The organism is Vibrio sp. YT-15, from assembly GCF_033337445.1.
GTDB classification, from domain to species: Bacteria; Pseudomonadota; Gammaproteobacteria; order Enterobacterales; family Vibrionaceae; genus Vibrio; species Vibrio alginolyticus.
Window position 1 is genome coordinate 1 of sequence record NZ_JAWOQR010000007.1, and the last position, 57,671, is coordinate 57,671.

The window sequence follows — 57,671 nt, forward strand, 5'->3', positions numbered from 1 at the left end:
TCAAATTACTTTTTATGAAGCGATTGATCATGGTGTAGGTCAAGATGAGCTGGTGACTAACGTATTGGTTGAAAGCATTCAAAGTGATGCTGACGGTACACAAGAGACGGTTGTGGCACCGTTAACGATTACTATTTATGACTCTGATCCGGTGATTAGAGATGACACATACTCAGTCTTAGAAGATCAAACAATTACGGGCAATCTACTTGAAAATGATATTGATCTTGATGGAACACTTTATGTGAAATTTGTAGAGGCTGGCGGGGAGCAGAAGTCAATTCTAGAGGGGGGATCCGTAAGTTTTAGTTTAGAAAAAGGCGAATTAACCGTATTTTCTGATGGCTCTTGGCAGTTTGATGCAGGTCGAAACCTAGATCATTCGGTCGAGCAAAGTGTTTCTTTCAGCTATTTAGCTGCAGATGACTCCCAAGACTATGGCTTGGCTAACGCGACCATTGACATTACTGATGGACAAGCAGGTTACGTAGGCAATGCGACTATAGACGTAACAGAAGTCCCTTTGGATGGCCCGATATTGAACTTTGAAGGAACTGTCAATATTGTCGCGGGATCTGACAATCCGGATCCGAGTAGTTTGTATTTCGGTGGGTCATCTATTACTAAGTTAGAAGCATTAGGGCTTACAAGCTCAGTCTCTGATAATGAGCTTAGCTACACGTTAAGTTCCAGTGGAAAGCAAATTACAGCATTTGCGAATGGTGTCACTGTATTTACGTTAACATTGAGTGGCGTTGAGTCGGGTAACGATGTATTAGCTTCAATTTCACTTACTCTTGAGCACCCTATCGATCAATTCAATAGCAGTGATACGGTAACCTTCCCGTTGACCATTGGCGGCGTAGATTTAGATGCCACACCGCTTGTAGAGAATGAAATTGATTATGTTCTAAAGGATGGTGCAGACCCAACTTTAAATAATTTGAATGGGGTAGAAGTAAAAGAATCTGATCTCGCAAATGGAAGTGTGTTGAGCTCAGGGAATTTTCAAGTTGAGGTTGGCAGTGATTACCTCGAATCTTTGTCGTTCATCGTCTCTGAACAACCCTTGTTGACGAGTGGTGAACAAGTTGTGCTTTATCAAGTCTCTGCGGATGGCAAAACACTTGATGGTTATATTCTTGACGAAGATGGGCAAACTCAGATTCCCATCTTTCAAGCTACCCTCAATGCTTCATTACCTATTGATGCAAATAGCGACATTACCTACTCCTTTGAGCTTTTTCAGGCTCTCGACCAACAAGAAAATACTGATCCAAACGTACCTCTCGTTGTTACTGCAATCGACTCAGACCAAGATAACACGTCGGTCGTTTTAGACATTAATGTTATAGATAACGACAATGGACAAGCGCTAATCAATAGTGGCAATGTCGAGTTAACCGAAACACCTGTCGATACAAACATTGCTCCTGATGGGGTTTCAGCCATAGCGAATACGGATGTGATAGTTACGTCATCATTCGATCCGATTGTGTATCTGGGTGTTGACATAAATGATGGAGATACTGTCAAAACTACACTTGGTGATGCTGTTACTTATAACGGAGAGGCTGTCACTTGGTACGATAACAATGATGGAAGCTTTGACGCAATTTCTGACACTGGAGACGTTATATTTAGGGTCACGTTACCTAGTGACTTCTCTTTGCCATCAAATGATACGTCTACCGTTAATGTAACTGTAGAGCTTTATCACTCGCTTGACCATGTTTTAGGTGATGGGACGCAATTGTCGATCTCTATGCCCATCGTGGCGAGAGATTCTGATGGAAGCGAGATCTCTACGGAGTCCAACATACTGGTCTATGATGGCTTGTTTCCGGAACTAGTAATTACAGAGGGAATCACAGTCAATGAAAGCGGGTTGAATGATGATTCGCTTGATTCTGGCATCGAGGGCTCGTCACCATCCATTACGCTATTACAAGGTTCAGACTCTATCGCCAGTGTGAGCGTGAATATCGATATGTTCAATGCGCTCGGCTATAAAACAAGTAGTGGTAGCCTGGTTTCGCTTGATTCACCGGACTCGAATGGTTGGTTATATGCAAGAGATGAAAGCGAGCAAGACGTCTTTAGAATTAGATTTAATACCGATGGGACTGTCGAGTTTGATCTATACCGTGCACTTGAACACGATGAACCTGACGGTGTTCCAGCGGACGAGAACACATTAGAACTCAGTTTTTCAATTTATGCCGTTGATAAGGATGGCGACCAGTCTGAAGCTGAGACATATACCGTTAGTGTAGTAGATGATATCCCTGAAGACACAAGCTCACCAATAGAAATTGAACTTACCGAGGGGGATGAGTTTTCGGGAAACTGGTTTAGCAATAATGCCGACTTAATCAGTTCAGATGGCACGTTGATATCAAGTTTGACCTATGCAGGTGAAACATACGATACGGCGAGTTCGGTATTTAGCAATGATGCTTGGACCATCGATTTAATCAATAGTAGTGATGGTAACTTAAAATATGGAACGCTGACTATTGCTCAAGATGGGACATTTACGCTAACTACCGAGCTTATTGTTAATACGCCTGTAGGTGGTTTGCTTGATGATCTAACGATAACTGTGACGGATGCAGACGGTGACCAAGCAAGCAGTGAAGCTCAATTAATTCTTGATGATGCTAGGGGCTTTATTCGAACCGTTAATGTAGATACGTTAGAAGATAATGGCGCGAATAATAGTGGAGACCCCACGCCAGTCGCGTTACCGATTAGAGTTTCTCCTGGGGATACGGAGAATAATGAGCGTGTTGAAGCGATAAGGATCTCTGTTGAATCTCTACAAGGAGGGGCTCTGTTTTTAGACGGAGTGCGCCTTGAAGATGATGATAATGACGGATTTATTAGTCTTTCTGGTACAGAGCTAATGGGGGTGGGTATATTCACCGTTCCAAATGGTGATCTCACTTATCAACCAGCACTAAACTTGTCGGGCAACACTATCAAAGTTTCGTTAGCAGTGTCTGCATTAATCGTATCTGATGTCGAACCAGATGGTTTTGTATTACAAGGCAATAACACGTTAAATGTTAACGTTTTACCGGTTGCAGATTTGCCAGAGTGGTCTAATGATTCGGACTTTTCTTATCAAAGTGTTGAAGATTCCGCTGAATCACTTTCACTCAATATTGTTGCTGAAAAGTTTGACCAAGACGGTTCTGAAACGCTCCACTACCAAATTTCGAATATTCCAGATGGACTTATATTAACACTTAACGGAAGTGCTATTGAGGAAGGGAAAGCGTATAGCCAATCCGAGTTAGATCAAATTGAAATCACATCTAACGAAAACTTAGCCGGAAGATTTACTTTTGATGTAACGGCAGTAACGACTGAGTCGGGTAGTGTGTTTGCCGATGAGCAAGATAAAACAGCGGAGATCACTGAGCAAGTTGTTATCGATATATCTCCAGATGCCGATGTGCCTGCGCTGACCGTTAAAAACATTCAGGGGCTTGAAGACCAAGCGATTGACTTAAAAGAGTACATCTTAGGGCGGCTCACTGACACAGATGGCTCGGAGTCTCTGTCTTATCGCATAGAAGTTCAAGATGGTTGGACATTGCCTGTCGGAGCTGGGATTACGCTTATCGGTATTAATACCTACCTAGTGACCTCCAATGCTCTAGCCAATTCGGAGGCGTTACTTCAACCAAAATCGGATATCAGCTCATTTACTGAATCTCTATCCCTTCAAGTAACCGCCATTTCAACAGAGTCGACTATTGATGGCTTAGCACCTCTTAATGAAACCGCCGAGAGCCAATCTGCAACCATTGATATTAAGCTAAAAGGCGTGGTCGATGAACCAATTGTTCTAGATGGTGGACAGGGGAATTGGCAATATGATCAAGCGACTAAAGTAATTAGTAATCTCTCTACGTTAGACGAAGATAACCTGATACAACTGGATTTTATCATCCAGACATCAGACGACGATCTATCAGAAGAAATTAATATCTTGCTTCAGAACATCCCTTTAGGAACACAACTGACAGATGTAAATGGTGACCCTATTGTTCTTCCAATTGCTTACGTGGACCCAATAACGGGGCCAGTTTATCAGGTCTCAAACGCTGTTCTTGAAAACACTTACCTCAAAACAGAGCAAGATTTTAGTGGAACACTGAGCATGGATGTTATCGTCGTTTCAACAGAGCCGGATGGTGATTCTGCTGAAACCCCTCTTAAAGTGGAAATGGAAATCTCACCTATTGTTGATCAAACTGACGGTCAAGAATTACAAAGCAATGGTATTGAGGACAATTTCATCACACTAAATCTTGAGCCTGTCGTTAATCAAGATATAGATTCTAGTGAGTCCTTGACAGGATACACCATTGTATCCATTCCAGATGGCTTAACGCTTTACTTTGATGGTAATGCAGTAGAGGAAAGTAACTTACCGTTAGAACTCAATGAACTACTTGATGGTAGCTCGGCAACATTATCTGAGTTGTTAAACAGTGGACGAATCACTGTAAAAGCTAATGAAGACCTAAGTGGGACATTTAGCCTGGAAGTTCAGTACGAAGTGACAGACACGTCTCCGACGATGGAGACTGATGTAAAGGCAATCAATGGCTCTTTGAGCGTCGTGGTTTCTGGCAAAGTGGATATTGGTAATGAAGATATTGACAAAACACGTTTAGAAGGCGCGACTGAAGTATTCACAAGTACGGATGGGTCTGCTGTCGACGTGAGTGGAGGCATTACATTTACAGAAGCGGATATTGATGGTTCAGAGTATCTCGATTACATCGTTTTACAGATACCGCAGGGTCAAGACCTCATTGTTACTCATCCGAATGGTGCTTCTCAAGATGCCGATGGGAACTGGCTGATTCCAATGGAAGGAATCACAAGTGATAGCGTGTTGGAAACCGCTCAAGATTTGCTTGCTAGCGCATCGATTTATAGCCCATCTAATACAGAGATACTTGATGTGAATGTGTTAGCGTATGTTCGAGATGGAACGGATGCTGAATACATCACAGGTCAGTTCCAAATTCAAATTACTGGCCATGAAGGAGATGGAGACCAGTGTGCTGATCCTGGTGAACCAGGAAGCGTTCAAAGTGGGGATATTGTAGGTAAAGAAGGTGAAGATGTCTCAATTGGGGCGTTTTTAAACCCTGATGTAGCGAGTAGTGATGGTAACTTAGTTTCCTTCTTTGTCGCCGCAGATTCTTTACCTGAAGGAGTCGAGCTTACTGGCGAAGGTGTGATACCTGCTTATGATAATGCGGGCAATCTGTTGGGTTATTCAATTTCTAGCGCTGGATTGTCTTCCTTGACGCTTACTGGCGTGGATGAGGACTTTGCTGGTTGCATTACTTTCAATTTAGAAGTGACAGAAACGGCCCCATGCGATGGTGACTCGAAAACAACCTCTCAGACCATTACGGTACAAATCTCTCCTGTTGTCGATGATATCGCGATAGCACCAAGCCAAGTTACGGTTCAAGAAGATACTATAACCAACCTGAATCTTGCTCTTGTATTGGGCGATAGTGAAGGACCAATGCAGTCCATTACTGGAGAAGGTGACGCAGCGACTGGCCTTGAAAGTGTCAATTGGGTTTCTTTATCGGTGTCTGACGAGAATGCGCGGTTTACTGCCGTGGACCCGAGCCTACTCATTGACAACGGTGATGGAACATGGGTAGTGACAGATGTTACGCGTCTAAACGGAATTCAGTTAATCCCACCTGAAAACTACAGTGGAGAGCTTGTTATTTCCGTTGACGCAAACATTACTGATGAAGTCACGGGAAGTTGTTTAAGTACTGACAGTGCGAAAGATACTCAAACTAAATCAACAGAAGTTACCGTTACCATTGCCCCAGTGGTTGATAAAGCGGTTCTGGAAACAGAAGACGTAGTTGGTAATGAAGATAATTATATTTATTTAGGAAACTTATCTGCATCATTAATCGATCAAGATGGTTCTGAGTCGATGTCTTTGGTCATGACAGGAGTGCCAGACGGAGCCGTGTTGGTTTGGGACAATAATGGGACGTTCGAATTACTCCCTGATAACGGTTCAACGGATGGTGAGAGCAAGGAGTGGCAGCTAACTCAAGCACAACTTGATAAGGTTTACTTTCTACCGCCACTAGATTTTAGTGGGGATATTTCATTAACACTGCAAGCTATTACCCAAGAGTCTGGATCAAACGACTATAACTATACCACTTCTCAGTTCAACGTCGGCGTAAAACCGATTGGCGATGATGTATCGTTGAATACAACCTCTAACACGTTCACTGGAGATGAAGGTGATTCCATTTCGATTGACTTTTTAGCGAGCGGTTTTGAAACAAATAGCAACGAATATATAGAAGTGTCGATGTTGATCAAAGCAAGCTCTGAACCCTCTGCATTGGAAGGCTTAGGTAGGATTCGTATTGGAACTCAATTCTCATCCTTTACCTTCGATGACGCGGGCAATGCCGTGGCGACGGTATTAGTGCGAGCAAATGAAGTGTCAGGTTTGGAGTTCGTTCCGAAGGATGCATTTGGAACGATGGATGTTGCTCTCAATGTTAGAACGTTTGATCAAGCGATAGTGTCAGAGACACTCGAAACCGATTTTGGAGATGTGCAAACTACCGATCTAACCATTGTTGTTACCCCTGAAGCTGATGAGCCAACACTAACGGCCGATTATCAGTCTATTGTGTCTGAAGCGTCTGGGAGTATTCCTTTGGGGTTGAGCATGAATTTAGTCAATCCTGCACCCGAAGAGTTTGGAAGTGTGGAGATTCGCGGATTACCAACAGATCTAGAGTTGAGTCATGGTGAAAGATTGAACGGCATTTATACTGTTGATCAAGAGGATGTCGCTGATCTTTCCATCGTTGGCGGGTTTAGCGGTGCAAGTGATTTTACGTTGTCGATAAAACCGATTGCAACACTGGGTGCTACAGTCGCAGAAGGTGCTGTTCAGACAGTCAATGTTACCTTAGTGGAAGAAGGGGGCCAAACATTACTTGCGACAGATGCTAATGATTTGCTTATTGGAGGAAGTGGCAGCGATGTATTCCAGTTTGACAGTTCAGGGCTCGGTAACGAGTTAAAGCCCTCGTACGATGTGATCAACGATTTCCAAATATCCGTTATTGGTGATGATAATGACACAATTGACATCGCCTCGATAATCACCGCTACCTCGATAACAGAAGTCGATAATAAGCTCGATTTAACAGAGAATGATGATGGCGTAACGCTTCACATAAAACCAGAAGAGACGGGGACAAAACAACAGATTCTTATGCAGGGCGTCACTCTCGATCAGCTTTACAAAGGTGACTCGACCGGCGTAGCCGAAGAAAATGTCTTACAGAAGATGATTGATGACAACAACTTGCTAGTAGGTGGTATGTCATGAAGCATCACTCATCCTCATCAAGTGAGCTGACTAACGATCCTTGGGGGCAATCGTTAACTTGGTTGATGCGTTATTTTGAGGTTAGACACCATACAAAAAAGGTGCTTTCTGGATTACCTCTTGTTGAGGGTAGATTGGATAGTGACTTATTCATCAGAGCCGCTGAGCGAGCCGATCTTGAACTCACATTAATCGATTTAAAATCCACCGCAATGTTGAGCTTTCCATTGGTGGTAATCAATAGGAAGACGTTACAACCCGCTATTATATCTGAGCGACATAACAGCGATTATCAAGTCACGTTATTTAGTGAAGATCAAGGTGAAACGCAATACGTCACGAGCGAGGAGCTGCATAATCAATTCCAGCCTCAAGCATGGCAAGTTTCTATGCGTCCAGAGCTGGACAAACGGATAAGTTCTATTCAAGCGGATTATAATGAACATTGGCTTTTCGCCGTAGTGAAAGAAATGTCTCCGTGGTACCGAGATCTTTTGATTGCCTCTTTCCTTATCAATACGCTAGCGCTAGTTATTCCGCTTTTCACTATGAACGTTTACGATCGTGTAGTGCCTAATCAAGCTTTCAGTACATTATGGGTTTTGGTCGCTGGTGTCTCCGTCATCATTATTTTTGATTGGCTATTGCGTAAAGCAAGGGGAGTTGTCACTGATACCGCGGGTAAGTACATCGATAACAAGCTTTCTTCGATACTTTTTTCTAAAGTTATGGGGATGAAACTTGAACACCGTCCTGCATCAGTCGGTGCATTCGCTCGACAACTACAAGATTTTGATAGTGTTCGCGATTTTTTTACTTCAGCATCTCTTGTGACCTTAGTTGATCTCCCATTTACGTTATTATTTTTAGTCTTAATAGGTTGGCTAGGTGGGGCAATGATGTTCATACCTATTGCCGTCATGTTTACCCTGCTGATCCTTGGCTTTGCGGTAAAAGCAAAAATAGAACAATCACATACGGAAAGTGCTGCACTATCCATGAAGCGACAAGCTCACTTGTTTGATTCATTGTCCTCTTTAAAAGAGATTAAGCAAAATAACGCTACGGGAGAAGCACAAAAGCGTTGGGAGCAAACGGTATCCATGCTTTCTGATTGGCAAAATCAATCGCGAAACTATTCGAATATCGTTGCTTACTCCATTCAATCTAGCCAGCAGATAATTACCGTAATGTTACTTGTAATAGGCGTGTACAGAATTTCTGAGGGATTGCTCAGCATGGGGGGGCTCATTGCTATTGTCATGCTTAGCGGTCGTGCTGCAGGGGCGATTAACCAGTTAGCTATGCTGTTACTTCGCTATCAACAGACAAAAACAGCGGTTGAAGGCTTAAATTCTATCATGTCTTTACCTCAGGAGGTGCAACGCAGTCAGGTCATTACGTCTGCCGAATTTACAGGGAATATACGTTTAGAAAACGTGAGCTTCCAATACCCAGATGTTGATATGCCATGTTTGAGAGATATTAATCTTACTATCAAGCAAGGCGAACGCGTTGGCGTTATTGGTAGTGCAGGAGCAGGAAAGTCTACACTCCTTTCTATTATTACCAATCAACTCAGTACCTTACAGGGTAGCGTTTATTTTGATGACATTGACAGTCAGCTTTGGCCCGCCGAATTGATAAGAGAGAAAACGGGTTGGGTTGGCCAAGATTCGCATCTTATATACGGCAGCATTATGGAAAACATAGTATTAGGACATCATGTTATTGATCAAGAACGTTTACGCCGTGCGATAGAATTATCGGGTTTGAACCAGTACATGAGTCGCCTTCCTCATGGTCTAGAAACGCAAGTCGGAGAAGGAGGGCGTTATTTGTCGGGGGGGCAAAGGCAAGCTGTAGCGATTTCAAGAGCTTTTTATCGAAACCCAGCAGCATTAATTTTAGACGAGCCAACCAGTTCCTTAGACCAGCCAGCTGAGAATGCATTGTTTAATGCTCTCAAATCGTTGCCGCACTCGACGACGATGATTATTAGCTCTCATAAACATTCCTTATTATCGCTTTGTGATCGAATTGTTGTGCTTGATAAAGGCACAATTTTGAGGGAAGGAGCGCCCCAAGAAATTTTTGCTAAACAACAGTCTAACGCGAAGACGAACAGAGTACGCGCAGTATCAATTGTACGCGAAGGAGGTCAATGATGAGCACAGTTCGTTGGAGTAATGCTCATTTAGCAAACCGTTCGAGGACGTTGATTTGGTTGTCTGCCGCGTTAGTGCTGAGTGTGATTATTTGGGCCTCGTGGGCGAGGTTAGACGAAGTGGTTGTCGGCGAGGGAAAAGTTGTTCCTACTTTGTCTGTTCAGACGATTCAGAGCTTAGAGGGAGGCATTCTAAAGGAGTTACTTGTCATGCCTGGTGAAAGCGTCACTAAGGGGCAAACCATCGCCATTCTGGATGATACAAGGTTTAAGTCGACCTATTCGGAGACCTCTGAACAAGTTGAATCTTTGCTCGCCAGAAAGCAGAGGCTTCAAATTGAATTAGAAACGGTAAAAGTGAATAGCCTCCAACTGGATTGGAAACAACAAGTGAGTATCGAGCCTCAGCCATTTGATATTTCGATGACCGGCCACTCTGCCTATCTGAATGCCAAAGCAAACTATCTTGAGCGGTTGAGCCAACTGGAGTCTGAGCTGGAGGAGGCTAAATTGCGAATTGAGCAACAATCGCAAGCTTATCTAGATACCTTGAATACCATTCAAACACTAAAAAGCAGTCTGGTTATTGTCTCGAAAGAGCGAGATATGCTGAGAGAGGTGGTTTCTAGTGGCGCGGTAGCTGAAGTGGAATTATTAAAACTGAATAGAGACGTTATAAAGCTCAAAGGAGACATTGCGAGTTCACAAGCTGCTGCCCAAAAGCAAAGGGCTGTGTATTCTGAATCCATCGCAGATTATCGTGGTACTGCGCTTGCTTTTAGGGCAGAGGCACAAGGGCTGCTCAATGAAGTTGTGACGCAACTAGCGCAGCTCAATGAAAGTCGTCAGGCGATTGCGGATCAGTTGAATCGAACGCAGTTACTTTCTCCGGTCGATGGAACCATCAAAGATGTTTTTGTCAGAACCATCGGAGGTGTGGTTAAGCCGGGTGAGCCTATTTTAGAAATAGTCCCTCGTAATAGCACGTTAATCGTTGAAGCGAGAATTTCTCCTCAGAATATCGCCTTCATAAGGCCTGGCCTGCCGGCAACGGTAAAGTTGTCTGCCTATGACTTTGTCATTTACGGAGGCCTAGAAGGAGAAGTGACCTACGTAAGCGCCGATGCACTTCAAAATGAAGAGGGCAATGCCTACTACCGTGCCAACGTTACTTTCAAGGTTGATGATAAGTTTACGATCATCCCGGGAATGCAGGTTGTGGTAGACATTCTTACAGGAGAAAAAACAGTACTGAATTATTGGTTAAAACCTATATTACGTGCGAAAGAGAATTCGCTCAGAGAAAGATAGACATAAGGATATAAGATGCGGCTTAAATCAACGTTATTGGTCTTGTTTGCAGTATCATCGTCGCCAAACGCTTTGACTTTAGAGGAGTCAGTTACGTTATCTCTCGATAGCTCCCCCAGTTTGCTTGCTCGCTATTCTCGCTATGAGTCGATGGTACGAGACCGAAATGCCATAAATGGTTCATTTCTTCCTCAGGTTAATTTGTATGCTGCAGCAGGGTACGAAGGTACTCGATATAACAACGGAAACTACATCGACAGTGAAGATAGAACATTAGAAAGAACGGAGATGGGCGTAAGAATCTCCCAACTGTTATTTGATGGATTTAAAACAAGTGCTGATGTTGATCGCCTATCTTACGAGGCTGAAGCTGAACGCTTGGGCTTATTGGCATCTGCGGAAAATGTTGCATTAGATACTGTCAGAGCGTATGTGGATGTTTTACATGCCCGAGAGTTGATGAAACTGACAGAAAGAAACCTAAATGAACACCAAGAGATCTACCGTTTCATTCTAGATAAAAAAGAAAAAGGTTTAACCAGCAACTCCGACTTAGCGCAGGTTTCTTCGCGTGTCGCGACAACACAGTCCTCATTGATTGCCGCCCAAAACAATCTTTCCGATGCTAGAACAAGATTTGTACGTTTGGTTGGTCGAGCGCCGCAAAACTTAGTTGAACCTGTTTACCCGCAGGAGTTGCTTCCGAATAAGCTGGACGAAGCACTCAAACAAGCGGTTAGGTTGCACCCATCCATACAGTCGGCGATGAAAGATTTAGAGGCGGCTCGACATGAAGTAAAAAGAGAAAAGGGGGATTACTACCCAGAGCTCAAGCTTGAGCTGTCAGCCAACAAAACAGACAACGTGGATAATATTGAAGGCATTAACGAAGATGCAAAGGTTATGCTGACGGTCAACTACGATCTTTTTAACGGCTTTTCTACAGACTCCCGAGTGGAGTCATCCGCCTGGAGAGTTGAGGAGGCAAGGGCTATTCGAGCAAATGCAGAACTAGATGCGAATGAAGGTGTAAGGCTGGCATGGGACGCACATACATTGCTTCAACAGCAAATGGAGTATTTAAAAGTCAACGTTGATGCGGCGAAAGTAACTGAATTAGGGTACATCCAGCAGTTCAATGTAGGGCGACGCAGTTTGTTAGATGTATTAGATGCCAAAGTTGAAACGTTTGTTGCGAGACGGAACTATACCCGAACAAAGTACGATCATTTGGTTGCCACTTACCGTTTATTCAACTCGATGGGGATTCTGACTTATGCGTTGCGAGTTGAGTATCCAGAGAACTGGAAGGAGAACAATAATGGATAAATTCGCAGTGACGAGTCTTCTAGTTTTCATGTTAGCAGGCTGTGCTGAATCACCGGATACGATGTTGACCACTTACCAGTACAACGACCTTAAAGACAATGATAGTGATGGCGTGATAAACCAACGAGATAACTGCGCAGATACGCCCAAAGGTGTGGTTGTTGACAGTGAGGGCTGTGCGAATTGGGTCAACGACTCGCAGACACACCTGATCAGTTTTTTCTTTGCGATGGATGAGCATCAGGTAACGTCATCTCATGATATGCCGCTAAGCGAGTTGAAAGCATTGCTTCAGAGTAACCCAAATGCGCAAGTCATACTGATAGGAGACACAAGCCCTGAAGCGTCACTCGAATACAACAAAGCGTTGGCAAAGAAAAGAACGGCAGCTATACGAAAATTGCTAGTGAGAAACGGCATTCAAGATAATCGAATTGAAGAGCAAGAGTTTTATCAGAATACGGCATTGACGGTACAACTAAAAAAACGGGAAAGGCGCACAATTGCTGTTGTAAACACGAAAGCTGAAAGTACTGAACAAGCGTGGACTATATTTAGTTCGGACAGCGAGTTGACACCTAATTCGAAGTTGGAGTTGAATTATGAAAATTAAAGTCTTGCCTTTCTTTGCTCTAGCTTCATGTTTGATTTCACCGCTGGCATTTGCTGACTCTGAGGCTCGAACATCGATTTTTGTCGAACCAGAGATACTAGAAACGATAGAAACATTGATAGATGAGCCAAGTGTAAATGTAGCGCTTGCATCTCAGTCTGGTGGTTTTAACGACATGCTAAATGACGGAGCCTCTATTGCGATCACATCTAAGAAATGGTCAGATGAAAACATCTCCCGATTTCAACGAGAAAGAGGCCACAGGCCTACACGTTTGTTTTTAATGGCAAACGCTATTGTCGTAATCAATAGTCAAAAGAGTACGGTAGATAGTGTTTCCGTTAGTGAATTGAAACGCTGTGATGCAAATACGTATGCTTTCGGGGAGATGCGTTTAAGTAACCCAGATGTGAGCTCTAATGGTTGTCAATCATCGATTCAAACGCTTGATGAAGACCGATTGAAACGGGCTTTAAGCGACGACTTTTCAGCCAAAGCTTATATGCGATACTCCGATTTTAAATACTCAGAACAGTGGTCGAGCTACAAGGCTCTCTCTGTTCATCATAACGATGACTCATGCTCTTTGAGCACAGATTGCATCTATTCTCTTCGCTATCCATTTTCCGTGGTCTATTACGTTTATATAAATAAACAATTCGACACTAATCAGAAGATCAAAAAATCAAAGCTATTTGAACTCCTTACAACCGACCACAATACACAACAGGTACGAAATGCTGGGTTTATTCCACTACCAAAAGCGCTTATTAAAAGAAATAGAGTGAAGTTAGGGCTAGATGAGCCAGTTGTTTTAAACGGGTATAAATAAACTTCATACGCCTAACTATGTGGGCTTGAGTGAACGTACCGTCCTAGGAAGTTTTGCCTTGCTGCTCATTTATCTTTGGTCAATTGAGTTGGTTGTAAGTGGTTTTGTTGGTAATTTTTCTATTATTGTGGCAAGTTTACTTAAAACCACTTAAGTGAATTTAAGTTATGACACAAGAAGAAAGACTCGTAGCACTCAGAGCGAAGCTGGAGCAGCAAAACAAAGTAACGTTGTCTGAAGTTTGTGAGTACTTTGGTATCTCGCGAGATTCAGCTCGTCGAGACTTAGTTAAGTTGAGTCAGCAACCTGGGTTACAAAGAATACGAGGTGGTGTCATGCTTGCGCCGATCTCTTCCCATACCGAGGCATACGCGAGTCGACCCGTGAGTGACGTTAAACATCGACTAGCTCAAGCTGCCGCAGCGTTGTTGGATGAGCGCGACCATCTTGTTATTGATACCAGCACCATTTTGTCTCTGCTCCCACTCTATGCAGGAAAAGCACATTGTGGAGAAAACAAGCTCAACGTCGTCACTAACAGCATTGATGTACTGACCGCTGCTGAAACAAACGACACAATGGACGTTTATTTCTTAGGCGGACACTTTGACCCTTATGCCAGAGCAGTTTTAGGGGCGCAAGCAGAGCAGCAAATGCAGCAGTATCACGTGAACAAAGCGTTCATTGGCGTGTGTGCATTGACATCCCGAGGGCTGACAACAAATAGTTTGTTAGAAGCTACAATGAAACAAGCGATGATTGCTCAAGCTCAGCAGGTCATCGTCGTTTGTGAATCCCGAAAAATTGGTAGCGACAATTTCCACCACGTATGTGATTTGTCAAAGATCGACATCATTATTACCGATCATCCCCCTCAATCAGATTTTCAACAACTCCTCGATCACAATGATATTGAATGTATTGTTGTGTCACCGAAATAAGGAATCTTAGAATGGCTTACGATCCCGTAAAAACCGCTGTGATTGGTTACGGATATTCAGCAAAAACGTTTCATTTACCCTTCATTAAAGCGCTACCAAATTTAACGCTGAGCGCGATAAGCTCTCGTCAACAGGAGGCGGTTCAAAATGATTGGCCAGATGCCAAGTGGTTTTCTGATGCGAATACTTTACTCGATGATAGTGATGCAGAGCTCGTAATCATTACTGCGCCAAATGACGTACATTACGAACTTGCAAAGCGTGCGTTGAACAATGGGAAACACGTCATCGTCGAGAAACCGTTTGTTACTCGTATAGAAGACGGTAATGAACTTATCGCCTTGGCGGAAGAGAAAGGTCTAGTGCTGAGCGTTTTTCACAATAGACGTTGGGATGGAGATTTTCTCACGGTTAAATCTCTTATCGAACAAGGTAAGTTAGGTGATATAAAGCTGTTTGAGTCACACTTTGACCGTTACCGCCCTGAAGTTCGTCAACGATGGCGAGAGCTAGCTCAAGATGGTGGTGGTATTCTATTCGACCTTGCTCCTCATCTTCTCGATCAAGCATTGGTGTTGTTTGGCTTGCCAGATGCGATAGACGCACAATGTCGAATGATGCGTCCGGGCGCGACGACGATTGATTATTACAACTTGATACTTCATTACCCTGAGCATATTGTGCACTTGCATTCAAACTTGTATAGCCCAGAGCCGAATCTCCGATACAAAGTATTGGGTACGGAAGCTAAATATGAAAAGTTCGGATTAGATCCTCAAGAGGGCTACTTAAAAGAAGGCCGTTTGCCGGAAAACGATGCTTGGTCGGAAGAAGATGAGGCGTTATACGGCGTCCGCTACGACGAAGATGGTGCGCAAACTATCAAAACGGAGAGAGGCGCGTACCAAGCTTACTTTGTTGGTGTGGCAGACGCCATTCGTTTGGGCACTGATAACCCGGTCCCTGCCGCTCAAGCAGTACAGAATATCGCTCTGATTGAGATGGCATTGGAAAGCAGTAAAACGGGTAAAACGATTCAGGTGAAACCATGAGTTTGACGCTTGAACTCGTGGCCCGGCAAGAGCATGAACTTCAGTTGGCGGAATTTAATCATCATATTGCGTGGTCTATCGGCCTCGCTCTAAAAGAAGAGGCTGAAGCTCGCGGCGCGGCTGTTGCTATTGAGGTTTACGGCTTTGGACAAACGCTATTTCAATACGCGATGGCAGGAACCTGTGCTGATCATTTAGATTGGGTCCGTAGGAAGCGAAACTCAGTATTAAGGTATGGCCACAGCTCTTACTATCTTTCTCTGTACAACAAGCAAAAGCAACGTGATTTCGAAAATCAGCCTCATCTCGATGCTCGTGAGTACTGTGCTCATGGTGGCGCGTTCCCAATTCGGCTTTCTGGGTCTGGTTTGGTTGGGGTTGTGACGGTATCGGGTTTACCGCAGTTAGATGATCATCAGCTAGTTGTGGATATATTAAAAACGATGACAGAGACAAAACCCTCTTAAACGCCAAATATGAAAGTAGCACGGTTCTTTATCGTGCTACTGAATTCTCTTTTTAGCTCATAAAGTGTTCTTTAATGTGAGCAAATATTAACATTGATCCCAACTTACTACCTGAAAATCAAATCAATTTCATATAACCTATACGCTCATTCATATAGAAAGCCTTCAAAGTTGGCCATTGGCAATGTCTTTTAGAAGAAAAGAAAAACTCAATCTTAGAAATCTTATTGTCACCCTATGTGTGTTCAGTGTGCTTGTCACTTTGATCAACGCATTCTACTCGATTTATCGTGTTCAAAGGGATCTCATCATCAATAACACGTTAGAATCAAACCGTGTTTACGCCCAAAAAATGTCTGAAATGACAGACTCTTTCATAGAAAGCTCAATGTCGCAGCTAAAATACAGTGCGAACGTGCTAAAAGACAAGATGCATGACGCTCAGCTTCTTGATAAAGAGGCTGAGAGATTAAGAACGCAAACCAAATCATTTAACTCTGTGGTTGTCGTTAATGCAAAAGGGGTTATTATTTCTGTATCCCCTGAAACACTTCAGGTGAAAGGTGTAAGGTTAGTGGGTGAAAGAAAACGCCAGTCTTTAAACGCTCAAGCACCGGTTGTTACTGAACCATTTATATCGCCCGCTGGAAATTACTTGTTAACCATCTCATACCCTATATTTTCTCAATCTAATGAATATTTAGGTTATATCGGCGGCACTATTTATCTAGAAAAAGAAAATATTCTTGCAGAGTTACTCAGCCAGCACGCATACAAAGATGGTTCTTTCCTTTACGTTGTCGATGAGAGTAACACTCTGATTTATCACCCAGATCAGTCGAGAGTTGGTGAAGTAATCGACGATAATGAGGCAATCAAAGCGGTGACGATGGGGCAGAGCGGTAACAAAGAAATTGTTAACTCTCGCGGCGTCGAAATGCTTGCTGGTTATGCACCAGTAAAGTCATCAGGATGGGGAATTGTTGCTCAGCGCCCGAAATCGATGACGTTATCTGTGCTAGATGAACAGATGTGGAATGTTTTCCTTAAGTCGATTCCAATTGGTTTATTAACTTTGTTGCTAATTTGGTTCTTGTCCCTTCTTATTTCTAGACCACTTTGGCAGTTAGCGGGTGCTGTGCGAGGTGTCGAAGAACATTCATCATCTATCGATGATCTCAAACTGGTTAAGTCTTGGTATTTTGAGGTCTCACATTTGAAGCTTAGTTTTCTTAAAGCATTTGGTATCGTGTCAAAAACCATTGATAAGCTGCAACTGGATACATTAACAGATTCGATGACTGGATTATTGAATCGACGTGGATTAGATAAAGTTCTTGGTTTGTTTAAGCAGGAAAATACCGCGTTCTCTGTTTTGGCGCTAGATATTGACCACTTTAAGAGCGTAAACGATAACTATGGCCATGACGTGGGTGACAACTTACTTAGAGAGTTTGCGCAGTTAATGAAAGACCAAGCTCGCTCTAATGATCACCTGTGTCGTTCTGGCGGTGAAGAGTTTATGATGTTTTTGGAAAAAACAGACGTAAACCACGCTATGGATGTTGCAGAGCGTATTAGACACAACGTGGAACAACATGACTTTCAGGTGGTTGGTAAGGTCACGGTTTCGTTGGGCGTTTCTCACTGGAAAGGCAATGACACACCAATTGAAGCGGTAATGAAAGACGCCGATAATGCACTGTATAAAGCGAAACATAATGGAAGAAATAGAACGGAGTTGGGTGACGACGCACAATAGATATTGCGCTTTATGCTGAACATAAAACGAGCCAGTGACTAATCTTTGCTGTTAATCGCTGGCGTAACCGCTACCAATTGCGCGAAACGGCAAGTTCAGCTCTAATTCTGGAATTTGTTTACCCACCCAAGCCGGAAATGTATTGCTATTTGGCCCTGGAAACAGCGTATATTCTTCAGCCCAAGGGTATTGGTTAATAACACTTTGTATTTTAGGGATAAGCTGGCGGGCCTTTTCACCTTGTATGGAGAGGATCTTTTCTGGTTTTGCACCATACCAATATCGATCTGGCGTCCCAGTTTGGTACTGATATAGAGCGGGTTGTCCGCGATTCACTCTCCAGCCGACTACTTCATACACTGTATATTCGTTCGCATTTTCAGGCTTTATTGCAAACCATGTATGAACAGCAAACCAGCCTCGCCAACCAAACGCATCTGCGGCGTAAAACTCAATCACAGCATGCTTAACATTAGAAGGGTCGGGTGCGATACCCGCAGGTTCTCTGCTAGCAGTACGCCAATCTACTTGAGTGCATCCACCCAGCATAACCGCGATTGACATGAACCCAATTTTTACAAGGTGAGTAAAGTTGAGAAGGTCTTTCATTTATTGCTCCTAGACCAACCGATGCTGGTAACGCTCTACTGATTTTAGCTATAAAAACGTGGCAAGCCTGATTGTTGAAATCCTATCCTTATTAAAAGAGAGAGGGAAGTTAGTGCCATAATTCCAGTTCATACGTAATAATAAGGTAAGCCGATTTGTAACATGTGGCATAGACGATGCCGTATTTCTCGAACGATTCGTCTAGTTGCGTATGAAAAAGTAAGAGGTTGTATGTATTCCTTACACGGCTACATGAATTAAAAGCATTAAAAAACAGAGGTTTACAGTGGATTTTGACTGATTGAGTGAGTTTGGGACCCTCACATTGTCTCACATTTGCTTGTTTTGGGCGGAATTTTCATCGCTCATCTTTTTGCGCGTTTAGAGTCAGCGTTCAGCTATGGCACAATAGGCGCTCACAGAACAAGTGCTGTTTGGTCATGCAAATAGCAGAAAAATAACTAGAAATAGAATAATTAATGTTTAAATCAAAAAGTATACTCGCATTAAGCATGTTCGCATTTGGCTGTTTTGCCAATCAAGATAGCGAACCAACGTCCGTTGTGCTGAGCTATGGTGACTCCTCCATCAGTACTGATATTCAAGCCAATCGAAAATTTCATGTTGTCCGAGACAATGAAAGTGAGCACGTAGAATTTTCCGGCGGAATCATAAAGGAGTATTCCGATTATATTGTGAATGTTCATATCATAAGAAAAAGCAAAATACGCAGATCAAGCCGAGAGCTGAATACAACCGTACTGATGAACAGTGATCAGATTGGGAAGCCTTTAGTGATTGGCATTGAAAATGATGAGTTCACTAGTATCACTTTGCGTTAATGCTTAGTATTTATTGAATAAGAATGAGGAAATTGATGCTCTCAATACGCTGCTATCGCACCGAGGATGCCCCAACACTGTGGGCACTCTTTTACCATACTGTGCGAATCATTAATCGTCGCGATTACACGGAATCACAAGTTTCCGCTTGGGCACCATCAGATTTTGACCTCGATGTGTGGCAACGCAAAATGGACGATATTCAACCCTATGTCGCGGAGATAGAAGGGCAGGTCGTTGGCTATTGTGATTTGCAAGGTGACGGCTTGATTGATCATTTCTTTTGCCATCATGAATACCAAGGACAAGGTGTTGGTCGTGATTTGATGTCTTTTCTTTGTTCACAGGCGAAAGTACAGGGGATAAAACGACTGTATTCTGAAGTGAGTATTACCGCCCGACCTTTTTACGAGAAAATGGGTTTCACAGTTAAGTCTCGACAACGTGTTGAGGTTAGGGGAGAAACCTTAACTAACTTTATGATGGAAAAGTATATTTAACTTAAATAGTGAGCATTTAGTGAGCTTGAACACAGATATAAAATGTTTTCCAATGTGAAAGCGAGTTCATTGATCTCGCACCAACGTTTTGTTTGAAAACAGTGTACATAATCTTCTCTGGAACGCCATTACCGCATTTCGTCTCTGAAGGCTTAAAAAACAGTCTGAAAGTTTTGGTTTTGCGGCGGGTAATAGCGTTCCAAACGCCAAATGTGTCTGGCTAACCATCTCAGGAAGAGAAGTAGTACTATGCGCCCTTATCTCAAATACGTTGTTCCAACATTGATACCATTGCTTGTTTGGTTAATGCCTCTCTCTGCGTTCCCATTTGATGGCATTACTATCGTCCAGCAAAGAGTGATTGCAATCTTCTTGCTTGCCGCACTTTGCTGGGTATTCGAGCCAATTCCAATCTACGCCACTTCGGTTGTGATCATTGTCCTAGAGCTATTGCTTGTATCAAATAAAGGTATTGTGCTCTTTCGTTTGCAAGAAGGGCAGCCACATTTTGGTGAGCTATTACAATACAACGAGATAATGGCGACTTTCGCTAGTCCGATTATTATGCTCTTCCTCGGCGGTTTCTTTTTGGCTATGGCGGCGACAAAGTACAGGTTAGATGTCAACTTAGCCCGAGTGTTACTCAAACCATTTGGACAAAAACCAAAGTTCGTTATGCTGGGGTTGATGCTGATCACCGCTGTTTTTTCCATGTTTATGTCAAACACCGCAACAACAGCGATGATGTTGTCCATTTTAACCCCTGTGATAGCGGTTTTCGGGCCGAAAGACCCAGGTCGAATTGCATTCGCTTTGTGTATTCCTGTTGCGGCCAACATTGGTGGCATTGGTACTCCAATCGGCACGCCACCGAATGCCATCGCCCTAAAATATTTGGTTGGTGACAACTTAATTACGTTTGGTGAATGGATGGTATTTGGTGTGCCATTCGTTATTGTGATGATGGCGTTAGCCTGGTTTCTGATTGGCTTTTTATATAAAGCCGAACAAACCACCATCGATCTGAACATTAAAAGCAAGTTTTTGAAAACACCCAAAGCAATAATGGTTTACGTCACCTTTGCCGGCACGATTATTCTTTGGTTGATGGGTTCTGCACATGGAATGAATTCTTACACAGTAGCATTAATTCCGGTCGCAGTGTTCTCATTGACGGGCATCATCAACAAAGAAGACTTGAAGAAAATCTCTTGGGATGTGCTTTGGTTGGTGTCAGGCGGTATTGCTCTGGGCCTTGCTCTAGATAAAACCGGGCTTGCGAAGCTGGTGGTACACAGCATTCCGTTTGATCAGTTCTCGCCATATGTTGTCTTGTTTGGTGCGGCTTTCTTGTGCTTGTTAATGGCAAACTTTATGTCGCATACAGCCACCGCAAACTTGCTGATGCCGATTATGGCTGCGTTAGGTACTTCTATGGCTTCGCTAACGCCTCTCGGCGGTGAAGTTACTCTGATCTTAGTCGTGACATTTGCTGCTTCACTCGGTATGTCGTTACCAATCAGTACGCCACCAAACGCGTTAGCTCATGCAACAGGGCATGTCGAGAGCGGCCAAATGGCTCGTATCGGTGCCGTGCTAGGCGTGATTGGCGTATTACTCAGTTTTGTGATGGTGTGGATTTTACATACTGTTGGGCATATTGGATAACCCATGTACGAAACGAAGTTAGACGCGTTAGTACAACGCTACTTTAATCACCTTGAACGCCGATTAACGGTTTTATCCGGGTCGGTGCTTATTGAGCAAGCTGGCTACAACGATCGCTTGTACTATGTGCTGTCGGGAGAACTGGCGGGGTATTACGCGGAAGATGACAAGAAACCGATTCAGGTATTTTCTGCGTCTCAAGGTGCGTTTATTGGCGTACATAGTTTCTTTTCTGGTACGTGGACTGCCTCTTCGACAGTGATTGCTCAAACCGATGTTGAATTGGCTTGGATACAGCGTGATACGCCCGCCGTGGAAGAGGCGACATACGGGCCATTGACGACACAATTTATGCCTGTGATGGTTAACGAATTATCTCGTCGTCAACGGCGTGCAATGCAAGAGGCATTGGCTAAAGAAAAAGCACTACAAAAGCTTCATACCGCAGAGCAAATGACAACGTTGGGGCAGCTTGCAGCGGGTATTGCTCATGAGTTGAACAATGCGATAGGCGTTGTAAGCAGTAAATCAGAACGGCTAGAGACAGTTATCATGGAACTGCTTGAAGAAGTTCATCCGGAAGCGAGTCAATTTTTTGATTTTGGTTTAATGCAAGGGCAGAAAGTCTCTTCTAGCGAAGCGAGAAAGCGGGGGCGCCACTTCGAAAAATACTACGGTTTAACCAAGGAGGTTGCTCGTGATCTTGCACGTGCCGTTCCAAACAACTTCCTTTCAGAGCATTGGCTAAAAAGACCAGAAGAAGCGATACGTTTCTGGCAAATGGGACGAGATCTCCATGACTTACGCATCGCCTCTAAACATACCGTTGGCATTGTGCGATCCGTAAAACAATTGGGGCGCACGGATATCGACTTGGATGAAGCGATTAACATCAATGATTCAATCAATCGCGCCTTGGCTCTATTGCAAAGTGACTTAAGACGAGTGAGTGTTCGTTTTAGCCCTGCGGATTTACCTGCTTTTATTGGTTCCCAAACCGAACTCGTCCAAGTTTGGGTAAATATCTTAAAGAATGCGTGCGATGCACTTGATGAAACGGAGAAACCCGGTATCGAAATACATACTCGGGAGAGTAAGGGTAAAATTTTGGTCACGATTGCTAACAATGGACCAGAAATTGATGAAGCGACACGTAGAAAAATTTTCCGGCCAAACTTCACCACTAAAAAGGGGGGATTGTCGTTTGGTTTAGGGTTAGGTCTGTCGATTGTGAAGCGCATTATCGCCGGATATAACGGCTCTATTGTAGTAAAGAGCGACAGTGAAAAAACGATTTTTAGAATCAAGTTACCAGTAGAGGGTGAACATGGAGAAGCTTAATGTAATTTGCGTTGATGACCAACGAGAGGTACTAAGCGCGGTTCTACAAGATTTAGAGCCGTTAAATCAGTGGTTGAATATCGAAGACTGCGAATCAGCAGGTGAGGCTCTAGAACTGATGGATGAATTTGATGCAGAAGGCGAGATGATCGCATTGATTATTTCCGATCATGTGATGCCAGGTAAAACGGGAGTAGAACTGCTGACCGATGTATCAAAAGACGGTCGTTTTGGCTTTACGAGGAAAGTGCTTCTTACCGGGCAAGCGACGCACACCGATACGATTAATGCGATCAACTCCGCAGGCATTGACCGCTACTTTGAAAAACCATGGCAAGCAAGCCAATTAATAGAGTGTGTTAGAAACTTGGTGACCCAATATATCTTTGATGTGGGCTTAGATTACACTCAGTATCACGAGCATTTAGATCAGAGTGTGGTGTTTGAACGCCTACGTTAATAGGGGGGCATTAAGCTTTGTTTTCGTCACGGCCAGTTAGTGTCTGAAATCTATAGTGAATAGTTCAGCATGTTTAACGTGGCCGTGCGGAATATTGCTCTAGTATGCTTAACTCAACGAATAGCGGCTTGCACTGGCAACAGAAAGTGGCTTAGAGAACCAATAACCTTGCAGATAATCGACGCCCATTTCGGTAAAAAATTCACACATTTTGGCGTCTTCAATTCCCTCAATCACTACTTCAATATTATTTTCCTGGCACATAGTGATAAGAAACTTCAGATATTCTTGTGAAGAGCGGTTGGTTAGTGTTTTCCACGCCATCGACCTATCAATTTTGATTTGTGTCATCGGGAGGTCGAAGAAGCTATTTAATGAACTGTAACCAGATCCAAAGTCATCCAGAGAGAGTGCAAATCCTAGTTCCCTGAGGGTATTCAGAGGGGCAATGGCTGTCTGATTATTATCCAAAATAAACGTTTCTGTTAGTTCCAACACAATAGACTCAGGATCGACACCAACCTCATCCGCCATGGCTTTAATTCGCGCAGGGAATTCACTATTCATTAACTGAAGTACAGAAACATTCACGTTTACACGAACTTGGTTTTGGTAACGCTCACGGTAGTTTTTGATAAATTCACACGCTTTGGCAAAGACTTGATATCCGAGTTCGACAATCAAACCTTTGTTCTCTGCGACGGGGATGAATTCGTCTGGATAAATTTCGCCAAACTCTTTGCTACGCCAGCGAACCAGAGATTCGAAGCTCACTACTTTTGAGCTTTTGGCGTCAATAATTGGCTGAAACTTAACGCTTAATGTCTGTTTTTCTAGTGCACTTTTTAGACCTTGTTCAATAAAGAAATAACGGTCTACGGCATGCTGAGTTTTCTCACTGTAAACCGCAACACGGTCTTTATTCTGCTCGCTTGCGTACTGACAAGTTCGTGCTGCTTTACGTAATATTTCCTCTGCTGAGTGACTTGGATCTATGCAAGGATACAAACCAATACTAATGTTACTTCCTAAGTATTGGCCCTCTTCAATCACTGCCTCGTGGTAGGTTTCCTTTAAACTTTCGGCGTAACTTTGCAGCGTTTCTACCGAGCATTCATCGTGAATCAAAATCGCAAAGTCATCATCATGTACGCGATATACAGAACTATTTGGAGAAGGTAGGTGACTGAGAGTTTGTAGCAATTTTTCCACTAACCCATCGACCAACTCGCTGCCATATTGATTTAAGTAAGATTTAATCTCTTCTATCTGAATGTAACAGATAGATGCACAAGAATCAGTGGCTCGCACACTATCTTCAATATCCAGCAAGAGATGGGCGCGATTAGCCATACCTGACGCATTGTCATGAAATGCGACTTGATGAATGTAGCTTTCCATCAGCTTGCGTTCAGAAATATCACGGTGGCTACCAACCATATAATGACCATGTTCTGTTTCTTTGGTCATGGCTACGCCTTCAATCCAGACGTACTGTCCATTGGGTTTACGCACGCGGTAGGTCGTTGTGACCCTCGTGTTGTTGGTAATGATGTGAGCATCGACCCGAGTGGAGAGTCTTTCTCGATCGAGAGGGTGAACAAGGTCTAACCATTGCTCTAAGCTGATTCGACCAGCGTTGATACCAAGCTGCTCATAAAAGCCCTTGTTATAAAATACCATGGTGCCAAACTCATCCATGTAAAAGAGGCCTTCGTTAAATACATCGAAGATATGAATGAATCGTTCTTCGACGATTTTTAGGAACTCTCGGTCACTATCTGAGACTTGTTGGTCAAATATGGTGGTCAAGATATTTCCTCCTCGAGCCTTTTAGCATCAGAGATGAGTGTTGGGGTTGATAACATAGAGTTGATCTGCTGGCGTACATTACAATCACAAAAGTGTCAGTTCAAATTGTTTGGCTATCATTTTATGCGCTACTAGGTTAATAACATACTAAGATTAGGCGGCTAATCATCGACATTTATAAAAAATAGTCAACAGTAAAAATCATTTATAAAATACAGTTATTGATGCCGTCCGCAATCTATAAATATTTATGAATAATTATCCTAAAGTTATTTTCAGTTGTGTCGGTATCAATGTGCTGTTTTCTAACGTCATTTGTATATATGCTATCTTGGATAAAACCATAATAACAAAAAGGACTTAATGAGCGCGACCGATTATTAATTGACAGGATGCTCATTAATTGTAATCAATTCAAATTTATTATCACGCCAAGTAATCAAATCTCTTATAATGCGGACGTTAATATCGAGTAAGCCTTCTTTATATGCAGTACGATCCGAAAAATTCCATCAAAATTGCGCTCGCTGATATCGGCGTTGGTATGTTTGTTACCGCGATAGAGCACAACAAGCGCGTCAATTTAGCCAATGCAGGGCGGATATCTAGCCCTGAAGGCATTAAGAAGCTTGCTACAAGTGGCGTAAAGTATGTTTGGGTAGATCAAACATTATCTTCGCAGCAGTGTGTCTTCAAGCCTGTAGATGAATCAGCTGATGCCACTAAAGAGACGCGAGAGCAGAAACACTCCGATTTTAAGAGGGGTCAACGAGCTTATCGTTCGAGAGACATCCAACACAAGCGAGCCAAAAGGCTGATCGCCGAAGCAAAAGATTTGGCGCAAAAACTATTGAATCAAACTTTTGAAGGAAAAATCATAGAAGTTGATGAAGTAGAAGCTTGGGCTGACGATGTCATTGAAAGTGTTTTTATTGACTCAGATGCGTTGCAGTGTGTCTCTGCACTCCGAAAAAAAGACTCTTATTTATTGGAACACTCCGTCAATGTCGCTTGTCTTTTAGTGTCATTCGGTAAGTACTTGGGCTTGGATAAACCAACGCTAAAACAGCTTGCTGTAGGTGGCATTATTCATGATGTAGGTAAAATTAAAGTCGATGATAAGATCTTGCACAAGCCAGCGAAGCTAACGCCTGAAGAATTTGAACATATGAAGCTACATCAAGTGTTCGCAGGTGAGATTATCCTTCACGTAAAAGGGCTTAGTGAAGTAAGCCGTGATGTTTGTTTGATGCACCACGAGAAGTTAGATGGCAATGGTTATCCTAGAGGCTTGAAGGGGGATGAGATTCCAATTCACGGCCGTATGAGCTGTATTGTAGATATCTACGATGCGCTAACGGCTGATCGCTGTTACAAAAAAGGCATGAGTTCTGCGGAAGCGTTTAAAATCTTGTTGAGTCTAACGCCATTTCATTTAGACGCAGACTTAGTTTACAAATTCATTAATTGCATTGGGATGTACCCCGTAGGCTCCATTGTCGAATTGAACGATGGGCGTGTTGGTATTGTTTGGTCTTCAAATGAATCTCAAGCATTAAAGCCAGAAGTGAAATGTTTCTACTCCCGCAAGTATAAACGATACATTGATGTCACGATGGTGGACTTAAAAACGAGTGCGTACAAAATTGAAAGAGCGATCGCGCCTTCATCGTTAGAGATCGATCCTAAGCCTTTTTATGATTAAGAGAAATAGATAAGCTTATACAACAGGCTTTACACCCTTGCATGTAGAACGTATTTTATTTGCATAACTATCTATTAATTTTTTCTAAGTTATTTAGATGCAAGATGGTTATTAAGACCTCGGCTATCATGGATAGAAACCGGGCGATAAAATAGTTCTACACAATGGGCTATAAACCTCATTTTGCTGGAAGGGATGCCAATGCAAATAGATACATGGATTTTTTACACTCTTGCCATTCTCGTGCTCACTGCTTCACCAGGACCAAGCTCACTGTTGTGTTTGAGTAAAGGAGTGAGTAGTGGGTTTCGTATTGCTTTCATGACTGCGCTTGGCAGTTTGTCTGCGATTACGATCATCCTTACGCTCTCATTTACCGGGTTGGGAGTTGTCATTGCTTCATCTGAGTTAGTTTTTAATATTATCAAATGGTGTGGTGCCGCTTATTTAATCTGGTTAGGTATTCAAGCGTTGCGCTCATCTCAGAGAGATTTTAATAAAACGGCAACGACTCAAAGTTCCGCGACAGCGTTCAGCGCGTTCACTAGTGGTTTCATTGTTGGCGCTAGTAACCCCAAAGCGATAGTCTTTTTCACCGCTTTGTTTCCTCAATTCATTGAACCTTCCGCACCGCTACTGGCTCAATACGCGATTTTCGCGTCTACATTTGTGGTTTTTGAGCTTAGCTGGCTAACATTTTATGCATTGTTAGGGGTAAAAGCCTCCGATTGGTTGTTTGTCGCTGGAAGGGCGAAGTTGTTCAATCGTTTGACTGGTGGAGTATTTATTGGTGCAGGCGTGATGTTGTCGACGGCAAACCGATAAGTAAGACAGATTTCGGTACGCAGTTAGGTTTTCCCATATAGTAAGTTGGAATGCGCTAATTTAGCTTTGTCTTATTTCCAGAATGGAAATAGACGTTTTGTTTATTTTCATTAGTGGCAACAGCCAAGCAGGAGTAAAATCACGTTACTCTTTAGGGGTAGAGCTCGTATTTTGTCTTGTGGGCTTGTGGTTACTTTGTAGGAATATCTTAGATGACAAGCCTTTCTAAACTACAACAACGTTTTCTAGATATCGCGACCGACGTCCGTCTTTCTCCAAAACAGAAGTCGAGTTGTTTAGCTTTAGAGGCTGAAGCGTGCATTCCTTACATGACCGTATCTCCATCACTGAGACAAGCAATGGATGAAGGCATCATCTGCGATATGTTTGAAGGTCATGCACCGTTTAAACCTCGCTATGTGTTGCCTGATTACGCTAAATTTCTATCGCAAGGCTCAGACTATTTAGAGTTGTCTCCGGCTGATGATTTCGATGATGCGTTGAACATGCTGACCATCATTTACCATCATGTTCCTTCGGTAACGAACATTCCGGTTTACTTAGGCCAGTTAGATGATGTCTTGTTGCCTTACATAGGCGACCTAACAGAGAGCCAGATTTACAAAAAGTTAAAACATTTTTGGATCATGCTGGATCGCACATTGCCAGATGCGTTTATGCATGTGAATGTCGGACCGACAGACAACATTATTTGTCGCACTGTTTTAAAAGTAGATGCGGAGCTCAAGCAGATCGCACCGAATCTCACCTTTATGTACGACGAGACAGTTACACCTGATGATTTACTTCGTCAAGCGACACAGAACATTTGTGAATGCAGTAAACCGCATATTGCCAATTACCCAATGCACGCGAAAGCCTACAACGGCTCACGCTTTGGTATTGTAAGTTGCTACAACTCGCTTCCATTAGCAGGTGGCTCGAACACATTGGTGCGAATGAATTTAAAAGAAGTTGCAAAACGAGCATCAGACTGTAACGACTTCTTAAACAGTGCGTTGCCTTCTTACCATCGATTAATGGTCGAGCTCATAAACGCAAGAAGCACGCATTTGCATGAAAAATCGAACTTCTTTCAAGGCTTTTTGACGCAAGAAGGGTTGATAAAAGAGTCCTATTTCGCGCCAATGTATGGCGTTTACGGCATGGCCGAAGCGGTAAACCTTCTATTTGAAAAAGAAGGGCAAATAGGGCGATACGGAAAAAATGATCGAGCAAATACTTTTGCTCATGATGTTTCAGCAACACTGGCTAAACTGGTGGACTCAACCCCGGTGAAATATGGTTTAGATGGCAAAGCGCTCTTACATGCACAAGGCGGCATTAGCTTAGATCATGATGTTACGCCAGGTGTACGTCTGCCTTATGGTGCAGAGCCAGACGCTGTCACTTATGTACAAGCAACGGCGAAGCATCATCAGTATTATCGTGCGGGTATCAGCGATATTTTGACGATTGATGAAACGGTGAAATCTAACCCAGAAGCGATGTTCAATTTATGTAAAGGGGCACTAAATGCTGGTTATCGTGAGTTTACCGCGAATGTCACTTCAAATGACTTAATTCGCGTGACAGGCTACATGATCAAACTTTCAGATGTCGCGAAATATGATAAAGAAGGTTCGAGAACCAACACGACGTTTCTAGGTGCAGAAGCAGCAAAAAATACCAAAATTTTAGAACGCTCGCCACGTGTGGTGAGTCATGAAGTAACACCGACTTACACGCAGGCATAAGTTCGGTTTAGGAAAGAACAAGATGTCTAGACGAAGTGGAAGCCTTTTGGCAAAAGTCACTCGTATCCTTCCTTTCTCTTGTGTTGATGGGCCAGGAAATCGTCTAGTCATCTTTCTACAGGGTTGTAACTATCAGTGTTTGAACTGCCACAATCCTCACACGATAAACCATTGTAATCATTGTGGTGAGTGTGTGAGTGAATGTTCAGCAGGCGCATTGAAGTTCGACGAAAACAACAACGTTGTTTGGCTTAAAGAGGAGTGCACCCACTGCGATCATTGTATAGAGATATGTCAGAACCAATCTAATCCAAAAATTACTGACTACTCTGTAGTAACAATGCTCGATTTGATACGCAAGCATCGCTTTTTCATCAGTGGTGTTACAGTATCCGGTGGGGAATCTACCTTACAACTTCCTTTCATTATTGAGCTGTTTAAAGGGATAAAACAAGATCCTGAATTACGGCACCTCTCTTGTTTCATCGACAGTAACGGTTCTTTAGCGGTTGCTGGTTGGCAGCGTATTCTACCTTTTCTGGATGGCGCAATGATCGATTTGAAAGCGTGGCAGACGGAGACGCATCAGTGGCTAACTGGGCGTGATAATCATCGTGTATTTAAAACCCTTCAATACCTAGTTGAACACGAAAAATTGTACGAGGTCCGCTTACTGCATATTCCCCAAAAAAGTGATTTAGATATAGAAATCGTAGCAATTGGACGTTACTTGAGTACTCTTCCTGAATCGGTGCTTATCCGTTTAAATGCCTTTCAGCATCACGGAGTAGTGGGGGAGGCGTTAACTTGGGATACGTGCTCTCATCATGATATCGAACGCTTAAAATCAGAGCTTCGATGCTACGTGAGTAACCCTATCACAGTGCCGACAGTACTCACGTAGTACCGTTGTTTATCTATGCTTACGCATCACAGGCATCTAACATGGCGCAAGCGTCGAGTAATTGTTGCTGTAACCATTTTAAAGCGGGATCGTTTAAGCTCGCTTTGTTCCAAACGAGGCTGTAGGCTACTTGCCCGTAATCGAATGGAAGAGCTTGCTCAACCAAACCTTTTGCTTGCATTGCCGCTCTTGCCCAAAGCTTGGAGCATGTGAACAAGTAATCCGAGTGCTGACACATCACCGCAGCTGAACCAAAGTCGGCTACACGCATGGCCAAGTTTCGTTTTGAATGCCTTTGGGTGAGATTTTGCTCAAAATAAGGTTGTGACAGATCTTTATCATGAATACCGATGTGTCTTGCACAAAGGTAACTTTCAACAGATAAGGGTTGCTCAGCAAGTGGGTTCGATGCTCTCATTAAGCAAACCATTTCGTCTTTCAAAATGGTTTTCCAGACCAAGTCTTTATTTTGTGTGGGTGGTTGGCTGAGATCGTGAGGAAGCAACAAAAAATCTACTTGACCTCTTGCTAATGCATCGAAGCTCATTTCCTCTTTCGCATGGACATTCAAGTGCGCGTGATTGCTCAGTTGTTGGGACAAGTGCTGTAGAACTGGCGCAAAGAGCTCAAATGAACTTTCACGCATTGCTAATGAAAAACTACCTTGATAGTAAGCCGGATTGAAAGAGCCTTGATGTAATAATCCATTCATACTGGAGAGTATGCCATGGATTGATGGGCCTATATGCAGCGCAAATGCTGTCGGCACTAAGCGAGTGCCATCACGGTAAAAAAGGTCATCCTTTAGCGTTTCGCGCAACTGTCCGAGCGTTTTACTGACGCTCGATGGTGTTACACACAAGCGTTCTGCCGCAAGTGTGACGCTGTGAGTGGTTAACAACATATGTAAAACAGTTAGATGTTTAAGGCTTATACGCGAAAGAGCAATGTAGTCCATAAATAGCATGGTTTCTTATGATTTTTGGCAGTATATCAGCATGAAACAAATTTTTACTATTGTTTATCTCGGAAATACGCCTGTTTCTCTTTGAGCTCAATGCATTTAATGGGTTGCATAAGGATTGATGGTGCTTATAAGTCTAGAAATTTATCTTAGTTTTGTTGGACTTTAATGCTTTCATTTATTCAATTCTAAAGCTTCTATGTAATTTTAATCAATTTGGAGGAGTTGATTGATTTGTACACGAATTAAACTTGTTCCTTGTTAATTAAAATAGATATTGTTTTGTTGATTGTTTGGTGATTTACTCATGCTCCCTCAGTAACAAAGGTATAAATAATTAATGGACGACCCCTTTAGTCGACAAAACCCTTCACCATATGTCTTCTTATTATTGGAGACATGCTCATGCTAGAACTTTTTATGCAACCAGAAGCTTGGGCTATTTTCGCCACTTTGTTTGCGCTTGAAGTTGTCTTAGGCGTTGATAACGTCGTTTTTATCTCTGTCTTATGTGAAAGACTGCCGCTGCACCAACGTAAGCTGGCAAGAAACCTTGGTATTGGTCTTGCTGTTATTGCTCGTATTGGTTTAGTGTTTTCAATCTCTTGGATCATGCAATTGACTCAACCGCTATTTTCTTTGGCGAACCAAGCGTTTACCGGAAGAGACGTCATCATGATTGCGGGTGGTGCATTCCTCTTGGCTAAAAGCCTGAAAGAGTTGTGGAGTTGGTTAAATCACAACGAGTCTGCTCACTCAACTCACGCCCGTACTGGTTTAGCGGTAGTTCTGTTGCAGATTGTTGCCGTGGATGCTGTATTCTCGATGGACTCGGTGATAACCGCCGTTGGTTTAACAAGTGATGTCCCACTTATGGTCGCAGCGATTGTTTCTTCTGCTATCGTGATGGTCATGACAGCAGAAAAAATCAATAACCTGGTGTCGTGTTACCCTGGTTTTAAGACACTTGCTTTGTTATTCCTCGTTTTGTTAGGTGGTTTATTGATGGCAGAAGGCTTCGAAATTCATATCAACAAAGGTTATGTGTACTTTGCGATGGCATTCGGCTTAATTCTGGAACTTTGCCATATCCAGTTAAAAAACAAACAACGCCCGACTATTAAACGTCTTAGTCCGTTGCGAGTTCATCCAACCAGATTAGAAGCTCGTCAATAATAAAAGATATTGCCGCTCATATGAGCGGCATTTTTATATTCGTCATCACCTATTTTTACTCTCTTTTTATTTTGTTGTCGTTTCGACAAAAAATCGCATTTGTTGTGGGGTTGAAGATTTTTTATATAGACCGCCCAACTAATATGAGTGAACGACAATAATGGATAAAATGATCGATGCGTTAGCAACCCATGGCTACTACATCTGGGATGATTTTCTTTCTGAACAAGAAGTGGCTCAATTACGAGACTGCATTCCAAGTAACTGGAAAAAAGCGCGTATTGGTCGTAATGACGATGTGACTCGTATTGAGTCAATTCGAAGTGACAAAATTCAATGGTTATCGCCCAATATGGGGCACGCGGTTACTTCTTACTTAGATAAGATGGAAGAAATACGCCAAGAAGTGAACCGTCACTTGTTTCTAGGACTTTTTGAGTATGAAGCTCACTTTGCCAAGTACGAGGAAGGGGATTTCTACCAAAAGCATCTAGATTGTTTTAAGGGCAATGAAAACCGTCGATTGACAACCGTTTTTTACATGAACGAATCTTGGACGGAAAAGGATGCAGGTGAATTGGTGGTTTACGATCTAAATGATAATAAGATAGCAACCATCCCTCCTCAATCAGGACGCTTACTTTTATTCTTATCCGAGCAATTCCCGCATGAGGTTTTACCGACCAACGCAGAGCGGTTCAGCATTGCAGGTTGGTTCAGAATCAATGGTGTGCGAGACAATGTACTTGATATTGCAAAATGATTGGTTTGCAACCAGCATAAAATCAGCAAAGGGCGTAGATACGCCCTTTATCGATTAAACATTAGTTGATAGCTCGTAACACTCGGTCATGTTTCGCTCTAGTACTGCATAGACGTCAGGACAAAGTTCTTGTTTAGCGACTTGCGCACCCATAATCGCGGCGATTTGTGCTTGAGCCATTCGTCCGCGGTAGGGACGGTCCTGAGACAGAGCTTGAAAAACATCGGCAACCGCGACAATACGCGATGGTACATCGAGTTCGTCTCCTGTTTTATGATAAGGATAGCCTGAACCGTCCAAACGCTCGTGATGATTAGAGGCCCACTCCGCTATTTTAGCGTTGGGAAACACTTTGTGTAATGCGAGCTGAGTATCAATTGTATGGCGTTTAATACGCGTATACTCTTGTTTATTAAGAGAGCCTTCTTTATGAAGAATCTCATCTGGTGTTTTTAACTTTCCGATATCATGCACCAACCCAGCAATAAATAACATCTCTTGGTCGTGCTCACAGAACCCAAGCTTGATGGCTAGATACCGAGATAACTCCGCCACTTTTTGCGAATGTTGATAAGTAAATGGGCTTTTTGCGTCAACAATTCGAGCGATAAACATTCCCAAACTATTCATATCTTGGATGGTGAGCTGTTTTTGAAGCCAATCAATGCTTTTAAAGTTTAATCCGATGGTTTCTATATTTTCAGACTCCATCGCGAACCAAAATGCGTCGGTCATAACGAGCTTAACCATTGCCTTAGCCATGTCTGGATTAAACAAAGTTCCAGCGTTTGCCATGATGCATTCTGCAATTAGTTCTTCATGAAGTGTGACAATGTCACAGTGGCAGTTCATGACGTATTTGGAACGCATAAAATCGAGACGATCGGCTAAATAGAGTAGGGCAGCGACCTCTTTTTCAAAAGGCGGTAAATCAAGATATTTTAGTTCACTCCAATGTGTATGGTGGTAAAGAACAGGTGTAGCAAACTGACGTAACAAACGACACTGCTTGAGGCTTCGGTATCCTCTTAAGCAATGTGTTTTTACATCTTGTGGCACCAACTCCTCAAGTAACATTTTATGTTCTTGTGTTTCGGAGACCCCACAATCGTGGATCATCCCTGCGAAGTAGCAAAACTCCGCTTTTTCTGGTTCCCAGTTCATGACCCGAGCACATTGGTAAGCTATGTAAGCGACACGATGGCTATGGTGCGTATCATCAACACCGACATAGTCGAGTGCTCGAGCAACCCAGATAAGTGCTTGTTTCAGATCGACTTCAAAGCCCATGTCCGTATGGGAATGGCAAGAATGATTCATGGTTTATACCGACATTGCTAATTAGCCCACGCTAAACCCAAATCAGAAGGTGATAGGAAAAATTGGGTACGACAGCGAATAGACCCCAAAAAGGTGGGCGTTTAGACATAGTTTTGATTATGGGCGGGATAATAATCCTAGTTGCATAATAATATCACCTGAAGCTCATGGTTAAGAGTCAGATATTTGAACTAAGTATAAGTTTTGAAAGATTATTGTTGCTCTTGTTGACTTATTTGAAAACGACAATAAATCATGATGTAACGCATTCTTATTTTTATTTTTGTAGATCGTGTTCGGGCTCAACCAGAGACACACGGTATTGATGTCTGATTAACAGAATTCATATTGTTGCTTTTGAAGGCAAAAAATAAGAAGACTTCTTCGAGGCTTGCTCTGTAACTAACAGAGTAATAGGGAAAGCAGCTTGCTAACTACATGACAATAGAGCGTCGTTGAAAACATTTTCTCTGTAGCTCATGTCGTTGAGGAAAGATAATAAAATGGTACGGTTTCCCAGCGATGCTAGCCCTTTTAGTGAGATAAGTTTATTGAAAATGTGTGATTGCAAAGTAAGCATAGGTAGTAAAAGTAGCTAGAATGATAGCTCTAAATGAAAAGGATTTCGTATGTTGAAGCATCGTTTATATCGGACTTACACCGCAGGGTTAAAAATGGCAGCCCATATCCTTCCTATGCCGAGACCAACCTTGTTTTCCGGCCCTGGTTCGATGAATGAGCTATTAGAATCGATGACCGAGCTGGGATTTAAACGCGTTTTGTTAGTTACCGACGAAGGGTTAGTCCAAGTCGGTATTGTAGATAAGGTGCTTGAGGCAGCAGCACAACTCGATTTACAGTTAGATGTTTTCTCGCAAGTTAAGCCCGATCCTACCTATGATCAGGTAGAGAGCGGTCTAGAGGCTTATCATCGTTTTCATTGTGAGGGCATATTAGCTTTGGGTGGCGGCTCTGCAATGGATTGTGCAAAAGTTATCGCTGCGAAAGTTACCAATAAACGGCCAATAAAAAAATTAGCTGGACTATTGAAGGTATGGCGAATGCCAGCGCCGCTTTTTGCTATTCCAACAACGGCTGGAACCGGAAGTGAAGTTACTATCGCTGCGGTCGTGTCAGATCCCTCCTCACACATTAAAACCCCTTTAATGGATCCAAAGTTGGTGCCACTAATGGCAGCTTTAGATGCGAATTTAATGATTGGTTTACCTCCTAAGATCACGGCTGATACTGGCGTTGATGCATTAACCCACGCTATTGAGGCCTATGTATCGAAAAACGCTACTCAAGAAACGATGGCTTATTCGGTTGCCGCTATTAAACTCATTTTTAAATATCTTCCTAGGGCTGTGATGCAAGGGGATGATGTCGAAGCTCGTCATAAAATGGCTATGGCATCCTATTACGCGGGTTTAGCATTTACCAAAGCGAGTTTGGGTTATGTTCATGCCTTTGCTCACACATTCGGTGCGAGATATGGAATACCTCATGGTATGGCAAACGGATTAGCCTTGTTGCCTGTGCTGCGCTTTTCATTATCAGAGATTGAGCCTCAACTAAGAAAGCTCGATGAGTTGACGGCCGAGGGGCAGTTAGGTAATGCAAGTGCTCAGCATTTTTTGGCGAATCTGGAGTCCTTGTTTTCAACTATTGATATTGAGCAATCCAGTGCGCTCATTCAACGTGAAGATGCTGATGCGCTTGTTGATTTAATTCTGAAAGAGGCGCACTGGAATTACCCTGTTCCCAAGTTCATGAACAGGGAAGAATGCACACAGTTATTGTTAAATATCAGCAAGGTGTAAATTATAGTTTACATGTGTGGTTTTTTATCCTTACACTTTGCTTGATCTTCTGCTAAAGATCCTACAATATCGACGGCAATACAAATATGGTGTTGGTTTCGGTCCGCCGTTGCCCGATCTAATACTGATAATTTCTAATGCAGTGTAAAGATTAATATACAATGAGTCGTTCTAAAGTATTCGGTAGTACGCTAATTATTGCGGGCACTACAATAGGCGCTGGTATGCTAGCGCTTCCACTTGCCTCTGCCGGCATTGGTTTTTCAACTTCAATTATCATCATGCTAGGTTTATGGGCTCTGATGGCTTTCACTGCCTTACTTATGCTTGAGCTTCATCAACATGCGGAGAGTAGTGCTACACTTCATACTTTGGCGAAACAGATCCTAGGTCAAAAAGGCAAGTGGGTGGCAAGTTTTGCGATGTTGTTCCTTTTCTACTCGTTGTGTGCAGCGTATATCGCTGGCGGTGGTGCTCAGTTCGGAGACCGCCTTGCACAATGGTTTGACCTCGATATTTCAGGGCCTACATCAACGATAATCTTTACCTTAATTGTGACTTTAGTTGTGACGGTGGGTACCGGTACGGTCGATAAAGTAAACCGAGTACTGTTCGCGATGAAGCTCATTGCGATGGTTGCGGTGCTTTCTTTTCTTGCTCCAAACGTTACGGAATCTTACTTGTTAAGTATGCCAATCGAACAAGGCCTTGTTGTAGCGGCGATTCCGGTGATCTTTACTTCGTTTGGTTTCCACGGAAGTATACCTGCAATTGTGAATTACTTAGACGGTGACACTTCTTCTTTACGCAAAGCCGTTATTATTGGTTCGACGATTCCACTCGTTATTTATATCTTTTGGCAAATCGTGACGTTGGGTGTGGTTAGCCAAAGTACGCTTGTTGAGAACGGAGGGTTGAGCGCACTGATTGGTCAACTATCTCAGACAGTACACCAATCAAATTTGGGTAGCATTGTTGGTGTGTTTGCTGACTTGGCATTGTTGACATCGTTCCTTGGCGTGAGTTTGGGTCTATTCGAATTTTTGGGTGATACCATCAAAGGAAGTAACGATAAGCCTAATCGTTTGATTGCGGCACTAGTGACGTTTACTCCACCGCTAGGCTTCGCACTTTTCTATCCTCAAGGCTTTATTATGGCTTTGGGCTATGCAGCGATTGCCTTAGCGATTTTAGCCATCTTTTTGCCTTTGGTTATGGTGATCAAGGTTCGTAAATCGGATGATTTTACTGGGGAGTACCGCGTCGCAGGTGGTCAAGGTGCACTAGTGATAACGGGCATCGCTGGCACTGGCATCGTATTCGCTCAGGTGTTAATTACGCTGGGTGTGCTTCCTGCTCTAGGCTAGTTGTTCAGAACGTTCTTTGAATAACCTCTAGTTACTGAATCCATCGTAATCAATCAGTATTGTTAGGCCAACGAGTTTCGCTCGTTGGCTTTTTTAATCTGGATCAAATTACCGTAAGATATCCGGTGAAAAAATTGGTAGAAATGTGCTTTTATTTCGTACACTTAAGTTGTGGTATATCGATAATTTAAGTGGAGAAAACCGCTCAAAATACCATTGAATTTGCAACACAATGAGCTTTTCTTGTTTCTCTGCTTTGGTGTGGAGGTGAAGCATGGCGCACCGGAGTTTTTACCCGTTTGCAAAACCGCTTAACGAGCAACTGCAAACGCTAAAAGGCAGGATGCAGGCGCACTTGCCATGTATTGATAGGGTGTCATTTGCAAAATATCACCCAGACCAAGATGTGCTCAAATCATTTGCAGAAAGTGAGTTCGACACTTGGTGTTTAGCCCATCACGAATCAGCATTCCGTAAACTCCACCACCTCAATATTGCCTCTAAAAACGCGGTTCCTCGTATCGTCGAAGACCTTCATGATATTAATCACTGTCCTCGGGTTCAAATTTTACTCAAACACGGATATCAGTCGTCGGCTGCTATTCCTTGTTATGACAATAAAGCTTTTACTGGTTTTGTATTTTTGAACTCCACTCAACGTGATGCGTTTAGTTTAGAAGCGCTGAATGGTCTTAAACCTTATTTCGAAATGATTCGATTTGCGGTTGAATCAGAGACTCAAGTAGTCAATGCGATAGAAACGCTAGCGAACCGAATGCAATGTATGATGCCAGGCTATTCACCTGAGTATTACGCGCATACCAAACGCATGAAGTACTACAGTCAAATTATCGCAACGCAGTTAGCGGATCGTTATCACCTGAATGACGAAATGGTCGAAGATATTGGTATTTTTGCTCAGTTCCATGCGCTCGGTGATAGTCAGCTGCCAGTTGAAATTGCTAGCCGCCGAACAAATTACTCTCAAGAACAAGAGGCGATATTGATTCAACATATTGAGCGTTGTATCGATTCAGCGGATGACATAGTTGCCCGTATCGGAAATCCGGTTCACCCGAGTGTGACTTTGTTTTTGCAGATGGTTACTTATCAGTACGAAAACTTAAATGGCACTGGTTATCCGTATGGTTTAACCAGTGACGATATACCAATAGCCGCGCAAATTACGGCTGCTGCAAATGCCTTTGATTTTATGACAACGCACCATCCGTATAGACAAGCGTGGTCCATCCCATACGCATTGTTAGAGCTTGAAAAATGGGTATATCAGGGATGGTTATCTCGAGAATGTGTTAATGCTCTGCGAGAGCATCAAGGTTATATAAAGCAAATCATCCACAAATATCCTGAGCACTATACAGGCTTGGGGTTAATGTGAAGAGCAGTAACAAAGTTGAAATGTTGACGAGGAGGAATATTTAAATAATACTGTTTTTATATACAGTAACAAGTTTGGAGGTGAAGTATGTTGTGGGAAACCCTTGAAAGAGTAAACCGCTTACGCCAACAAGCACTTGCAAATCCTGAGTTTGTTGAGTCAGCAAAAGAGCACGAACAAGCACTTCAGGAGCAAGAATACCATTATCAAACTAAGAAAAAGCGTTCAGCCAAAGACAAACAAGGTAAAAAGTCGCTGGCCGATATCTATAAAGAAGTAGAGTTTGGCGCTGACGCTCGTCATTAATGTATTCACTGCGGCATTTTTCATTTCTTCATACGCTGCAGTATTCGTTCAAATTTATGCGAGAGCAGTGGGAGACCGCTACTCTCGTTGACCTGCCTATAATTTACTAATGAAGTTCAGCCGAGCAAATTATCACTAACACTTAGCAATTCTCTCAATGATCTTGTTGATGTAATGATAATGACAACGGTTTGCATTTGTATCTTTGTTGTTATATAAAACCTCCCTTATTAATCGTTCTGTTGAATAAGAACGGCAAACGTGATCAACGAATGAGAGCTCTGAATAACTGTTATTCGTAAATGGCTATTAGGTGAAGTAGGGATGTTGGAAGCTAAAGCACTCCAGTTTGAGATTGAAGGCAAGTCATTGCTAAAAGCGTTTGATGTGACATTTGAACCCGGAAAAACATACGCTCTTGTTGGACACAATGGTTCAGGAAAATCCACATTGTTAAAGTTGCTGGCACAGCAACAGCCATACACCGCTGGTGACGTGGTTCTGCATGGAACGAGCATTAACGATCTCTCAGCGAAAAAATTCGCCCAACACATTGCCTACTTGCCTCAGCATCTTCCAGTGACCGACAGTATTTTAGGTCGAGATTTAGTCGGTTTTGGTCGTTATCCATGGCATGGTTTACTTGGACGTTTGAGTAAGAAAGATCACGACATTGTTGAAGAAGCAATGGCGATGACAGGCACACTAAAATACGCAGATCGCTTAGTGGACACGTTATCTGGAGGAGAGCGTCAACGTGTGTGGCTAGCTATGCTGTTAGCCCAAAAAACCGAGTATTTGCTTCTTGATGAGCCTTTGTCTGCGCTAGATATCAGCCATCAAGTCGATATGTTGAAGCTTATCTCTAAACTCAGTCAAGAACTGGGCTTGGGCGTTATTATCGTATTACACGACATCAACTTGGCTGCACGATTTTGCGACTACATCGTTGCATTACATCAAGGTGATTTGATTGCACAAGGCAATGTTGAACAGGTGTTTACTGAACCTAAGTTGAGGGACATATATGGGATAGAGATGATGATCTCTGACCACCCTGCGGGTTACCCGGTGGCGATGCCAAGCTAAAGGTTGGAATAATGAGCAGTACAAACACTCGACTTAAACATTTCTCTTTCGCTCTCTCACTTAGTGCGCTTTTGGTCAGTTCTTTTCAAGCACTAGCTGACGCATCACCTCGGGTGATGTCGGTTGATTGGACACAAACTGAAACGATGTTGGCGTTAGGGGTTGTGCCCGTAGGCGTCGCTCAAGGGCAAGATTACGATGCTTGGGTAAAATCGCCACCGTTACCACCTCAAACTAAGGATGTAGGGTTAAGAACTCAACCCAATATAGAGCGTATTTACGAGCTCAGACCTGACCGTATTTTTATTGCCCCGTACTTCTCCTCAATGAAGCATCGTTTAGTCGATATTGCCCCCGTTACCACGATTGACTTATATGAAAGCGGGATCACAGATTGGTCGGTACTTACTCGTTTCACTCGGAGGTTTGGTGAAGAGCTGGGAAGAGAAGCGGAAGCAGAGGCGCTTATCCAACAATATGAAAAACGTTTCTCTTTATTAAAACAGCGCATAAACAAAGACCAGCCGCCGCTTTTAATGATTCAGTTTATGGATACGAAGCACGTTCGTGTTTTTGGTCAAAATAGTCTTTACTCTCAGGCTATCGAAAAGATTGGGCTGAGTAATGCATGGAATGAAAAGACGAATAGCTGGGGCTTTAGCCTAGTTGGCATCGACAAGTTAGCTGGCATAAAAGCTCAAATTGTTATCGTAGAGCCATTACCTTACGGTGGAGCGGAGCAGCTCTCTCAAGACCCATTTTGGCAATATGTTGTTCAACAATCTGGTGAAAAGGTCATGCAAGTCGCACCCGTTTGGAGTTTTGGTTCTATGCCTTCAGCTCTCCGTTTCGCAGAGTTAGTTACGGCGAGTAAGGTCGAGGAGTTAACACAATGAAAACGATGCCTTTAAGCTTTGTGGTGTTACTTTCGGCATTTACCTTTTCTATTGGTGCTTTCCAATTGTACCAAGTAAGCTCATTTTCGTTGGCTCTAAGCAGTTTATGGGAGCCTAACTTTCAATCTATCGATTCTGTTTTACTTCACTTTAGCTGGTGGCCTCGAGTCTTCACCACGATTATATCTGGTGCTGGATTAGCGGTTGCTGGGGTATTGATGCAGCAAGTGCTGCGTAACCCTCTCGCTTCACCCACGACACTTGGTGTGGCGAGCGGTTCAAGTTTTGCTTTGATGTTAGCTACGCTATTCGCACCTTGGATGTTGGATATCGCGCCTAATTTGGTTGCTCTCATCGGCGGTGTGATATCGATGGGGTTGGTGATGCTGTTGTCATGGCGACGAGCGTTATCTCCAACGGTTGTCGTCGTTTCTGGGTTAGTGATAAACCTGTACTTTGCATCATTAAGTACGGTTATTCTGATGATGAATACCGAAAAGCTGAATGGGTTAATGATATGGGGAGCCGGTTCGCTTGTTCAGAGTGGATGGGGAGATTTCTCGTATCTTGCCCCTCGAATCGCACTTGCTACGGTCGTTGCATTTGTGATTGCAAAGCCGTTAAGTCTGTTGGAACTCTCCGAGCAAGGTGCCAAGAGTTTAGGTGTCTCGCTAGCTAAGTTGCGTTTTGTCTGTCTTGGGCTTGCGGTGTTAATCACTTCTTGGGTGGTTTCTGTCGTAGGAATCATCGGTTTCATCGGGTTAGCGGCGCCAGCGATTACTCGATTGATAGGTATCAATAAAATCCAGCATAAGCTTTGGGTATCAATGCTGATTGGTGCCATGTTATTGACTTTAACCGATTTGGTTATTCAGCAACTGCCAGGGCTAATGGCGAGTTTTATACCAACGGGAGCAGCAACCGCTGCACTGGGCGCTCCGCTACTGTTATGGCTGTTACCTCGCTTATCACAAAAGACGCAGGGCCATACTCAAACAGTGTTAACTCGACATCGTGAACATGTTTACAAGCTAAACCCTAAAGCGATCTCATTGGCGTTGATCGGCACGTTAATTTCTGTTGTTCTTTTTGCCACGGTTGCTGTGCAAAATGAAGGGTGGGCAAACTTATTTTCTAGCCAAAATTGGATTTTTTTGGAGTGGCGCGCACCTAGATTATTTGCAGCAGCAATTGCGGGGGCAATGTTAGCGATTGCTGGAACCATGATTCAACGCCTAAGTGGAAACCCAATGGCAAGTCCTGAAGTGATCGGTATCAGTTCAGGGACAGCGATGGGATTGATCATCGCGATGTTTACTGGGTTTGGTTCGTCAATTTTCACTCTTTCTCTAGGCGGGCTCGTAGGTGCATTAGCGACGGTATTAGTCATTGTGCTGCTAAACCGTAAATCAGGCTTTCAGCCGGAGCGTATTTTGTTGACTGGTATTGCGATAACCGCACTGATGAATGCAATACAGAGCTTTATTCTAGCCACTGGTGACCCAAGAAGTTATCAAGCATTGGCTTGGTTGTCAGGGTCTACCTACTATGTCTCGGTTGAAACGTTACTCCCGTTGTCTTTATCTGCGCTTGTCTTTATAGGGTTGAGTTTTCTCTGCGTAAGATGGCTAGATATTCTTCCTGTCGGTGCCGCTTCCTCTAAAGCGCTTGGAATTCGAGTTGATCGTTCACGCGCAACACTGCTTCTTTTAGTTGCTTGTCTCACGGTCAGTGCGACATTGGTTGTTGGTCCGATTAGCTTTGTTGGGTTGTTGGCTCCGCATTTAGCTCGCTTATTTGGTTTTAACAAAGCGTCACAACACATGTTATGCGCCGCGATATTGGGGGCAGGGGTGATGTTGTTGGCTGATTGGTTGGGACGACAGGTCCTTTACCCGCAAGAAATACCAACAGGGCTTATGGCGTCTCTCATTGGCGGTTTGTATTTAATGTGGGGTTTACGCCGCTTATAGAAATGAGCTAAGCCTCAACCAAGAAAGTACTTATACAAATAAGCACTCGTAGTGGCATTCGTAACCTATGCGAGTGCTTTATGCAAAACCTCTGGTTTGTCTTTTACGGAAACAACTGGCGATGCCGTAACTCGCTTTTCTTTCAGCGGTCGCTGAAGTCATGAAGGGTTGGTTTGGCTGCCGACAAAAAGGAGAGAATATGACTCGGCAGTTTATGCTGACACCAACGTCGATGGCGGTTGTATTAGCTGTATCAACGCCAAATGTCTTGGCTCAGGAAGATGAAAATATAGTTGTGATTGGACAGCAGCAAGACAGTGCAGTTGGTCCAGACTTTAGTTATCTCGGAGCGAAGAGTCGGGCAGCGACGAAAACTGATATTGCTATCAATGAGACTCCAAGAGCGGTGTCTGTTGTTACGCGAGAGCAAATGGATGATCGTGCCTCTATTAGCATTTCTGACGCACTACAGTACACACCAAGCATTCAAACTAATTATTTCGGCGAAGATAACAAGCAAGATTGGTTTATTATTCGTGGTTTTAAACAGGCGAACAGTGGGTTGTATCAAGATGGTACCCGTTTATATTCTTCTGGCTTCTATAGTTGGCAAATAGATCCGTTTGCGTTAGAGAGGGTTGAAGTTTTACGTGGTGCAGCGTCTGTTCTTTATGGGCAAAACCCTCCAGGTGGGGTTATCAATGTTGTCAGTAAGCGACCTCAATTTGATGGGGGGTCAGGACTTGTATCTTTGGAGTACGGTTCTGAAGACCGTAAACAACTTTCTCTTGACGTAAACTCTGAGGTGAGTGAGCAGCTAGCTTTCCGCTTTCAAGGGTTAGCGAGAAAAAATGGGACGAGAATTAGTAGGGTAGAAGCAGAGCGCATTCTTCTCTCTCCATCGATGACGTACAAATTTAATGAGACGTCTGAAATTACCTTTCTAACGAGCTATCAAAAAGACGACTCAGATCCTTATCTGCAATTTTTGCCAGTTGAAGGAACGTTAACGCCAAACAAAAATGGAAAGATCAGTGATAGTTTAGCGATAGGCAATCCTAACTGGGAGACGTTTGAGCGTGAGCAGATGTCTTTAGGCTATGAGTTTTCTCATGCATTTAATGATACCACTTCATTTGTTCAAGCAGCTCGTTACAGCGAAATGGATGTTAAGCTAAGACAAATGTATTCGTACGTTTACTCGGCTGACGTGCCTGCGTTGGGGCCGGCTTTGGACCCATCAAATGAACGCAAAACCATACTTCGGGGTGCTTCAACAGAAGATGGGTCATCTGATGCTTTTAATATCGATAATCGTTTGATGCACCAAGTAAATGGGGGAAGTGTTGAGCATAACTTGATGTTGGGCATAGATTTTCAAATGATCAGTATCGATGGTAAAGATTTTGCCAATGACCCTATAGTTGCTGATGGTAATGCATTATTAAACACACCAATGGGAGCTTTGCCCGATCCTAGGTTTAATGTATTTAATCCTACTTATTCGGATAACATAATGTTACTCGATCCGAATACGCTACAACCATTGAGCGAAACCGATAAGCAAAGAACGAAAATCGATAATCAGCAGCTCGGCGTCTACTTTCAAGATCATATGCTGATCAACGATAAATGGGCGATGTTATTGGGCGCACGTTACGACGATACAAGTAATGAAGTACATAATGTTACCACGGGTGCTCGCACGAAAGTCGATAATGGAGAGTGGACGTTTAGCGTGGGAACGGCTTATATTTCTGATTCTGGCTTCACGCCATACTTTAGTTACTCTCAGTACTTTGATCCAATTATTCAAGAAGACAGCAATGGTAAGCCAGCGAAGCCTGAAAGCGGTGATCAATTTGAAATCGGTATGAAATACCAACCGGATTCATTTGATGGTTATTTCAATATTGCAACGTATCGGGCAACAAAAGAAAACTTGGCTCGTATCTACTTGAGTGAATTAACGCAAATAGGAAAAATAGAAAATAACGGCGTTGAGTTTGAAGCTGTAGCTAATGTGACACCATCCTTAACATTGATCGGGAACATTGCGTACGTTGATGCAGAGATAAAAGAAGACATCAATAAGGCATGGGTTGGCAAAACACCTTCCCAAGTGGCGAATACCGTATCATCAGCTTGGGCACATTATCGTTTCTTTGATGGACCTCTTGATGGCTTTGCTGTTGGCTTAGGCGCGCGCTATACAGGTGAGTCATACGGAGACAATGAAGAGAGACTAAAAGTACCAAGTTATTTCTTAATGGATGCGACGGTCAGTTATCGAATCGGCGATTACAAGCTACAAGTCGCAGCTAAAAACATCGCGGATAAAAAGTACATAGCGACATGTGATGGCTTTTGTTGGTATGGCGACCGACAAAATGTTATTGCAAGTTTAACTTACGACTGGTGAGTTAACGTATAAATAAACACCCCTCACTTTAGGGGTGTTTATTTAGAAATCGGCTTTACGGACAAAGTGCGGGTTTTTGTACTTTTTCTGCGGGCCAAACGATGATACGACAAGTTTGTTCCATAATGTTTTGTCAAACTCACCCTTTGGAATCGAAGGGTAGAGGGTTTCCTCTTCTTCTCTTGCAAAGTTCATATATTGTTTCTTTTTAATTTGATTGTACTTTTTGGCGATCTGGTTATGTTTTCTTACCCACTCCAGCTTGTAATTGTGGAGCACTTTTTCACCATCTTCGAGACTCATTCGAGATAGGAACAGTCGCTTGTATGAGACCTTTCTGTCCAGCATTGTGCGCATAACGGTTTGGATATATTTACCGTGATGCGTAATGGTAATGTCGTTTTCATCAACAGGAGTGACACACCAGCCTTTAGGTAAAAAGTCTGGCTTCTTAAATTGCTTATTACGCTCCATTAGCGCCTGATGTAAAACTAAATCAGAGGTGCCGCGGAACGTCTTTTGCCATTTACCGATACGAATTTGAATCGAACCAGGCAAGCGATAGATGTTAGTAAACTTATCTTTGTCCATGGACTTGTGTCATGAGATTAATGTGCATAATTAGAAAGCGGAATTCAGCCCAATGCCACAGGCAGTAGACTTAAGTACCGTACGATTTTACAACGACCTTGCGTGATATAGCGAGGGGTTATGTCAATAATAGGTAAGAAATAGAAAATTAGTTCACATTATGAAGAAATTGGAAGCTTACAAGGCTAAATTTTGAAGTTACACCAATTATGCCCATGCCGACTAAATAAAAGAAGGCACGGGCATAAAATCACACCGCTTCTTCGAGTTGCTTGGTGTCTTCTTCAATCTGTTGTAGGTGTCGGTTTGCTTGCTGTAACTGATACATTTGAGCATAACGACCATTTTGCGTTAAGAGTGCTTTGTGTGTGCCTTTCTCGACTAACTCCCCATGATGAAGAACAATGATTTGGTCTGCATCTAAGATAGTTGAAAGCCGATGAGCAATAACAACGAGCGTCATGTCTTGTCTGAGGACCGCCAAGCTCTTTTGGATTAAAGCCTCTGTTCCTGAGTCAATATTTGCGGTTGCTTCATCTAATATCAATACCTTAGGTTTTACCACAAGCACACGTGCTAACGCCAAAAGCTGTTTCTGACCTGCAGATAAATTAGTTTCGCCTTGACCTAACTGCGTGTCTAGCCCGTTAGGGTAACGATGAATTTGTTCTGCCAAACCTACCTTGTCTAACGCATCCCATATTTGATTGTCATCAACCGCCCGACTGAGAGAGATGTTTTCTCTGACTGAAGCAGGGAGAATATGTGGATCTTGTTGAACCATTGCCACATCTTTGCGAAGTACGTCTTTCCCTAATGTTTTAAGTGGACGACCATCTATGAGCAGTTCACCACATTGCGTTGGATAAAAGCCCATTAACAGTGACGCTAATGTGCTTTTACCGCTTCCTGTATGCCCGACAAGCGCGATAAAGTCTTGGTGGTTGGCCTTCAACGAAATGTCTTTTAGGACGTCCTGTTTACCATCGTAGCTAAATGTGAGGTCTTTAAGTTCGATAGCACCTGACCTTAATGGTTGATGATCGCCCCCGTAAGTTTGTTCTTTCGCGTCAATCAATTCAAAAACACGTTCGCTTGACACTAACGCCTGCTGAAGTAGAGCAAGTTGCTGAGTCATCTCAATTAGTGGTTCAGTAACTCGCGCAAGATAACTGATAAATGCATACAGTACCCCCACACCAATCAACTCAATACCATTAAAACCAAAGATCGCAACCAAGCAAAGCAACGCAAGACCAGCGAGTAAGTCCATTAATGGTCTTAGCAGATAGCCGTTTAGCCGAATCACTCGTTTAGATGCCACCAGATGCTCTGCGGTTAGCTCGTTGAACTGTTTATTAAAACGCTCTTCTTGTTGCATTAATTGAATGACACTCATCCCTTGAATGGATTCACTCAGATTCGCATTTATATCGGTCAATAGGTCACGCATCTTTCGGTAGCTTTCTGTACTTAGCTGCTTAAACAAGTACATAAAGCCGATGACGATCGGCAGCAATACAAGCACAACGAGTGTGAGCTTCCAGCTCATGAAAAACATAACGCCAAGCATTACGACAATCATGACCACGTTTTTCACCACGGTCGCGATCAAAAGCTCATAAAATTGCTGTAAAGATTCCGTATCGTTGGTGATTCGCGACACCAATTTTCCAGCAGGAGTGTAATCAAACGCAGATAACGGCTGCTTAATCACGCCAGAAAATACTTGCTTACGAATCGCTTTGATCGTGTTAGCCGCGACAATGCTAAATTGCAATGACTGAAAATACTGGAATGTTGCCGATACGATCTGAAGAGCGATATAACCTACTGCTAGCGAAATCAGAACACTTTGTGAATAGTCACCTTTAGCGATGTGCTCATCAATGAAATATTGAATCAACCAAGGGCCGCCGGCGCTAGCTAACGCTGCAATAAACAACAAGGCGAGTCCTTTAATCATTGGCTTTGGTTGAGATAATGGGTAAGACATTAACCGTTTAAACGTGCTGGTCTGGTTCATTCATTATTCCTCCATCGCCTGCTCTAGTTTCTGATACTCGAACATCTCGGCGTACCAGCCTTTATGCGCTAATAACGCGCTATGTTGCCCACGTTCAGTAATGTGTCCGTGATTCAATACAATGATCTCGTCTGCTGCTTCCAATGCGGTGAGGCGGTGCGCAATAACGATTAGGGCTTGATTACGGTAGTATGTTTCCAAATTCTTAAGGATTTGATGTTCGGTCCGTCCATCAACAGCGGAAAGTGCATCGTCCAAAACCAACACTTGAGCATTCAGCAGCATAGCGCGTGCTATCGCAATACGTTGTTTTTGCCCGCCGGAGAGTGTAATGCCTTTTTCACCAACTTCTGTTTGATAGCCTTCAGGAAACTTTTCAATATCGTCATGTATACAGGCTAACTTTGCTGCTCTATAGACTTCTTCTTTCTCTGCATTAGGGTTGCCTAGGGCAATATTGTCGAAGATAGATTTGGAGAATAGAAACGGACTTTGGTTAACGACAGCAAAACGGTTGCGCCACTGTGGAAGTAGGGCATCCTTGATCTCGACATCACCGAATTTAATTGAGCCGTTTTCTAAATCATGTTGACGCAAAAGTAGCGTTAACAGGGTCGATTTTCCGCTTCCTACCGGCCCTGCAACTCCCAACATTTTTCCGGGTTCCAGTTCGATGTTTACTTCCGTCAAAGCGGGCGGTAAATCACTAGACCAATGGAAATCGTCGATATCAATTTTCAACGGAAGTGGTTTATTTTCTATTGGCTTATTGCCACTGATAATTTCTGGCTTTTCATCAAAGATCTCTTGTAGTCGGTTCCATGCGGCAGAGCCTCTTTCTAAAATGTTAAATAGGAATGCGAATGCCAGCATCGGCCATATCATCAACCCTAAATACATCGTAAATGCGGTCAGATCACCAAGCGTGATCTCACCTTTATCAACAAGGTAAGCACCAGCAGCGACACTAAGAAGGAAAGAAAGACCGATGGTTAACTGAATTGCCGGGTCAAATCTAGCATCGACTCTTGCGACAGCGATGTTCTTTTCGCCAGTATCATCCACAACCTCTTCAAAACGTTGCTGCTCTTGGTTTTCTAATCCGAAAGCACGCAGCATTCGCACGCCATTAAGTGACTCTTGTGTCATGTCTGACATGGTAGAAAAGGCTTCCTGAGCGACACGAAAGCGTTGATGTAGGATACGCACAATAAAGAAGATGATGATGGCAAGAAATGGCATTGGAAGAAGCGCCATTACGGTGAGCTTCCAGCTTACTTGCGTTACCATAATGATTAAAACCGCAATACCAGTGATCAAAGAGTCTGCGGCGGTTAAAACCCCTTCGCCGGCTGTCATAACGATATTACGCACATCATTAGTGCCACGAGCCATCAGATCCCCCGTCTTGTAACGTTCAAAAAAACGAGGTGGCTGTGTCGATAAGTGCCTATATAGACGGTTACGTAGAATGGTCCCGAGTTCCCAGCTTGCGCCGAAAAGCCAAATTCGCCATAAGATGCGACACCCATAAATAGTAAAGATCAGTACAGTTAACCCTGAGAGCCATAGAATCAGCGTATTTGTATCTAAAGTGTTGTCTACGACACCATCAACGATGATGCCAACTGCTTTGGGCGGAACAAGCTGTAGTGCTGATATCACAGCGAAAAGCAGAATGGATCCGACATAGTGCCTCCACTTTTGTTGGAAATACCAACGTAGCTGCCAGAATATTCTCATTGCGCCTCCCGCTTTAAATTATTGAATTTGTTATAGAACTATTATTGAGCGAAATGATGAGTTTACAAGCACAAGTTATAGGCGGGTTTAAAAACGATAGATTGTTTCAATTATAACCATGTGTCGGCGCAAATTACTGGTTTTATCTCTATGAGCTAACTGTGCGACGACATTATGTGAAATAGTTGTTAATGGTGGTTTTGGAGCCATGACCTTGCAATAACGATGAAGACACCAAAAGTAAAAGTGTTACTGCCACTCTCTATGGGAATTAGCAATCGTCAGTTTGTATTTTGTATTTCACTTGGCCACCAGGAGTTTCTGGGTAGTAAACTTCGACATAACACATATGTTCTGGACCAACAGGCTTGTTTGCAAAACCAATAAGGAAGTAGGGTTCGTCTGGGCTGTCTACCCCATACCAAGTGTTGATAGTGAGTTGCGGATCAAAGCCCGCTAGCTCTTTTGCTGGAATAACATTTTTGATAAATCCAAAGTAACCAATTAGGTCGTTATGGCCGTCATTATCTAGATCAATGTTATATTGTATGCCGCCATCTACTGTCTCTTGAGATTGAATCACTGCTTTGGTGTAGACAAAGTTGTTGGCGGTCATGAGTGCTTCTCTGGCTCCATATAGAACCGCAACTCTGGCATCTTTTTGTAAGCCAAGAAATTTAGGAAATGCAACGACGCTTACAATACCAAGAATGATGATGCACACAATGAGTTCAATAAGAGTAAATCCTTGAGAGCGACGCACAGCCTTTCTCCATGTTTTAGAAACGAATAGGCGGCTATTCTGATATAGAAACTTTCAGGTCAAGTATTAAAAAAGAATGATAGTAAGAGATCGGGATTGCAAATCTCAAATATAAAACAAGTTGCTTATTTTCGAGATGAGGAGTGATTTTGATAAAAACCAAGGAATGAACTCGAGAGGATAAAATCCTCCCGAGTAAAGCGACTAAGATTCGTGTGTCAGAGCACTGCTGTTACGTTTAAAAATGAATCGCCAAATAAATAAGACAATTGCGATGTAACCTAATCCTACACCAAGCGCTTGCCAGTGCATGCCGTTATACATCGCGATTGGCATCAAAGAGATGATGAAGATGTCAGTGATTGAGCCTGGGACATAAGCGATGGCGTAATCATCAAGTACCTTGCTACGCATCTTTGGATCAACAATACGAAGTAGAGCAATACCCATAGCTACCGTACCGGTCAACCAACCCCAAGAGAAGATGCCTTTCTCAAACCAATCTTCACCCATGATTCGTGGTGCTACCCAAAAGATTAACCAAAGTGTGAAACTTACACCGCCAATTGCTAGTACTACCATAGGCATTAAGTACTGGGCTAAGACGGTAATCTTGATGGCTGAGATACCAAAGATAATCAAATAATCGGTACTGATGCCCGCAGCGTGTTTGAATGCACCGTCACAAAGATAGCGTGAAGCTTTCGTTTGTTTCGCGATGATTCGCACAAGCATGCCGCCAAGGAAGCCGGTTACGAACGTAGGAATTTGTACCTTATCGTGGAAAGAAGATAAGTAGTTAGCCGCTACATACGAGAAAGCCGTTACCACTACAACCAACGCCGCGTGAATCGCGAAAGAATCGACTGACAGGGAAGACATGGTGTCTTTCATTACCGGTTCTTGATCAACAGGCTTAACAAGGCCCTTGCGTTCGTGTTCGTCCATGCTGTCGAAGGTCGTAAAGCTACGAATCCAACCCATCTTCAATGCGAATTGCAGCATGAGCATGCCGACAGAAATCGAGATGAAAATACCCACGGTTGCGAACGTTAAGCCAAGTGTGAAGCCATCTTCCCAGCCAAGCCCCGTGAAGATTTCACCAACAACAGATGCAGAGCCATGTCCGCCCATAAAACCCGCAGACATTGTCACACCAAAGCCAGGATTAATCTCTGGCCAGAAGAAGGTTGTGAGAACTAGACCAAACATTGCCGCAAACAACCACTGAGAAACAGAAGCGATTTGGTTAAACGCCCACAATGAGCCAGCACGCTGTGCGACGGTTTTAGGTGATGGAACATCCGTTGCCAGACCTAACGCAGAAAAAAGTGCAGCAGTTAATAGGCTTGCGTTAGCGGTAAACGTATCGGTCCAAGGCAGTACGTCTAACAGGGCTGGTCCAAAAATTAGACCGAATAATCCTGCGAGAACCGCCGATGGAATGTACATACGCTGTAGTAATGGCGCGTGAACGCGAATGACTTTTGCCAAAATCAATAGTAAGCCAGCGATGGCTAAGTCAGTCAGCATTAGACCTTTAGGCATCTTATCCTCCAGTAAATGCAGTCAAGGGGTAGCGTCCTTGTGACCTACCTTGAATAAAAATCTCTCTCAAGCCAAAAAGCCACATACGTGACTAAAAGCGTTGAGAAATCAATGTCGTTTTCATAAGCAAAGGAATGTGCTTATGCAATTTGAAATGAGTGTAAATGTTGTGATTGCACACGAACAGGAAGAGAAATTTGATGAAATTTCTCGATGTTATTTTGATAGTTCACTCAGGAAAGGCGGCAATCCTAGTCACTTTGTCAGAGCAATGCAATTGATGGGAATCAACAAATAGTGTTCACTAAGTGAGCGTTCTATACTAACGGCCTGAAAAATAAAGACAATTAACAAGAAATAATATTTGTCATATCGACAATAAAAGTTGATTGAGTGGTTAAATTGTCGCCGCTTTATGAGGTGGTGTTACGGATTCACATGCGAAAGAACAAAATCAACCAAGGTGCGGTTTTTAAGGGAAAGCTGTTTTGAACGGTAAAGCAGGTGGATCGGTTTTGGCTTGGGAGTATGTTGCTGGAGAATTTCTACCAAGACACCAGATTGAATTTCCTGTTCAACTAAGATCTTTGGTTGAAGAAGAACACCAGAGCCTTTTAACGCGGCAAACTTAAGCACATCACCATTATTAGACGTTAATCGGGTGTTGCTGTTTCCAAAGGTATTAGATGGCATGTTCACCACCTGTTGGCTTTCCCCTTGGTGGTACTGAAATCCCAAACAATGATGATGTTCAAGGTCATCAAGCGATTGGATAGGGGCATGCAGCTTAAGATAAGAGGGTGAGGCGCAGTAAGTCATGTCGTATTGCCCGAGTTTTCTTGCAACTAACGATGAATCGACCAACTCACCAATACGAATAATCACGTCTGCTTCGCTTCGATATGGGTCAATCAAACTGTTATCCAACATTAACTCAACGTTCAGTTCGGGAAATTCTGCTAAGAAGTCAGCCACGATGGGCGCAATCACCTTTTTACCATAGGTAACTGGGCAGTTAACTTTTACTGTTCCAGTTGGGCGGTTGATCAGCGTCTGGATTAGGTTCTCTGCGTTGGTGATGTCTTCAATAATGCGGTGGCACTCTTGATAGTAGAGTCTGCCAGCTTCGGTCAAGGACTGTTTGCGCGTGGTGCGATGAATCAGCTGCGTACCTAAGCTTTGCTCAAGAAAGCTCATGTGCTTGCCAACCATGGTCGGTGAAATATCAAAGTGGTGTGCTGCATTACGAAAGCTGCCGTGTTCGACCACGTAAGCGAAAACTTTCATGCTTGTTAATTTATCCATTGCACACCCAGAGTTGATAAAGAAATAACTAAAGCAGAGTTTATCAATCAAATGAGGTTAATTACAGTGGGCGTATGATTAAGAATGGAGAAAGAGAGCCATCATGAGCGAGACGATTTTTGTTACCGCCGAACTGAAAATGAATGCCGATAAGCCAAGACAACAAGTGGTTGAAGCCATTGAACAATTTTGCCTTGATATGCAAAGCGAAGCGGGGTGCTTGCAAGCGAATGCGACCTACGATTCTAAAGCTCCACAACGTGTGATTCTTTGGGAGCGATATGAAAACCGCGCCGCGATTGAAGCGCATTTTGCTATGCCGCATACACAAGCGTTTATTGCGGCTGAAATGGCAGAGTTAGTTCAAGCATTCGAAACCCAAGCTCAATAGGAGACGTGAACATGAAATGGGGCATTTTAGGCACAAGCTTTATCTCAGGAGTCATGGCTGAGGCAATCCAAGGCGATGACAAGAGTGAACTGTACGCGGTTGCTGGGCGTTCGGAGCAGAACTTACAGGCATTCGCTGAGCAATATGGCATCGAGAATACGTTCAACGATTACGATGCGTTGATTGCTGATGAGCAAGTCGACATTATTTATATCGCATTGCCAAATCACCTTCATCATGACTTTATCGTCAAAGCGGCTGAGCATGGCAAAGCGATCCTGTGTGAAAAGTCACTTTCGGTAGATATGGAAAAAACCGAGCTGGCACTTCAAGCCGTAGAAGCGCACAAGGTATTCTTTGCTGAAGGCTTAATGTACTTGCATCACCCATTGATCAGTGAGTTGGTTTCGGTGCTTAAATCGGGAGAGATTGGTGAACTTCGCTCCATCCATACGTCTTATATTGCGTCGATTGCGCAGTTTGTTAATCCAGACAGCAAAGGTGCTTTGTATAACTTAGGTTGCTATCCAATGTCATTAGTGCATTTGGTGGTTAAAACCATGTTGGGTGAACAAACCTTTGAGAACCGTTCAATGAAAGCGATTGGCCGACGAGGTAATGATGGGAATATCTGCGAGTCGAGCTTGATGATGCAATTTGGTGAGCAACAAACGGTGAGCGTACATACTGCCGAAGATCATGGATTGAAACACCAGTTCACCATTCTGGGTAGCAAAGGCTGTATTACCTTAGATTCAAACCCATGGCTACCAACGCAAGATAACCAGTTTAGTGTGGAAATTTACGAGACGTCGAAGCGGGAAGTGTCTGTACCGGCAACTGGGGACGCTTTCTTCTATCAAGTGCGCAATATTCGCCAAGCGGTTGAAGAGGGGCGTACCTCGTTAGAAAACCCTTGTGCAACATGGGAAGACTCTCACCGTATTATGCAGCTACTGACTGAGTGGGAATCACTGGCTTCAAAGTAAGTGTGTACTTGAACCAATGAACATAAAAACGGCGCACTAAATCCAATGATCAGTGCGCCGTTTGTATTTTGGGTTCAGTCTGGATTAAATGCGATTATCGCCGGTACTGAACGCAATGATTTGGCTGATTTCAGACAGGCTTCTGCCACTTTCTTGCTGCCATTGAACAAACGCTTTGTTGGTTGCATCGAGCGATTTTTTCGTATCTTTGCCACCTTCAATGATCTTGCAATTACGCAGGTAAGCTTCCACGTCGCTAGACAAGATAAAGGTATCAACGCCCATTTGACGAAGTGTGTAAGGGCCAGTATTTCCGCCTAGGCGATTGCCGCGTTTCTTCAAATACGCCCATAGGTCGGTGATTTTCTCTTGCGGCCAATCGGCAACCATTTTGCCAAACGAGCCATATTCGATTTTTGCTTCGTGGATCATACGAGCGTTGGCAGGAATCGACATGACTTTAGTGAGGTGGCGAATGATGCGTTTGTCGGTTGCTTTGGTTTCCCATTGCTCGTCTGACAGCATCAGCAATGGCTCAATTTTAAATCCGAAGAACACTTCTTCGAAGTTCGGCCATTTGTTGCGAACCACGCTCCATGAAATCCCACTTTGGAATACCTTCATCGAAAAAGCGGCCAGCCAACGGTCATCTGGAATCGCAGCCAGTTCCTCTTTGCTTAGTGGATGAGACAAAAGCGCTTCAAGTTGATCTTCACCACCTTTACGCACAGCAGCACGCTGATAAATCGCGTCAAATTTTTCGATACTCATAAAAGAAGTTAGTCCTAGTTTATGTCGATATTTGGGAAACATACTACGCTTAAGTGGCTGAATCGTAAATTGATGGAGTGTCACAAATGAAGAAGGTCACATTAACGTTTGTCGGGGAAGGTTCGGATCGTATTGCGGAAAAATTCTATGCGTGGATGACGGACGGTGGGTTAGAAGACAGCATGATTGAGAATTTATCTGACCGTGAAATCTCAGTTGTTGGCATCAGTGATATGGATAATGAAACGCGTGATGTGGTGATCAATACGGAAATGAACTAACGAGTTGTCTTTCGTCAGCTATTAGAATCAGATAAAACAAAGCCCTTCACGAGAAGGGCTTTGTTGCGTTTATAAGCGTGAGAGCCTAGTTATTTACCAGTGTCAGACCGCTGGGTAGTGCATCACCGAAGATACGCTTCGATTCGCTCTCAGATAGCTCTTTGACTTCTTCAACCAGTGATACCCAAGATTCAGGTACCTTGCTTTGCTTCAACTTAGCCAGTACCTGCTCACGGTAGTCGTCTGAGATATCGAATAGGCGGTCGCCCGTCTTACGACAAATCATTACGGCTGCGAAAGCGATCATTGGCTCTTTCTGCCAGTTCTGCTCTAGCAGCTTAGGCAACCACTGTTCCGCTTGTTCACGAGGAACGACGTTATGCTGACTGCCATATAAAGGCGTACGTGATGCCAAGCGACCCATTGCCCACCAGTGTGCTTGTTCGGACTGGTTATGGTTGATGGCTTTGCTCAAGAACCACGTTGCCAATAGAACTTTGTCTTCGACTTCTAAATGCTCCAGAGAGGCAGACAAGCGCACCATCGACTCGTAACCCATATCTTGTGCCGCTTTGGCGGATTGTGGGTTTTTCATCGCACCAGGATGTAGGTATTTCGCGATGTCCGCCAAGATGGTCTCTTGTTGCTCTTGGCTTAAACCACCGGCAATACGACGCCAGAACACCCACCAGTCGGTCCAACCTTGATGGTTCTTAAACTGAATGTTTTGTTGGTAGAGACCCCAAACTTGCTCAATACGCCATGAGTCGGTTGGATCGCCAAAGCCCGGACGCAGTGCAAAGCCAGCCAAACGAAGCCAGTTTTTCTCGTGTTGTTCTGAACGGCGGCGACGCTTACGACCTTGTGCAAAGGTATCGAACAGTTGACGTAGGGTCGTGAAATCCCATTCATCGCGTTTACCAAGTTTCTTCTCAAGATCTTTGGCTAAGGTTTTGATCTCTTTGCTTTCCGCGCTTTTCTTATTACCGCTGTAAAGGCGAGCGATCAGCTCCTTACATTCGTTCAACTTAGGGTGAAGTTTAACTTGCTCGCTGTCATCGGTTTGCTTGTTACGAACTTCGAATTCTAGCTCCCAACGTTTGCTGTCATCTTCTGCGCTGACACATTCCATCTTAAGTGTGCCGACTTCAGTCAACTGACACGCCAGTTGTACTTCTACACGCTCTTTCTGGTTGGCTTGCAGTTCAGCTCCTTCACCTTCAAGGGTGGTGATATAAGGCGGAAGAGGAGCAAATAAGTCAGGATCAACGTCCACCATCACACCGTTTTGAATGGCAGTGTTATTGGTTAATGTGTCGTGGGTAGACGTCAGCAGGTTAAAGCGAACGGGTTCCCCTAGGGTAAGCGAGAAACGACGACCACTTAAGCGGATCTCGTGACCTTCTTCTGTCCCTTTTGCAAGCAAACATAGC

The 57,671-nt window shown here is 43.3% G+C and carries 45 protein-coding genes (1 of these 45 running past the window's edge); 33 read left to right on the forward strand and 12 right to left on the reverse strand.

The features are described from left to right. Window positions 1-52 precede the first annotated feature (52 nt). From R7D93_RS14590 to R7D93_RS14635, 10 genes are all read left to right on the forward strand, one after another. Complete coding sequence (locus R7D93_RS14590; protein WP_225496826.1) at window positions 53-7,435, forward strand: Ig-like domain-containing protein; 7,383 nt, start codon at window positions 53-55, stop codon at window positions 7,433-7,435. Beyond that, window positions 7,432-9,603: a type I secretion system permease/ATPase gene (locus tag R7D93_RS14595; protein WP_225496828.1), complete on the forward strand. Its 2,172-nt coding sequence runs from the start codon at window positions 7,432-7,434 to the stop codon at window positions 9,601-9,603. The genes R7D93_RS14590 and R7D93_RS14595 overlap by 4 nt, the downstream gene beginning before the upstream one ends. Then, window positions 9,600-10,913 (forward strand): HlyD family type I secretion periplasmic adaptor subunit, encoded by a 1,314-nt coding sequence (locus R7D93_RS14600; protein WP_213903983.1) that lies wholly within the window; start codon window positions 9,600-9,602, stop codon window positions 10,911-10,913. Before R7D93_RS14595 ends, R7D93_RS14600 begins: the two co-directional genes overlap by 4 nt. 15 nt (window positions 10,914-10,928) lie before the next feature. After that, a complete protein-coding gene (locus R7D93_RS14605) occupies window positions 10,929-12,242 on the forward strand; it encodes a TolC family outer membrane protein (protein WP_130544900.1) in 1,314 nt (437 codons plus the stop codon). Beyond that, window positions 12,235-12,855 (forward strand): OmpA family protein, encoded by a 621-nt coding sequence (locus tag R7D93_RS14610; protein WP_225496830.1) that lies wholly within the window; start codon window positions 12,235-12,237, stop codon window positions 12,853-12,855. The genes R7D93_RS14605 and R7D93_RS14610 overlap by 8 nt, the downstream gene beginning before the upstream one ends. Further along, window positions 12,845-13,687, forward strand: a complete 843-nt coding sequence (locus R7D93_RS14615; protein ID WP_225496831.1) for a phosphate ABC transporter substrate-binding protein — start codon at window positions 12,845-12,847, stop codon at window positions 13,685-13,687. Before R7D93_RS14610 ends, R7D93_RS14615 begins: the two co-directional genes overlap by 11 nt. Window positions 13,688-13,854: 167 nt before the next feature. Next, window positions 13,855-14,628, forward strand: a complete 774-nt coding sequence (locus tag R7D93_RS14620; protein ID WP_025766712.1) for a DeoR/GlpR family DNA-binding transcription regulator — start codon at window positions 13,855-13,857, stop codon at window positions 14,626-14,628. A gap of 11 nt (window positions 14,629-14,639) precedes the next feature. Continuing rightward, complete coding sequence (locus tag R7D93_RS14625; protein WP_005377752.1) at window positions 14,640-15,680, forward strand: oxidoreductase; 1,041 nt, start codon at window positions 14,640-14,642, stop codon at window positions 15,678-15,680. Then, entirely contained in the window at window positions 15,677-16,147 is a 471-nt protein-coding gene (locus R7D93_RS14630; RefSeq protein ID WP_005389124.1) for a heme-degrading domain-containing protein, read from the forward strand. The genes R7D93_RS14625 and R7D93_RS14630 overlap by 4 nt, the downstream gene beginning before the upstream one ends. Window positions 16,148-16,331: 184 nt before the next feature. Continuing rightward, complete coding sequence (locus tag R7D93_RS14635; protein WP_005389121.1) at window positions 16,332-17,909, forward strand: sensor domain-containing diguanylate cyclase; 1,578 nt, start codon at window positions 16,332-16,334, stop codon at window positions 17,907-17,909. Window positions 17,910-17,960: 51 nt separating this feature from the next. On the opposite strand, the gene R7D93_RS14640 is transcribed toward R7D93_RS14635, so the two are convergent. Continuing rightward, on the reverse strand, window positions 17,961-18,518 hold the full coding sequence (locus tag R7D93_RS14640) for a DUF3750 domain-containing protein (RefSeq protein WP_054865586.1): 558 nt from the start codon (window positions 18,516-18,518) through the stop codon (window positions 17,961-17,963). A 479-nt stretch (window positions 18,519-18,997) separates the two neighbouring features. Here R7D93_RS14640 and R7D93_RS14645 point away from each other — a divergent pair, with 479 nt between their 5' ends. The 5 genes from R7D93_RS14645 to R7D93_RS14665 all read left to right on the forward strand — a co-directional run bounded on the left by R7D93_RS14645 (window position 18,998) and on the right by R7D93_RS14665 (window position 23,329). After that, complete coding sequence (locus tag R7D93_RS14645) at window positions 18,998-19,360, forward strand: hypothetical protein (protein WP_054865587.1); 363 nt, start codon at window positions 18,998-19,000, stop codon at window positions 19,358-19,360. Between the two features lie 35 nt (window positions 19,361-19,395). After that, window positions 19,396-19,860, forward strand: a complete 465-nt coding sequence (locus R7D93_RS14650; protein WP_053350583.1) for a GNAT family N-acetyltransferase — start codon at window positions 19,396-19,398, stop codon at window positions 19,858-19,860. Between the two features lie 249 nt (window positions 19,861-20,109). Continuing rightward, window positions 20,110-21,528, forward strand: coding sequence for an SLC13 family permease (locus R7D93_RS14655; protein WP_017634015.1), 1,419 nt, complete (start codon window positions 20,110-20,112; stop codon window positions 21,526-21,528). 3 nt (window positions 21,529-21,531) lie between these two features. Then, entirely contained in the window at window positions 21,532-22,869 is a 1,338-nt protein-coding gene (locus R7D93_RS14660) for an ATP-binding protein (RefSeq protein WP_225496834.1), read from the forward strand. Continuing rightward, window positions 22,856-23,329 (forward strand): response regulator, encoded by a 474-nt coding sequence (locus R7D93_RS14665; protein WP_053303110.1) that lies wholly within the window; start codon window positions 22,856-22,858, stop codon window positions 23,327-23,329. Before R7D93_RS14660 ends, R7D93_RS14665 begins: the two co-directional genes overlap by 14 nt. Window positions 23,330-23,437: 108 nt before the next feature. On the opposite strand, the gene R7D93_RS14670 is transcribed toward R7D93_RS14665, so the two are convergent. Beyond that, window positions 23,438-25,141, reverse strand: coding sequence for a putative bifunctional diguanylate cyclase/phosphodiesterase (locus R7D93_RS14670; RefSeq protein ID WP_005377743.1), 1,704 nt, complete (start codon window positions 25,139-25,141; stop codon window positions 23,438-23,440). Window positions 25,142-25,628: 487 nt separating this feature from the next. On the opposite strand from R7D93_RS14670, the gene R7D93_RS14675 reads away from it, so the two are divergent. The 4 genes from R7D93_RS14675 to R7D93_RS14690 all read left to right on the forward strand — a co-directional run bounded on the left by R7D93_RS14675 (window position 25,629) and on the right by R7D93_RS14690 (window position 30,332). After that, window positions 25,629-26,846 (forward strand): HD-GYP domain-containing protein, encoded by a 1,218-nt coding sequence (locus tag R7D93_RS14675; RefSeq protein ID WP_225496836.1) that lies wholly within the window; start codon window positions 25,629-25,631, stop codon window positions 26,844-26,846. Window positions 26,847-27,047: 201 nt separating this feature from the next. Then, window positions 27,048-27,671: a LysE family translocator gene (locus R7D93_RS14680; protein ID WP_158156333.1), complete on the forward strand. Its 624-nt coding sequence runs from the start codon at window positions 27,048-27,050 to the stop codon at window positions 27,669-27,671. Window positions 27,672-27,883: 212 nt separating this feature from the next. Then, window positions 27,884-29,428: a YjjI family glycine radical enzyme gene (locus R7D93_RS14685; RefSeq protein WP_225496838.1), complete on the forward strand. Its 1,545-nt coding sequence runs from the start codon at window positions 27,884-27,886 to the stop codon at window positions 29,426-29,428. A 22-nt stretch (window positions 29,429-29,450) separates the two neighbouring features. Beyond that, window positions 29,451-30,332: a YjjW family glycine radical enzyme activase gene (locus R7D93_RS14690; RefSeq protein ID WP_193837397.1), complete on the forward strand. Its 882-nt coding sequence runs from the start codon at window positions 29,451-29,453 to the stop codon at window positions 30,330-30,332. Between the two features lie 19 nt (window positions 30,333-30,351). Here R7D93_RS14690 and R7D93_RS14695 read toward each other — a convergent pair whose 3' ends face one another. Beyond that, window positions 30,352-31,290: a LysR family transcriptional regulator gene (locus tag R7D93_RS14695; RefSeq protein WP_005377737.1), complete on the reverse strand. Its 939-nt coding sequence runs from the start codon at window positions 31,288-31,290 to the stop codon at window positions 30,352-30,354. Between the two features lie 411 nt (window positions 31,291-31,701). Here R7D93_RS14695 and R7D93_RS14700 point away from each other — a divergent pair, with 411 nt between their 5' ends. Beyond that, window positions 31,702-32,472, forward strand: a complete 771-nt coding sequence (locus R7D93_RS14700) for a TerC family protein (RefSeq protein ID WP_005377734.1) — start codon at window positions 31,702-31,704, stop codon at window positions 32,470-32,472. Window positions 32,473-32,632: 160 nt separating this feature from the next. Continuing rightward, window positions 32,633-33,235, forward strand: a complete 603-nt coding sequence (locus tag R7D93_RS14705; RefSeq protein WP_005377733.1) for a 2OG-Fe(II) oxygenase — start codon at window positions 32,633-32,635, stop codon at window positions 33,233-33,235. A gap of 54 nt (window positions 33,236-33,289) precedes the next feature. Here R7D93_RS14705 and R7D93_RS14710 read toward each other — a convergent pair whose 3' ends face one another. After that, window positions 33,290-34,555, reverse strand: a complete 1,266-nt coding sequence (locus R7D93_RS14710; protein WP_154204618.1) for an HD domain-containing phosphohydrolase — start codon at window positions 34,553-34,555, stop codon at window positions 33,290-33,292. Between the two features lie 629 nt (window positions 34,556-35,184). Between R7D93_RS14710 and R7D93_RS14715 the strand changes: the two genes are divergently transcribed. The 8 genes from R7D93_RS14715 to R7D93_RS14750 all read left to right on the forward strand — a co-directional run bounded on the left by R7D93_RS14715 (window position 35,185) and on the right by R7D93_RS14750 (window position 45,830). Continuing rightward, entirely contained in the window at window positions 35,185-36,378 is a 1,194-nt protein-coding gene (locus R7D93_RS14715; RefSeq protein WP_225496840.1) for an iron-containing alcohol dehydrogenase, read from the forward strand. A gap of 161 nt (window positions 36,379-36,539) precedes the next feature. Further along, window positions 36,540-37,745, forward strand: coding sequence for an aromatic amino acid transport family protein (locus R7D93_RS14720; RefSeq protein ID WP_033905238.1), 1,206 nt, complete (start codon window positions 36,540-36,542; stop codon window positions 37,743-37,745). A gap of 274 nt (window positions 37,746-38,019) precedes the next feature. Further along, a complete protein-coding gene (locus R7D93_RS14725; RefSeq protein WP_054701448.1) occupies window positions 38,020-39,144 on the forward strand; it encodes an HD-GYP domain-containing protein in 1,125 nt (374 codons plus the stop codon). 87 nt (window positions 39,145-39,231) lie between these two features. After that, window positions 39,232-39,450, forward strand: coding sequence for a hypothetical protein (locus tag R7D93_RS14730; protein WP_005377723.1), 219 nt, complete (start codon window positions 39,232-39,234; stop codon window positions 39,448-39,450). Between the two features lie 324 nt (window positions 39,451-39,774). After that, window positions 39,775-40,539 (forward strand): ABC transporter ATP-binding protein, encoded by a 765-nt coding sequence (locus R7D93_RS14735; RefSeq protein ID WP_005377721.1) that lies wholly within the window; start codon window positions 39,775-39,777, stop codon window positions 40,537-40,539. A gap of 11 nt (window positions 40,540-40,550) precedes the next feature. Further along, complete coding sequence (locus R7D93_RS14740; RefSeq protein WP_054574124.1) at window positions 40,551-41,435, forward strand: iron-siderophore ABC transporter substrate-binding protein; 885 nt, start codon at window positions 40,551-40,553, stop codon at window positions 41,433-41,435. Then, on the forward strand, window positions 41,432-43,408 hold the full coding sequence (gene fhuB / locus R7D93_RS14745) for a Fe(3+)-hydroxamate ABC transporter permease FhuB (RefSeq protein ID WP_225472889.1): 1,977 nt from the start codon (window positions 41,432-41,434) through the stop codon (window positions 43,406-43,408). The genes R7D93_RS14740 and fhuB overlap by 4 nt, the downstream gene beginning before the upstream one ends. A 199-nt stretch (window positions 43,409-43,607) precedes the next feature. Then, a complete protein-coding gene (locus tag R7D93_RS14750) occupies window positions 43,608-45,830 on the forward strand; it encodes a TonB-dependent siderophore receptor (RefSeq protein ID WP_225496842.1) in 2,223 nt (740 codons plus the stop codon). A gap of 42 nt (window positions 45,831-45,872) precedes the next feature. Here R7D93_RS14750 and R7D93_RS14755 read toward each other — a convergent pair whose 3' ends face one another. From R7D93_RS14755 to R7D93_RS14775, 5 genes are all read right to left on the reverse strand, one after another. Continuing rightward, on the reverse strand, window positions 45,873-46,421 hold the full coding sequence (locus R7D93_RS14755; protein WP_017820633.1) for a hypothetical protein: 549 nt from the start codon (window positions 46,419-46,421) through the stop codon (window positions 45,873-45,875). Between the two features lie 250 nt (window positions 46,422-46,671). After that, on the reverse strand, window positions 46,672-48,447 hold the full coding sequence (locus R7D93_RS14760; protein ID WP_053303099.1) for an ABC transporter transmembrane domain-containing protein: 1,776 nt from the start codon (window positions 48,445-48,447) through the stop codon (window positions 46,672-46,674). Window positions 48,448-48,450: 3 nt separating this feature from the next. After that, complete coding sequence (locus R7D93_RS14765; protein WP_025998567.1) at window positions 48,451-50,190, reverse strand: ABC transporter transmembrane domain-containing protein; 1,740 nt, start codon at window positions 50,188-50,190, stop codon at window positions 48,451-48,453. A 271-nt stretch (window positions 50,191-50,461) separates the two neighbouring features. Then, complete coding sequence (locus tag R7D93_RS14770; protein WP_005377704.1) at window positions 50,462-50,953, reverse strand: type II secretion system protein; 492 nt, start codon at window positions 50,951-50,953, stop codon at window positions 50,462-50,464. Window positions 50,954-51,157: 204 nt separating this feature from the next. Then, entirely contained in the window at window positions 51,158-52,501 is a 1,344-nt protein-coding gene (locus R7D93_RS14775; RefSeq protein ID WP_225496844.1) for a sodium/glutamate symporter, read from the reverse strand. Between the two features lie 142 nt (window positions 52,502-52,643). Here R7D93_RS14775 and R7D93_RS14780 point away from each other — a divergent pair, with 142 nt between their 5' ends. Continuing rightward, a complete protein-coding gene (locus R7D93_RS14780) occupies window positions 52,644-52,799 on the forward strand; it encodes a hypothetical protein (protein ID WP_154204611.1) in 156 nt (51 codons plus the stop codon). Window positions 52,800-52,927: 128 nt separating this feature from the next. On the opposite strand, the gene R7D93_RS14785 is transcribed toward R7D93_RS14780, so the two are convergent. Beyond that, window positions 52,928-53,806 (reverse strand): LysR family transcriptional regulator, encoded by an 879-nt coding sequence (locus tag R7D93_RS14785; protein WP_170890613.1) that lies wholly within the window; start codon window positions 53,804-53,806, stop codon window positions 52,928-52,930. A gap of 103 nt (window positions 53,807-53,909) precedes the next feature. On the opposite strand from R7D93_RS14785, the gene R7D93_RS14790 reads away from it, so the two are divergent. After that, a complete protein-coding gene (locus tag R7D93_RS14790) occupies window positions 53,910-54,197 on the forward strand; it encodes a putative quinol monooxygenase (RefSeq protein ID WP_025766691.1) in 288 nt (95 codons plus the stop codon). An 11-nt stretch (window positions 54,198-54,208) separates the two neighbouring features. Continuing rightward, window positions 54,209-55,186: a Gfo/Idh/MocA family protein gene (locus R7D93_RS14795; RefSeq protein WP_225496846.1), complete on the forward strand. Its 978-nt coding sequence runs from the start codon at window positions 54,209-54,211 to the stop codon at window positions 55,184-55,186. Window positions 55,187-55,270: 84 nt separating this feature from the next. Here the strand turns inward: R7D93_RS14795 and R7D93_RS14800 are convergent, their stop codons facing one another. Then, a complete protein-coding gene (locus R7D93_RS14800; RefSeq protein ID WP_225496848.1) occupies window positions 55,271-55,957 on the reverse strand; it encodes a DNA-3-methyladenine glycosylase I in 687 nt (228 codons plus the stop codon). Window positions 55,958-56,043: 86 nt separating this feature from the next. Between R7D93_RS14800 and R7D93_RS14805 the strand changes: the two genes are divergently transcribed. Next, the gene (locus tag R7D93_RS14805) at window positions 56,044-56,238 is read left to right on the forward strand and encodes a hypothetical protein (RefSeq protein ID WP_005377692.1); all 195 of its coding nucleotides are present in this window, start codon (window positions 56,044-56,046) and stop codon (window positions 56,236-56,238) included. An 85-nt stretch (window positions 56,239-56,323) separates the two neighbouring features. Here the strand turns inward: R7D93_RS14805 and R7D93_RS14810 are convergent, their stop codons facing one another. Next, window positions 56,324-57,671 carry the 3' end of an Hsp70 family protein gene (locus tag R7D93_RS14810; protein WP_225496851.1) on the reverse strand. It continues 1,478 nt past the right edge of the window, so only the last 1,348 of its 2,826 coding nucleotides appear in the window; its start codon lies off the right edge, out of view; its stop codon occupies window positions 56,324-56,326.

Coding starts and splice junctions, on each gene's coding strand:
- R7D93_RS14760 (WP_053303099.1), bottom strand. CDS start 48,447: ATGAACCAGACCAGCACGTTTAAACGGTTAATGTCTTACCCATTATCT.
- R7D93_RS14765 (WP_025998567.1), bottom strand. CDS start 50,190: ATGAGAATATTCTGGCAGCTACGTTGGTATTTCCAACAAAAGTGGAGG.
- R7D93_RS14600 (WP_213903983.1), top strand. CDS start 9,600: ATGATGAGCACAGTTCGTTGGAGTAATGCTCATTTAGCAAACCGTTCG.
- R7D93_RS14615 (WP_225496831.1), top strand. CDS start 12,845: ATGAAAATTAAAGTCTTGCCTTTCTTTGCTCTAGCTTCATGTTTGATT.
- R7D93_RS14805 (WP_005377692.1), top strand. CDS start 56,044: ATGAAGAAGGTCACATTAACGTTTGTCGGGGAAGGTTCGGATCGTATT.
- R7D93_RS14800 (WP_225496848.1), bottom strand. CDS start 55,957: ATGAGTATCGAAAAATTTGACGCGATTTATCAGCGTGCTGCTGTGCGT.
- R7D93_RS14595 (WP_225496828.1), top strand. CDS start 7,432: ATGAAGCATCACTCATCCTCATCAAGTGAGCTGACTAACGATCCTTGG.
- R7D93_RS14620 (WP_025766712.1), top strand. CDS start 13,855: ATGACACAAGAAGAAAGACTCGTAGCACTCAGAGCGAAGCTGGAGCAG.
- R7D93_RS14715 (WP_225496840.1), top strand. CDS start 35,185: ATGTTGAAGCATCGTTTATATCGGACTTACACCGCAGGGTTAAAAATG.
- R7D93_RS14790 (WP_025766691.1), top strand. CDS start 53,910: ATGAGCGAGACGATTTTTGTTACCGCCGAACTGAAAATGAATGCCGAT.
- R7D93_RS14645 (WP_054865587.1), top strand. CDS start 18,998: ATGTTTAAATCAAAAAGTATACTCGCATTAAGCATGTTCGCATTTGGC.
- R7D93_RS14690 (WP_193837397.1), top strand. CDS start 29,451: ATGTCTAGACGAAGTGGAAGCCTTTTGGCAAAAGTCACTCGTATCCTT.
- R7D93_RS14695 (WP_005377737.1), bottom strand. CDS start 31,290: ATGGACTACATTGCTCTTTCGCGTATAAGCCTTAAACATCTAACTGTT.
- R7D93_RS14640 (WP_054865586.1), bottom strand. CDS start 18,518: ATGAAAGACCTTCTCAACTTTACTCACCTTGTAAAAATTGGGTTCATG.
- R7D93_RS14705 (WP_005377733.1), top strand. CDS start 32,633: ATGGATAAAATGATCGATGCGTTAGCAACCCATGGCTACTACATCTGG.
- R7D93_RS14610 (WP_225496830.1), top strand. CDS start 12,235: ATGGATAAATTCGCAGTGACGAGTCTTCTAGTTTTCATGTTAGCAGGC.
- R7D93_RS14750 (WP_225496842.1), top strand. CDS start 43,608: ATGACTCGGCAGTTTATGCTGACACCAACGTCGATGGCGGTTGTATTA.
- R7D93_RS14605 (WP_130544900.1), top strand. CDS start 10,929: ATGCGGCTTAAATCAACGTTATTGGTCTTGTTTGCAGTATCATCGTCG.
- R7D93_RS14660 (WP_225496834.1), top strand. CDS start 21,532: ATGTACGAAACGAAGTTAGACGCGTTAGTACAACGCTACTTTAATCAC.
- R7D93_RS14635 (WP_005389121.1), top strand. CDS start 16,332: ATGTCTTTTAGAAGAAAAGAAAAACTCAATCTTAGAAATCTTATTGTC.
- fhuB (WP_225472889.1), top strand. CDS start 41,432: ATGAAAACGATGCCTTTAAGCTTTGTGGTGTTACTTTCGGCATTTACC.
- R7D93_RS14740 (WP_054574124.1), top strand. CDS start 40,551: ATGAGCAGTACAAACACTCGACTTAAACATTTCTCTTTCGCTCTCTCA.
- R7D93_RS14625 (WP_005377752.1), top strand. CDS start 14,640: ATGGCTTACGATCCCGTAAAAACCGCTGTGATTGGTTACGGATATTCA.
- R7D93_RS14780 (WP_154204611.1), top strand. CDS start 52,644: ATGCAATTTGAAATGAGTGTAAATGTTGTGATTGCACACGAACAGGAA.
- R7D93_RS14655 (WP_017634015.1), top strand. CDS start 20,110: ATGCGCCCTTATCTCAAATACGTTGTTCCAACATTGATACCATTGCTT.
- R7D93_RS14675 (WP_225496836.1), top strand. CDS start 25,629: ATGCAGTACGATCCGAAAAATTCCATCAAAATTGCGCTCGCTGATATC.
- R7D93_RS14680 (WP_158156333.1), top strand. CDS start 27,048: ATGCAAATAGATACATGGATTTTTTACACTCTTGCCATTCTCGTGCTC.
- R7D93_RS14710 (WP_154204618.1), bottom strand. CDS start 34,555: ATGAATCATTCTTGCCATTCCCATACGGACATGGGCTTTGAAGTCGAT.
- R7D93_RS14720 (WP_033905238.1), top strand. CDS start 36,540: ATGAGTCGTTCTAAAGTATTCGGTAGTACGCTAATTATTGCGGGCACT.
- R7D93_RS14630 (WP_005389124.1), top strand. CDS start 15,677: ATGAGTTTGACGCTTGAACTCGTGGCCCGGCAAGAGCATGAACTTCAG.
- R7D93_RS14685 (WP_225496838.1), top strand. CDS start 27,884: ATGACAAGCCTTTCTAAACTACAACAACGTTTTCTAGATATCGCGACC.
- R7D93_RS14665 (WP_053303110.1), top strand. CDS start 22,856: ATGGAGAAGCTTAATGTAATTTGCGTTGATGACCAACGAGAGGTACTA.
- R7D93_RS14735 (WP_005377721.1), top strand. CDS start 39,775: ATGTTGGAAGCTAAAGCACTCCAGTTTGAGATTGAAGGCAAGTCATTG.
- R7D93_RS14775 (WP_225496844.1), bottom strand. CDS start 52,501: ATGCCTAAAGGTCTAATGCTGACTGACTTAGCCATCGCTGGCTTACTA.
- R7D93_RS14755 (WP_017820633.1), bottom strand. CDS start 46,421: ATGGACAAAGATAAGTTTACTAACATCTATCGCTTGCCTGGTTCGATT.
- R7D93_RS14730 (WP_005377723.1), top strand. CDS start 39,232: ATGTTGTGGGAAACCCTTGAAAGAGTAAACCGCTTACGCCAACAAGCA.
- R7D93_RS14725 (WP_054701448.1), top strand. CDS start 38,020: ATGGCGCACCGGAGTTTTTACCCGTTTGCAAAACCGCTTAACGAGCAA.
- R7D93_RS14700 (WP_005377734.1), top strand. CDS start 31,702: ATGCTAGAACTTTTTATGCAACCAGAAGCTTGGGCTATTTTCGCCACT.
- R7D93_RS14795 (WP_225496846.1), top strand. CDS start 54,209: ATGAAATGGGGCATTTTAGGCACAAGCTTTATCTCAGGAGTCATGGCT.
- R7D93_RS14650 (WP_053350583.1), top strand. CDS start 19,396: ATGCTCTCAATACGCTGCTATCGCACCGAGGATGCCCCAACACTGTGG.
- R7D93_RS14785 (WP_170890613.1), bottom strand. CDS start 53,806: ATGGATAAATTAACAAGCATGAAAGTTTTCGCTTACGTGGTCGAACAC.